Origin of the sequence: Paenibacillus sp. USHLN196 (assembly GCF_037144955.1) — a bacterium.
Taxonomy (GTDB): Bacteria; Bacillota; Bacilli; order Paenibacillales; family Paenibacillaceae; genus Paenibacillus; species Paenibacillus xylanexedens_C.
Map to the genome: position 1 here is coordinate 452,091 of NZ_JBBCYH010000005.1, position 57,671 is coordinate 509,761.

Consider the following 57,671-nt stretch of genomic DNA (forward strand, 5'->3'; position numbering starts at 1 on the left):
GTGGCAACACATGTTCATAATTGATTCGGTCCGAAGCCGGAACAGGGAATCCACCCGTTTTCATATCCAGCTTCTGAATGTTCCACAGCGGAATCATATTGGTTCTTTTATAAGGCTCAAACTCTTCGAGATGGATGGAAAGTTCCTTGACAGCATGTTGTTTGTCCCATGCTTCTCCATCGTCCGAACTGACCAGAACACAATCAACGAATTTGAACACATAGGGTGCATTGATCGATTTCCATGGCAGGCTGTTCTTACGAAAGACCCGGTACAATTCTTCAACTTTGGAGATATACGCGGCACTTGATTTCAACCGAACCGTTATGGCATGTCTGCCCCCACTGGTTACTATCTCCCCGCGAAATGTCCGATTACTGTTCAGCAGAGATTGGAGTTCCTGTTGCCCACATTCCATGTAGAATGTGAACAATTTCATCTCTTCCTGACGCGCCAGTGCCTCTGAGGCCTCGCTCAAATAGACGGTCTGTGGTTCAGCATCCTCAGGAATGATCGGGTACAGAAATTCATGAATGGGGTCCAGATCTTCCCGCGCACATAAGGTGACATATACATCATGACGTTCCTCCTGCGGCAACACCTCATCAAAAACTCGTTGCTCAATCTGCTTGTTCAGCGTCTCCTGATACTCCACAAGATTAAGAAAAACGCCTGTCATGAGATCTTTGAGCATGCGGCGTTGTTCGAGATCCTCCATCTTGTTAAGACGGTCACGAATCATGTCTTTCATCATGAATCTCCTCCTTCCGATGATTCCTGTTCATTCACGTCAGCCTCCGTGGTATCGGTGCTTCCGTCAGCCTTGGAGGCAGAATTGCTGCCAGCATTACTTGTCGTTTTTCCAGAAGAAGCACCTGAGCCAGAAGCATCCGCATTGCCATTTCCAGCCGAGGTGCCATTACCAGTGGAAGAACCGTTCCCCACTGTATTGCCTGTACTCACACTTCCTGTACTCTCGGTCATATCCGAGGTTATGCCCGATGTATTTGGTGAATCTGGTCCTGCCGTATCCTGCGTAAGATCAGCCGCCGGTACCGGTGGGTTCAATTTCTCATCCAGTTTGTTTATTTTCCGCTCCATGGCCAGCACACGTTCCAGCATATCGATCTCCTGATAAATTCCCTGTGCCGAAGCATAGGCATCCATGGCTCCGCTGTAGTCTCCGGCTTCATTGAAGCGGTCACCTTTCTGTTCCAGCGTATCTGCCTGAAGCTGCCGGGATTGCCGTTTGATATCTGCACGTTTGGTCTCGGCCGTCTCCAATTGCGTAGCAATTTCCTTCAGCGCATCTTTGTAAGCTGTCTCCGTAGCGGCCGTTCTGGCCCGTTTATACAAAATGATTGCTCCACTGTAATCTCCGTTCTGGAGTTTCAGATCGCCCTCCGTGATCCAGTCTTGCACTTGCTGGAAAGTGGTCATCTGCTCCAATCGCTCCTGAATAACTTCACGGTTGAACATGCTATAGGATTCAGACAATTCCAATGCTTTGGTGTAACTCGCGGTTGCTTTGGTAATGTCGCCTTCTTTCAGGTGAGCTTCCCCATCAACCAGCGTCTGGGCAGCAGACATCTTCGCGGTCAACAGCTTTTTATGTATAGGGTCCTTGATTTTGATGGAATTATTGCGTGCAAGGCTGTAGTCCGAGACCGCCTTGGCATACTCTTGTTCCTTGACATACTGGTCTGCGGTCTGTTCATATTGCAGCATATCTACGACCAATTCAGCTTTTTTGGCTGCGCTTTTCACCGCGTAGAATATGCCGGCTCCACCAAAAATCAGGAGCATAACCAGCATGATGGCAATCCGCTTAATCCATTTCTTACGGTTCTTGGGCTCTTCATGAAAAATCTTGTTCACATATATGGCTGCCGCACTATAATTCTCGATACGGGTACGCTGCTTGCTAAGCATTACTTCTTCAAGCGTATCCGCCAGTGTCTGCGGGTCATTGGCACCTTCAACCGCATCGATCATCTCGGCATCCTGAACACCTTCCCATAATCCAGGGGTGCAGAGCACAAGCACATCGCCATCGGCCAGCTTAATCTTATCCGATACATACGGTCTGATCATGCCAGGTTTGCCCGCGTATTCGTTCAGATTGCCGCGTTCATCGTGCTGATCCACACGATCCTCTGCAATCTGGCCTTCGGCTGCCAACTGGGCAGCAACGCTATGATCTTTGCTTTTTAGTGCAAGCCGATTTCCACGAAAATGATACAACCGGCTGTGTCCGGCAGATGCCCACACCATACGTGTATAATCTGTCACAACAATGACGAATCCCGCTTTGAGCCTGACTCGGCGGCTTTCATACTGCATCCATTCATGGGCAATCTTGATATACTCTGTTAGTCTGCGTTTGGACATGGTTGGCTTTTCCAAAAAGGATTCCAGAATGGTCTGCACTGTGATCTGTGCGCTATTCACTTCCGTATCTGTATCCAGGCCATCTGCAATGACATAACAGGCCCAATCTTCCAGCTCAACGCAGCCGTAGAAATCCCGATTCTTCAGGAAAGATCCTGCTTCCGAGACAAAAGCCGTCTTGAATTCACTGTTCTCCTTCCTCATCCGTCTCCCCATTTCCCTTCCCTGTGCGTTGCCTGATCCGCTACCATCCTTGCTCCAAAATGATAATCGTGGCATTATCCTGATGCACGAGCTGTTTTTCTTCAATCAAATCAATGATGGTCTGGGCTGCATCAAATGGCGCCATGTCTTTCGCCAGTATAGTCTCCAGTTCCATTTCAGTAAGGGAGTTGTACACCCCGTCACTGCATAACACAATCTTGTCCGCCGGCTGCAGTGCAAACGGCTCGTCCGCGATTTCCATTTGTTTAAAATGGTCGTACCCCAAATAGTTGACCAGCCTTTTGCGCTGCGGATTATCCAACGCCTCCTGCTCCGATATTTCTCCAGACATATACTGTTCTTCCAGTTGGGTTTCCAGCGTATGTTTATGATTGATAGCAAGCAGCTCTCCTTTACGAAATACGGCCAAAATACTGTCTCCTACCGCGCCCCAATATAGCTCTCTGCCCTTGATCATGGCTGATACCAACGTTGTTCCGCCCGGAACGCCAAGCAAGTTACGAAGAATCGCCTGGTTTGCCGCATGGGAAGAAGCATCCCAAAACTCCTCTGGATCAGGAAACCGCTCCAACTCTTCAAACTCACGGATAAATGTTTCTACCGCAGTGGTACTGGCTACTTTCCCACCAGATAATCCGCTAATTCCATCGGCAAGCACCGCAATTACACCATAAGGCTCCACGGCACAGGCAAAATAATCATCCTGTTCACTGCGAGCACCAATGGTCTGTCCATTCCCGATCTGAACGCCAACCGGCCTATCGTCACGTTGCCTTACCGGAATCCGGCTTCGGACGAATAACAACAACCAGATCGACAAACAGCCTGCTGCCAGAACCCAATAAGGCGTTAGCTCCTTGTCGTTCCACAAGATCATGAAGGTATTCACTGTTGCTCCCATTCAAAATGCACACCACATAATGGGATGAAAATGAATTTGCTACGTCCCAATTGAATGACGTCGTAGGCAGCCAGTTCCACCGGAGAATAGACCGCTTCGTTGTTATGGTAGGCAAGGCCGGAAGCATCACCGGGCAGCAGATAGAAATTCCGTTTCTTGGGATCATATACAATCACCGCATGATTGCGCCTTGAAATCGTGTTATCCCCAAGGATTCGAACATGCATCTCTTCCGAACGCCCAATAAAGTTCTTTTCAGCCATAATTCGATAATCCTGGCCCATTTGTGGACCTTCGATGCACACCATCCATCCCGTTACCGGTTCAATTCCTGTCGTTTCTCCCAGGTATGGCATCGTTCTGTCATCCTCTGCCGTGCGAGGCGCGCGTGGGATTGCTCCCCCTGCTTCACTATTGCCGGAAGGCGGTGACTCGACGGCCAGATTACAATATGGACAGGTGTTTCCGTGCCGTCTCGTGCTGAACATATGTCCGTTTCCACATCTTGTCAGACTCATTTCTTTTCATTCCCCCGTAAGCTTGTATGATGGTACGCCAACGTTATTTCACCAAAATGCGGGTATTGGCAATATAAATTAAGTCTCCTGCCTCAATCAGGCTGGGTTCTTCGATTTCCAATTTGGATGATCTGCTTTGATTTCCCTTACGTACGCCCACGCCGCTGGCGGAGTCAATATCCTCAATAAACCATTGGCCCGAAGCTTTGTTCAGCACAGCATGTTGCGGACTGATGAGGGAAGCATATGGAGTATCGGACAGATCAATGTCCGCCTCACTGTTCTTCGAACTTTTTCCGATCAATACACTTGTCTCACCCTGAATGTACCATTCCTTCACACTTGTACCGTCATCGTCCAACAGTACGAGTTTCACAACACGTGAAGACAACTTCTTCTTTTCCCTCTTGCTGGCGGGTAAGTATTTAAAAAACAGGTATGCTCCCCCGGAGAGGACCACAATAATTCCAGTTATCCACTGGGCACTCATGTCCCGGTTAATGATGAATATGTAATACAGCACGGCTAACGAAATCATGGCGACGCATGCGTCAACCCCTATCGTCATTACCGACCTTCCTCGTCTCACTTCCATAACCTCCGCCTGAACCGGCACGATCCATTACAGGCCACCGGCTTACTTTTTTCGAACTCCGAAATATCGGTCAAACATGGCGGACATATCCATTCCTTTGTTGGGATCGGCTTTGCCACTGTTTGAGCTTTCCTTGCCTTTGGGGCGATAGCCAAAAAATTGTTCAAATTGTTCCTGCATTCGTGATGGATCCGACCATACCTTATCGGTATTCATAGGTCCATTTTGGGCTTGTCCACTCTTTTCTCGTGCAGTACTGGATGTTGCTCCATTTGGTCCTCCTGGGTTCCCTGTAGATCGAGGTTGTTGATTGTATGCAGCCCTTAACTCGGGATTTCCGAGTGTGCTGTAGGCCTCATGGACTTGCTTGAAACGCATCTCTGCCTGCGGATCTCCCCCATTAACATCCGGGTGGAATTTCTTCGCCAATTGACGATAAGCCTTCTTGATCTGCTCCGGAGAAGCTTCACGTTCCACACCAAGCACGGCATAATAATCATTCATGGTATTCGTACCTGCCTCCCTGCCGTATTCGGGCGTAAATAAAGATTAAGGGGCACCAAGGCCCCTTAACATGACAGAATTATTCTGGGCCAGCCATAACTGACCCGGAACATCAGCTGCTCCCTTTTATACCGGGAAGCCGCCTTCAATTTTAGTGAATTCCGTTTTGTCTTTTTTCTGTTTGATGAACAGGCTGAATTCACCCACGCCTTCGGTATCTCCGAAACGCTCTGTGTAATCCACAACGAACGCATTAGGCATGTAAATTTTGCGTACCACTTGATCCGCCGCAACCACTTCAAGGGTTACTTTACGGTAGCAATCTGCTTTTTCAGCTGGAACGAGTGACCACAGAGCAAGTTTCATCGTGTCATCTGCATTGTCACCGTCTGTTGCTGTAATAATTTTGCCACTGATGCGAAGTGTTGCACCTACATCTGTGGATCTAGCGTTGGAATCGTCCGGTGTATCTGTGTCATACACTACAGTGCGGATATTATCCATTCCCAATTCGATTGTTTCTGCGCCTTCTACTTTCAATACAAAACCCATTAATAAAAACCTCCTTAAGATTAGAAAACAATGTGCCCGGCATGCTCTCCATCTGGGGAGAGATACCGGAATATATGTATAAGGTCAGCCATGAAGGCTGCCTTTAACACCAAAATAAATGTCTATAATTCGTTGTTTAAAGAATCATATTCCATTTCTAAAACTTGTACCCACTCCAGTTTCTTACACCTTCATCGCGCTGGTGCCTTTGGTAATCATGACCTCCAGGTTCTTCACGTTGCCGTTAAATACCAGGTCAATGTGGCACATATTGCTCTTCTCATCGATGATAAAGCTCATATCGTCACCTTCCTGAATGATCGAATTGATCGACCCTCGGGTTCCCAGCCACCGACTCTTCTGACTGCTCGGATTGTTGCTGAAGAATTTGACGATATTTTCATGCTTGAAATCACCCGTCTGGAAACGGAGCAAGCGCTCAATGTAAGTACTTACGAGTGTTTTATACAAGGAATCAAAGCCATCTTCGGACATCGCCATGCTTCTCGCTTTGTATACCGTGATCCGCTTGATGTCGCTATCCTGGATTTGGGCATTTTCCGATGAGAAAATAAATCCAAAGTTTTTCCGGTTAATCGAATCCTTGATGGTGTTCGTGAATCCGGAGATTTCTTTGGTCATCGTAGTCACTACACGCAAACTATTATCGCCTGCCTCAATATCAAAACGCACACCTGGATAATCCCGGTTCACGGTTTTGAATGCGCCTCGTAGATACTCGGGGCACTGATATGCAGCCACAATTCCGGCAGATACATAAGACGCACCGACATACACACCTTCAATCCACAGCTTCAGAATGTCTTCTTTCTCCTTGGAAAGTTCCACACCATTCTCTGTCTGAAGCATACGGCTGTCGATAACGACACCGGATTTCTCTTTCGGAATAATGGTGAAATTCGGAGCACTTGGAATGGCGAATTCGCTGTAGTCCTTGCGAGTTAATACCGAGCATTTATCAATATATTTATCGATACCCGCAGTAGCCATGCTGCTGAATGTAGTCTCTTCTCCGGATTCAAAGCTGAAGAATACTTGTACTTTGTAGTCTTTAACGACTTGCAGAAGCATCGACAAGGATTCCATACTGTTTCCGTCTTGTTTAACCACTTTCTCGTTACCACGGAAACGGGCTCGACTGACTTGAACTTGTCCCGTATTCTCCAGTTCAACGGAAGGAACAATTCCGAACCAAATGGTGTCGGTAAAATCATTCTTCGCATTGACTGTGTTGAGATAAGTCTCCAGCCGCGGAATGTTACTGCTCTTGACCAGCATATCCAGCTTGGCATTGGCAATCAGCATGGAAGGCAGCATGCCTTTGTTTTTGGTCGCATATTGATCAAAGAACATTTTGACACCCAAAATTTTCTCTACCAGCGGTTTTACGGTTTTTACAAAGTCATCCTTGGCGTTCTTGTAAAATTCCAGGTATGTATTGTAATTCTGTACTTCAACTGCCGTATCGACATCCGTCTGAACCGCAGGCAGTGGGCAGAATGTACGAACGACCAGATCCTGTACATACGGTGAAGGTGCCTCGGAGAGTGAATCATAATCTTCGGCAAACACCTGAGTCAAATCTGTGCTTGTCGACTCATCCAGGAGCATCAACTCGTTGTTATCACTCTTTGGAGCTTCGATAATTTTCAATTCTCCACTCTCACCAATCGTGAGTTGTCCTACCTGAATCGCTTCGGAAGAAGTTTCTTCTTGAGCACGGCCCAGCAACAAGCGGGTCTTGATATCTTCGATAGCCAGTGGCAGCATCGCCATGACATTGTTATAGTTCCGGCTGGCATCTTCAAACATGACATTAAGTTTATCCCCGATATCCAACTTCTTCGGGTCCCCGTCATCCAGCTTCTCATGCTGGCCGTACATGTAATGAATTTCTTTCCGTACCTGCCGAATGTCATCCATAACCTTTTTCGGTGAGATCATATCCAGCAAATTCTCAAACTTGAAATCTACATTCGTAATCCCCTGGCTGCGTTTGGTATCGATCAGGGTAAACAACATTCTTAGGAAGTCATTGCTATGATCAATTTTGATCTCAGAGATTGCTTCATCCGGAATCCCTTCGGGCTTTTTGAGCGTATACATGACTTTCTGGTTTACCGCATTGAAAAAGGAATACACACTGGGAGAAAACTTGTCCAAAAACTCATCGAAGCTTCGTACAAGCAGGTGTTCATTGATCTCCTTGATCTTGTCATCATTCAGACTGTCGATCCCTTTTACGTCACCGACAATCGTAATCAAATCCATTTTCTCAGGATTGATCTCTTCAAAAAGCATCGTTCGGTTCGTTTGATTAATAATATCCATTCAGGCAACATCCCCCTAATGATGGTTCATTCGGGCGAATGCTTCCCCCCCTCCATCAATTTTTGACACTCCGCACGCTCTATCAGTCTTTGGTCATGATCTAAGAGAATCATCTTCTCAGGCGATCACAAGTCCAATAGAACGAGCTGTCAACATATGACTGGAACTTATGTACCAGATTATGCCGTTTGCTTTGGAGATTTATGGAATTCATCTTAATCATCAGTGATATGTTTTGTCAATATTACCCTATATAGGTCTAAAAGCTCATTTTTGTGACTTCGATATACCTATAGAACTAATTTCCGATTTTCGCTTCACTTCCCATCGAATCATGCCGATGATAAAGAATATCCTATAATCTGGATGATGTTCAATGATTTAAAACTAGTGGAGTTTTCCCCCTAATCAAGAGGAAATCACCTTAACGTATGCGGTGTTGCAATATTCTTCATTTATCAAAACTACGCATAACGGGGTTTTGTCGAGTAGAAACAAAAGTTTTTCAACAAAAAACAGTTTGACCTCTAAAAACAATTGCAGTGCCCAAAACAGAAAGGAGATTCAAAGCATCGTATGATATTAACAAAATTCAAAAAAACATTTTTTTCTCTCTTGGTAATCAGCTTTTTAATTCCAGCATGGGACATGGGGAGCCTATACGCTGAATCATCCGTCAAGACCCAGACGTATGAAGGACTCGATGCCATGTTTGTCCTGGATGTTAGCTACTCTATGAATGAGACCGATAAAGATCGCATTGCCGAAGAAGTTATACATATGTTTATGGACATGAGTAGTGGACCTAAGACCCGATTGGGATTCGTAGCTTATAATGACAAGATCACTTCATCCGTACCACTGATGGATATTTCATCCTCTGGAGCTCGCAATAATCTTCGTAGCCGTGTGGATGGCTTAAAACGTTCAGGATATACAGATCTCGGACTTGGCTTACGCCGAGGCGCTAGTCTGCTTGAACAATCCAAGACGGACAAACGAAAGCCATTTATGATTTTGCTCTCTGACGGAGAAACGGATTTACGAGGATCGACGAGCAGAACACCTACCGACTCATCCAAAGATGTGGACAAGGTTATTGAGATGGCACAACAAGCTGGTTATCCCATCTATACTGTGGGACTAAACCGCGATGGTACCGTTAACCCGGCAGAACTGGAGCGTATCGCCAAAGAAACGGGTGGTTCTTCCTTTATCACCGGAAGTGCGGACGATCTGCCTGAAATCTTCAATCGTATTTTTGCAGATCAGATTCAATCTGTTCTTGTATCTGTAGCAGCTGTGACTGCAACCGGAGCAATGCAGGAAGTAACCGTGGATATTCCTAACTCCAGCATGGCGGATGCCAACATTATCATGCTCTCTGATCATGCCGTCTCGGAAGCTCAGCTCTATTATCAGTCGAGCAATGTCAGCTTCATTCGGTCTGATAAATATGCTCTGATGAAGATCATTCGTCCGGTCAAAGGACAGTTCAAACTGAAATTCAAAGGCCGTAGCGGTGATCTGGTGAAGATTAACCTATTAGGGAATTACAACGTCTCTGCGGTCGCAAATATGGCAACGGAGCAGCCAGTTAAAGGGAAGAGCATCACATTTGCGGCATCCCTCTACGATCAGGCTGTGGACCCTAAACCCATTCAGGACTTGGATGTGTACAAGGGACTGGAAGCGGAACTCATTGTAACTCCATCTGATGGAAAAACAGAACGCATTCCTCTGACCAATACAGGCAGCGGATTTACGGGAAAATACACTTTTCCCAAGTCAGATCTGTACACATGGGGACTACGGATCGACGGTCCAGACTTTTATCGAGAAATTACTCCGGTTGAAGTAGACATTACGAATCAAGCACCCGTAGCCACAGGCGAATCCATGGTGTTATCCAAAGATGACAGCAATACAGATGTCGACCTGAACAACTACTTTAAGGATGCCAATAATGATCCATTAACGTATGTCCTTGCTGAAGGTGGAAATGAACGCAAGCTCGGGGAGGCCATCATTGAAGGTAACCTGTTGCGATGGTCTTCTCTTCACACTGGAAGTTCCACCATCAAGGTGACAGCAACGGATTCTGAAGGAGCAAGTATAACGACAGATATTTCGTTGCAAATTCATTCTTTACGTGAAAAGGTACTCTTATATACGGGATTGGGCCTGCTTCTTGCTGGTGGAATTTTCGCACTGTATTGGTTCGTATTGAAGCCAAAACCCGTATTCCGCGGAAGACTGGAAGGATACTTTCTAGCTACAGCGAACGGAGAGGATATACCGGTGACAAATTGGCCTCTGACTTCATTGGACCACCGAAAAGTAAGTCTCCGTGAGCTGTTTGATCGAATGGATGTCGGGGTCAAAGTACCGGAGTCGGGACGAATCTGGCTGGAAGCCGGTAAAAAAGAAACGTTATTGGTACGGCACGATACGAATTGTACGGTTGTCCGAGGCCGAACACCAGTGAAGCGCAGACACACGGAAGCTATGGAGTACAATGAAAAGTTGTATATTACGTTTGAGGATGGTGTTACGGAGATCGAAATTCGTTACAAAGCCATCAAACCAAGTACCAATATCTATGTAGGACAAAAGAGAGATTCACAGTAAACATTGTGTGTTAACTATGTGCACACTGATGCATGCTTTCTCTCAAAATATAAAAGAAAACAAGCCAGTTCGTCCCCTTCAAGGGTAAGAACTGGCTTGTTTATGTTGTTCATATATTCAACTGCTATGCTCATTTAAGTGCATCCACTTTATGAACATAGGTCACGCCTGCTTACGCCATCTCATGTTGCTTTTTCGGCTCCACTTCATAGACCTGTGTATGTTCATTCTCGGCGAAAGACCATTCCACTGTACCTGGTTTACGCACTTTCCACACCCAGGCTTGAACTCGCAGCGAGCTTTTGACCCAGGCCAGGGAAGCGCAACGTTTCTCGGAACGAACCGTTAGACCCCAATGAATAACACGAGCCAGCCAAGGATTCACATACTCATTATGTGAACGAACAGATGGCAATTCATCCTGGAACAACCGCTGTTTCACATCCATAGGGGGTTGCCCACATGTCCAATAATGGAGCAGAGCCGCAAGGCTATAGATGTCCGACATGGGTCCCTGACTGGATTTCTCTGAATAGAACTCCAGTGGAGAATAACCTGCCGATGTGAATATCGACTGTTTCTCACCAGATTGCATAGGCCAGCGGGTAGCTGAGCCGAAGTCGAGAAGCTTCGGTGTACCGTCCTCCATCACCATAATGTTGGAAGGTTTCACATCCCGGTGAAGAATGCCTTGTTTATGTATATAATCCAGCGTATCCACCAGTGGAAGCAGTGTCTCCGTTATGAATGCAGCATCGAGCGCATGATTGTGTTCATTCAAATACTCAGTCAACGTAATCCCCGCGCAGTATTCCATAACCAGATACCCCGTATCATTCGCTTCAAAATGATCCAAATACGAAACAATATGAGGATGATCCAGTTTCGATAACAGTTCACCTTCGAGTAAAAATGCACCAAGCAACTCCTGGTATTGCCCACCGTATCCTCGCGAAGAGCAAAATACTCCCCGCTTATCTGCCTGACGTTCAGCTATTCTCTGGGGGAAAAATTCCTTAATGGCTACCTTGGCGCCCGTATTCCGATCTCGCCCTGCATATACAATAGCCAACTCACTGCTGGCTAATACCTGTCTTACCTGATATGTATCATTTATAATCACATTGCGCTGCAATGCCATTTTGCAATTGTCTTTTCTCATAACAGACCTCTTTTCAACCTTGTCGATCGGAAGACTTTCCGCGTAAATGCATCATTTGGTTCAACCAGTAAGCAATTCATCGCCAACTATACATATAAACCAAATGATGCAATTTGAAACACCTTAACGCGAAATATTTAAATATTAATTATACCACACTGGCTATGAACTGTTCCTAAGCCATATGAAATTCTTCTATAGAACAAAATATCTCTTATATACTCTATCGACAGATAAAGCGAATTACTTTATTAAACTGGAAAAAAACATTTCTCCGTCCAGCTCTTGCAGATTCTTTTTTAATAATTCTTTTGTAAAAACTGCTGTATTTCCTCATTCATCTGAACCAATACGTCCTGTGAAGGAAAATGTCCTGTATCATACTTGATGGCTTGAACATTTTGAATAATCTTTTGAGCCCGTTCAATGCACTTATCCGCGGGGAAAAAGACATCCTTCTCTCCGACTAATAACAAGGTTGGTGACGTATAGTTCACCAGTTCTTCCCGATCCGTGAGCTTCGGCAGATCCTGCTCGATACTGACATACTTGAAAAGTTTGCCGATAATGTTTTTATCCATTTCTTTCATACAGTTGCAAGACATGTTGTCCGTAATTTTTTGCAAAGAAGAGGGTGAAGAAGTCATGCGGTACTTGACGAGCGGCAGTGTAATATCTTGAGCTGTTTTAATTTTGGAATTAACCGCGAGACCTGCAGGAACAACCAATACGGCGCACGAGATACGTTCCGGAATATAGGTAGCCAGTCTGAGGATGATGCCTCCTCCAAAAGATGGACCGATAAACGCGCTCTCCTCGATATCATAGTGGTCCAGCAGATCCGACACCCATAATGCCAAACTATCAAACCGTGTCGAGATGCTCGCTTCATCACTATAGCCAGGATGACCAATCGTATCAGGAGCAATAATCCGGTAATCTTTAAATAAGGAAGAGAACCATGACAACGTCATCGGGTTCACACAATTACCGCCTTGTAGAATAAATAAAGGTTTGCCATCTTGAGGACCTGTCAATAAAACATGCGTCTTCCCAAAACGTGTCTCCACATACTCCCGTGTAAATCCCTCACCCAACTCATTCAAATAAATCTCATACTCTTCAAGAATGCTACTCTTGCCTTCTTCACTTTTATAAATGGAACTCATGTCTGCCTCCTGCAATATATACTCAAATAACCCGTTCTAGTGAATGGACTTGCTAATCAATGGACCAAAAAGATAAAGAGGGCCTGCAGATGACAGGCTCCTCCATATGTTTAACTAATCATATTCAGATGATTATAGAGCGGAAACTGGAAATTGTAAATATCGATTATAATAGACAAGAAATAAAAGGCTCATATTATAGAAAAACACTTATTTTCGGCCGTAATCCGCCTTGATTTCGCCCCACTGTTTGGTCTGCCATTTTAACACTTTATTGCTATACGTATTGGTCTGGAGCCACTGCTCCGCCCGGTCAATCATCAGCCAGATCTCTTCCGTGGAGTTGTCCCGTGCTAACGTTGTAGCTACTTTTTTCTGTTTCAGCCATTTCATGGCATTGACCGAGTCGGTATACACCGTTTTGGTACTGCCTTCTTTCTTCAGATGTGCGAGGGCATGTACAATGGCCAAAAATTCGCCCAGATTGTTCGTGCCTTTGGAGATCGGTCCGACAGAGAAAATAATCTCACCTGTGCGGGTGTCTACCCCTTTATATTCTACAGGTCCGGGGTTACCACGCGTACCCACATCAACGGAGATGCTGTCATAATCCACTTCCTCCGACGTTTCCATGCCTGCGCTTCTTCCGCTACTAGCCGATTTCGTCTTCGACCCACTGCCGCTAGCACTTGAACCCCAGTTCCCTTTCCATCCGGCGCGATACGCTTCTTCAGCGGCCGCTTTGGACTCATAGGATTTATATTTTGCTCCAGTATAATGGTCCGTTTGCGCTTTGCAATCCGCCCATGTGTTGTACACGCCGGGCTTCTTACCTTCCCAGACAACATAATATTTCTGTTTCGCCACTGTGACCCGCTCCTTTGTTCACTTCATCAATACCCTATTGTATACGATCCGGTAGGCGGATTGAAAGCTATGGATTCAGCCAACTGCATAATTCCCCCCATCTCCAGAACAGCAGCAATTCTTCCACCAATAGCGATAACTCCTCAGATATTTTCGAAGAAGTCAACAAAGATGCTCATGCTCAGCCCGTCGATCCGAAACTTCAACTGCTACGCCCTCACACTAATAAGAAAACAAAAGACCGCACCTGTAAGCACTTATCAACAGTGCTCTAACAATGTACGGTCCTAATTACCGTGTGCTAAGGTATGCGATGCCCAGGCCGCCCGTAACCGGGTTCTTATAGATCTCACAATCTACATCGAATACCTCACCAATCATCTCACGAGTCAGAATATCAGCCGGTTTGCCATGTACAACAATCTGGCCCTTTTTCACCACATAGAGATAATCGCAATACTCTGCGGCGAGTTCGAGATCATGAAGCGCTGCCAGTATACCAATGCCGAGTCCACGGACAATATTTAGAATCTGAAGTTGGTATTTGATGTCCAGATGGTTGGTTGGCTCGTCCAAGATCAGGAATTCAGGTTGCTGTGCCAGGACACGCGCCAATACCACACGCTGTTTCTCTCCACCAGACAGAGACACGTAATTACGATCTGCATGTCCAGTCAGATGTACTTTTTCCAGAGCTTGCTCCACGATTTCGTGATCCCGTTCATTATCCGTCTCCAGCATTTTTTTGTGTGGAGTACGACCCATCATGACCATCTCGCGCACCGTAAAATCAAAACTCATTTCATTAAATTGACCGACAACGCCCATATGTCTGGAAACGACCTTCGGGCTGGATTTGAGGATATCTGTATTATCCAGAAAAACCTTGCCTTGCTGCGGTTTGATCACTTTATAGATGCTCTTGAGCAGCGTTGATTTGCCACAACCATTCGGCCCGATGAGCCCAACAAACTGTTTACCGTTCACCTGTAAAGAAATGTCCTTGATGATGTCCGTGTTCAGCACAGAAATGGATACATTTTCTACGTTCAGCTTCATGTTTAATTTCCTCCAAAACCGTAGCCTTTTTTGACCAGCATATACATAAACATCGGCGCGCCAATCATGGCTGTAATGATACCGATCGGCAACTCCACGCTGGATATAAGGGATCGTGCGATCACGTCCGTCCAGATGAGAAAAATAGCTCCAAACAGCACGGATACAGGCATCACTTTACGATGGTCCGAACCCACCAGACCTCTCACAATATGCGGAATGATTAATCCGACAAAACCAATCATGCCACAGCTTGCCACCATGACGCCTGTGACCAAAGCCGTTAACAGCATGTACAGCCTGCGATACACACTCAGATTAATGCCCAGCGTAACGGCTGCTTCATCCCCCAATAACATCGTATTGAGAACTCTCGACTGCAACAGGAAGAATAGAATCGCTACTAACACGACGATACCAACCAACGGAAGTTTGTTCCATCCGGACGCCGCCAGGCTACCCATGGTCCAGAACGTCACCGTTTTGATGCCTTCGGCATTGTTGGCAAAATAAATAATAAAATTGGAGAAGGCACTGCACAGCGCGTTAATCACCATTCCGGCAAGCACTAGCTTGACCGACGTCATTTTCCCCCGAATCCCCGCAAGGGTGAGTACCAGCAAAGAAGCCCCCATCGCTCCGGCAAATGCCCAGAAAGCTACACCGGTCTGACCCAGCCAACCAATCGCACCGAAGCCAATGAGAATTGCAAAAGTTGCTCCAAGTGAAGCGCCTGAGGATATACCCAGTATGTAAGGATCAGCTAGCGGATTCTGCACAGCAGCCTGCATAACAGCACCGCACAAGGCCAACCCTGCACCGATAAACATCGCCATCAGCACACGTGGAAAACGAATCTGCCAGATAATATCGGTAAAGGAGCCTGCCTCAATGGGTGTTGCCCCCCACTGAAATCCCGTTAATTTGGTTAAAAGAATACGATACGACTCCGCCAGCGGAATACGTACTTGTCCAATGGAAACCGCAATTCCTACAGAAATAATCGTAATCATGATTAAAGTTGCAATCAGTAAAGCAAACCCGGATTTACTATGAACCAGAGATCCTCTTTTTCCCATACGCTGTGTCTGAACCTGAACCGTCTGTGCCATCTCTTCCCCCATCAATTCGCGTAAAATGTAATACATTGAATTTAGCTATTTACAACGTGTTTTCTCGGATTATAATTGAGAATGATTATCTTTGTCAATTTAAAACACATAGAAAAGGGCTTCTTCGTTCAATGAAATTCACATCCGGACGCATGTTGAGAATACAAATAAAACGACGTACCCGCTCACAATTGAGAATTTCATGTAGGTAAAGAGCTGGTTGTAGGTGCAAGTCCGGATCTGGTACTCGGACGGGGCGACCTGTTCGCTGATGCAGACTGGCGCGTGGGTACCGTCGATGGATTGAATGACATGAATACACGTACGTTCCTGCAAACGACGAATCACAAAGGCACACTCGATAGCCTGTACAGCGATATTGCAGAACTTGGGCAGATCGTCACGGAACAAAGCTTGACATTAGTTTGATAACAAACTATATTACACGTATGAAAACAAGAGACGCTATTTCACTCATATCCAAAATTAAAGAGAAGGTCAACCGCTTTATCCTGGCCGAGATGGCTGAGCAGGGAATCCAGGATCTCGCTACGTCCCATGGGGATATTATCTATGCCCTGTACAATAATCACAGGATGACTATGGCTGAAATCGCCAAAAAAATTGGCAAGGATAAATCCACGGTGACTGCACTTGTGGACAAATTGGTGCGGACAGAATACGTGCTCAAGGAGCGTGATGCAACAGATTCACGAGTTGTTCATGTGGCTTTAACTGCAAAAGGCGAAGAATTAAAGCCAGTCTTCGAAGAGATATCACAGCGCATGCTGGACGTGTTCTATGCGGACGTTACGGAAGCGGAGAAAAAAGAACTGCTGCGAATTTTAATGAAAATTCATAGCAACTTCTAATTTTTTTTGGAGAAATAGTTTTATATCAAACTAATAGTTTAGAGGAGGTTTTTGGTATGACGGACTACACTCAATTGTTACCGGAACATGAGGTAAAGAAGATCGGAGAACATGATTTACACTTGGAGATATTCGCAGGAACCCCTCCTCATGACGAAAAAACAACGACCAAGAAGCCCCCACTGCTGTTCGTTCACGGTGCATACACAGGCAGTTGGATGTGGAGCAAATACATCCCCCACTTTGCCCAGCACGGTTGGACCTGTTATGTCATGAATCTGAGAAGTCACTACAAGAGTCGGGTCATGGACATGACAAAGATTACATTTGACGATTATTTGGAGGATATTCGTGAAGTATTGGCGGAACTCAACGAACCTCCCGTTCTTATTGGCTTTAGTATGGGTGGGATCCTCAGTCAAAAGATTGCAGAAGCCGCTACTCTGGCAGGCCTAGTTATAATTGACTCCAGTATAAGCAAGGAAGTTCATGGGGTAATGCCCTACCCGGGAAGCGATCGTATCACACCTGGGATCATCATTCCTGCGCCTGTCCGTGATGAACTGACCAGTATCGATGAGGCGGCAGAAGACATTGCTTTTCAGCGTAAATATCTTCAGATGGAGTCTTCGAAGGCATTTAGCACATTTTCCGTGATGTTTGGAGCAGATGGCGGTGTATCCATTAATGGCGAGCTGATCCATTGCCCCAGCTTGGTGATCAAGGCTGTTTCCAGTGAAGACGAAGATCAGAGAGGAAAATTAACCGCCAAGCAGCTTGATGCTGCATATGCCGGACTGTGGGATACGACCCATACGGGTTTACTGGTTGGCCAACGGTACATGGAACCTGTCGATATCATTCTTGAATGGTTGAACAGACAGCACCCCTTTGAATTAACGGATAAAATTGCAAATTAAATTAAATATCATATCAAAACCCCCTTCTTACCTTTAATCCTGTATGCAAAAGTTTGAATTTTTCAGATAAGCTTATATGCATAGTTCTGGATAGGATTAAAATATAAGAAATGAGGTTTTGTTCATGACCGCTCACACATCCCTCCCAAACCAAAGGGAGATTCCTTCCATATCTTCAGAACGCCTTCCGTGGGCTGGGCTTCTTGCATTAGCCATGGCGGGATTCATTTGCATCCTCACTGAAAGTCTGCCTGCGGGACTGCTGCCGCAAATTGCAAAAGACTTGGGGATCACAGAGGCTCTTACCGGACAGTTGGTGACTCTTTATGCCATTGGATCACTTGTTGCTGCCATTCCCTTGACTGCTGCTACACGCGGATGGAGACGCCGACCTCTTCTGCTGGCATGCATTAGCGGTTTTCTTGTCTTTAACACCGTTACCGCCTTATCGTCAGATTATATCCTGACACTTGCTGCTCGTTTCATGGCGGGGGTCTCTGCGGGTGTGTTATGGGGAATGACAGCAGGTTATGCTCGTCGGATGGTCCCGGATTCGTTAAAAGGTAAAGCCATGGCCGTGGCTATGGTCGGCACACCCGTGGCACTAGCCCTTGGTGTCCCAATCGGTAGTTTTCTCAGTTCTTATATCGGCTGGCGCCTCATCTTCGGGATAGTATCTTTTCTGACCGTAGCTTTAATCGTATGGGTTCTCTGGAAAATGCCGGATTTTGCCGGAGAGCCCGCTGGGGAACGTCTTCCGCTGCATAAGGTGTTTTTAATTCCGGGAGTTAGGCCTATTCTGTTTGTTGTTCTGGCCTGGATGCTTGCCCATAACATTCTATACACCTATATTTCTCCCTACCTTGCCCAGACCGTATTTGCTAACAGAGTAGACTTGATTTTGCTCATTTTCGGTATTACTTCCATTGTTGGAATTTGGTTAACCGGAATGCTTATTGACCGGTTTTTGAGGAGATTGGTTATCATTAGCTTGGCATCATTCGCTCTGGCCTCTGTCGTGATGGGAATCGGTACTCATCAACCTGTCATTATTATTCTTGGCGTCATGATCTGGGGACTTACGTTTGGCGGGGCTGCCACACTGTTACAAACTGCCATCGCTCAAGCCGGAGGCAAAAGCACAGATGTCGCTCAATCGATGCTGGTTACAGCATGGAATCTGGCGATTGGCGGAGGAGGCATCATCGGGGGCATCCTTCTTGAAGTATTTGGAGCAGGATACCTTTCTGGGGCGCTGTTTATCTTGCTCATTCCTGCGTTACTTGTAGCTATACGTGCTTATAAATATGGATTTACCAGAGCAAATTAACAGGAAGACATTTTGCATGTGTTACACATAGGAGAAAGAGGAGTTCACTTGATGTGGACTCCTCTTCTGTTTTTCATTGTAAAGACCACAATCTTATTCTGCCTGTGCCAGCAAATTTGGTCCTTCCACGAGATTCTTATGTGCAATTGGAGAAGACATGGTGATTAAAGTCATGTAAGTGCCGTACGGATCACACTTATTCTCAAACTCCTCGAGTCCTTGAATGGTGTCTGTGAGGATTTTCAGCAAGTAATTGTACTCCCCGCTTATCCGATAACATTCCACAACTTCAGGTGACGCACGGCAGAAATCCAGGAAAGGATAACAATCCCGGGTACGAAAAAGAACATAGGCTGTGCTCTGTTTGCCCAATTTGGAGGGGGAGATCACAGTTCGATATTCCTCGATGATTCCCTTTTCTTCCATTCGTTTGACTCGTTCAGTAACGGCGGGCTGAGATAACCCCACCAGTTTGCCTAGTTCGGTCATGGATAATCTCGCCTGATTCTCCAAGTGAAACAGGATATGCTGATCTATTTCATCCATATAATCCACTCCTTTAATTACATAAGATATATTCAGAAATTACCTTAAGTATATTCGTTAATTCATTATAACACCTTTAATAAACCATGTAATACAAGATCCATCATTTATATAATAAACATAGTTACCACGAGAAATCAAATACATCAGTTGGTGAGAGGAAGATAAGCATGAGAAAAGAAGACATGACGACATTGCATACTTATGTGGATGAAGCTATTGATCGTGCTCTAAGCGAAAAAAGAATCGTAGGAACAGTTGTACAGGTTGCATTAGGAGGGGAACTGGTTTACAGCCGGGCTGCTGGTTTCGCAGACAGGGAGCAAAAGCGTACCATGTCGGAAAACGCTCTGTTTCGACTTGCTTCCGTAACCAAACCTATTGTCTCAACAACAGCTCTGACATTAATCTCACAAGGAAAGCTGAGTCTGCATGATCCGGTGACCCGCTGGCTTCCTGCATTCCGGCCCAAACTTGCCAATGGTCAAGAGGCTTCAATAACAGTACATCAGTTGATGACGCACACCGCAGGCTTGACATACCGTTTCTTCCAAGAAGACCAGGGAACCTATGAACTTGCAGGAGTATCAGACGGAATGGATTGGTCTGAAGTTAGTCTGGAGGAGAATCTGCAAAGGCTGGCTTCTGCTCCTCTTCTGTATGAGCCAGGACACATGTGGAGATATTCCATTGCGACAGATGTACTTGGTGCCGTTATCGAAAAGGTAACTGGGATGTCACTACGAGAAGCTGTTCAAACGCTGGTTACTCGTCCACTCCACATGACCGACACTGACTTTGTTGCGGTGGATTCAGAACGATTGACAGCTGCATACGCTAATGGTTCTGAAGAACCCCGTCTCCTTCATAAGGAGTTGGAGCTGATTCCTTTTATTGAGGGTACTGCTGGCTTCCGACTGTCACCCAATCGTGCGAATCATACTTCCGCTTACTTATCGGGCGGAGCGGGTATGGTTGGAAGTACCGGAGATTTTCTTACTTTACTTGAAGCATTGCGACAAGGAGGACAGCCTCTCCTTACAGAAGCCGTTGCCGCTGAGATGTCTACCAATCAAATCGGTGATCTCGTGATGCCATACTGGCCAGGCAGAGGGTTTGGCCTTGGTTTTACCGTACTTAAAGATCCTGTCGCAGCCGGTACACCGGAATCCCCGGGTACGTGGCGGATGGGTGGAACTTACGGCCATTCCTGGTTTGTTGATCCAAAAGAAGAACTTAGTGTTGCAGCATTCACCAACACGGCACTTGAAGGGATGTCGGGCCAGTATACCACCGATATCTGTGATGCCATCTATGCGAGCATTCGTGAAGGCAAAGAGGCTGCAAGAATTTAAATACGAATAACCGCCCAATATCATTGGGCGGCTTTATTTTGCAATGATGGTAAGACCTACTGTCTGTTATTACTCAAATTTCTCTTTTTAAAAAGGTAGATCCCCGCAACAAGAATAAACCACACCGGCGTGACAAATAGCGCCACTCGCGTGTCCTCAGCCAATGCCAATACTACCAGCACAAACGCCAGGAAAGCCAAAATTAAATAGTTTGAGAACGGATATAGTGGCAACTTAAAGCGACTGCGACTAGCCAGTTCCGGCTGAGTACGACGATATCTGAGATGACAGATCACCATGATGCCCCAGACAAAGATGAAGCATACAGTCGACACGCTCGTGATTAGTGTAAATACGCCCTCCGGCATCACATAGTTCAGTACAATCGCAATCAGAATAACGATTGTAGAAAAATATAGCGCATTGGAAGGGACTTTTCGCTTGTTCAGTCGTGCAAACGACTCAGGCGCGTTGTGATCTTTTGCCATGGAGAACACCATACGGCTTGTACTGAAAATGGCACTGTTACACGCCGAAGCCGCTGATGTTAACACAACGAAATTCACAATCCCTGCAGCGGCCGCAATACCTACAGCGGCAAACACCTGTACAAACGGACTTTCCGTAGGCACAATGGCGTTCCACGGGTATATGCTCATAATAATCAGCAATGCGCCAACGTAGAAAAGCAGTACCCGGATCGGAATCTGGTTAATCGCTCTCGGAATAACCTTCTCCGGGTTCTCGGTTTCCCCCGCTGTCAGCCCCACCAGTTCCATGCCTACAAAGGCGAATACCACCATCTGGAATGATATGATGAATCCATGCAGTCCATTCGGGAACCATCCCCCATGACTCCAGAGATTGCTGAAACTGGCTGGACCCTGATCGGTTGTAAAACCTTTAAATATCATATATAAACCAACAACAATGAGTGCCAAAATGGCCACGACTTTAATTAGGGCAAACCAGAATTCCATTTCACCGAACAGCTTGACCGTCGCCAAGTTCATGATTAGCAATATGACCAACGCAATTAACCCCGGCATCCACTGAGGTACATTCGGAAACCAAAACTGCGTATACAATCCAACGGCGGTAATGTCAGCCATAGCAATGGAAATCCAGCAGAACCAGTAAGTCCACCCTGTAATAAATGCCGCCATATTTCCCAGGTAATCGCGCACGAAATCGACAAAGGAATGATACTTCAAGTTGCTAAGCAGCAGTTCCCCCAATGCACGCATGATCAGGAACAATATAACACCCGTGATGATATAGGCCAGCAAGATCGACGGCCCTGTCAGTTGGATCGTTTTGCCTGCTCCGAGAAACAGACCTGTTCCGATCGCCCCTCCAATGGCCATCAGCTGCACATGCCTGTTCTTTAATCCCCTTGTTAACGTTTCTTGCTGCATGATAAACCACCACTCTCTTTCTGCACATGCTCTCTACGATGCAAAATATTATTACTCATCATATAATAATCTGCCCAGAATACCTATCCCTCTTTTATATATTTTTTTGCACAGCAAAGAAGGCACCTTGTGCAAGGCGCCCTCCTGGTTTTGTGCTCTTGTTTGTGTACTTGTAAGCTTGTACTAGTGGAATTGATACAGCGCTTATATACGATCTCTCGTTATTTTCATGCTATCTCATATCATGTTGATACTACATATCTATAGAAATATTTTAAAATTAAGACTAAGCATAGAGCAGCAATAACTAAAAAGGCAATCGCTAAGGAACGTTCTTTTTTCCAAACTCGAATAGCATTAGCAACGTTAATCATGATTAGCGCAAGCGAGTTGATGATACCCGAGTTCGATTGAAACATGTTAAACGTGATCATAATCATCCCTACGATCCAGATGAACCAATACCAGAGTGGCATCTGCTGTAAAAGCTGCTTCATTATAATTTATACTCCTTATGTATTAAATTGTTCTATTTATAAGAAATTCTTCAACTCAGAGATAAATTCCTTTATTTAGGTTATAAATCAAAATATTTATTGTTAGTTAGATCCAACTTAAATTATTAACAATACATCGTTGTATAGTAAAAAGGGCTCCCGATAAAGGCGCCCTCTGGTCTGTTAAGCTATATTATTTTTGCTTATAGAACTCATGATACAGCTTCATTAATGCTCGTTTCTCAATCCGTGATACATAAGAACGTGAGATGCCCAGTTCCTTCGCAATCTCGCGCTGGGTACGTTCTTCCCCGCCCGCTTCCAGGCCAAATCGACCAACCACGACTTCCTTCTCCCGATCATCAAGGATATCGAGATTGCGATAAATTTTGCTTTTTTCGATCTTGAGCTGCACTTTATCTACAACGTCGTCGGCTTCTGTTCCGAGGATATCTATTAGCGTAATTTCGTTACCTTCTTTGTCCGTACCGATGGGGTCATGCAGGGATACGTCTTTGCGTGTTTTCTTCAGGGAACGCAGATGCATAAGTATCTCGTTTTCAATACATCTCGCTGCAAATGTGGCAAGTTTGGTTCCTTTGCCTTGCTGAAAACTTTCGATGGCTTTGATCAAACCAATGGTTCCGATGGAAATCAGATCTTCCTGATCTTCACCCGTATTGTCGAACTTCTTGACGATATGCGCGACGAGGCGCAGATTGTGTTCAATGAGCAGATTGCGGGAGTGAGCATTGCCTTCAGCCATAAGGCGTAAATGTTTGGCTTCATCATCCTCAGCCAGTGGCTGGGGGAACGCATTATTTTTGACATACGAGACGAGTAACGTTAACTCCTTAATGAATAGAGCAATAGCGGTAAACAATCCGGGCACAGATGACACCTCCTGCAGTTTTACAACGATCTGGCCTGAGCACGTGAGGAACAGGGTCGATCTATTGTATGTAGGCAGGGGCCCAGAAGTGCATGTACACTTGAAAAAGGAAATACTCTTGTGAAGATTTCACACACTTACGGAAATAATCGAGCCCACCTTAAGTGTTCACGTCTCAATAATATTTTACGACATTCTGTAGACAAGCGTTTATCGGCTTTATTTCAGGCCATCTAGCTCCCCAACAATCGGTAACACCCAGTTAGGAAAGTTTTCCACTTGATATGTCAGGATATAATTCTCGGCCTGCATTACAATTTCACCGGAAGCTTGACTATTATCAATGACCACCAAATCATCTATAAGATGAAGATTAGCCAGCAGGTTTTTTATAGATGTCGTTTGTCTTCGAACGATGTCTTCCGTCGGAATATGATGTCCGCCATTTCGAACTCGACCAGCGACACGCTCAATATTGAGAAGAACATCATTCAGCCCCACATAAAACATGGTTACCTCAAATCTACTCGCTTTGGCAGCCTGCATCAGTCGTATCACATTGCCTCCAGCCAAAGTCGTTTCAATTGAGAAATCACGTTGAGAATGGATGCATTCCCTTGCAAGTTTAATCGCTTCTTTACCCGCTGATATCTTACGTCGATCTGGATTAAGAGGATCAATCCTACGCGCCAAAGAATCGGGGTCAATATTGACGCTAATGCCGAGCTTATCTACAATCATATTACGAATGGTACTTTTCCCACTGCCATTATTACCTGCAAACACATACATGATCGAATTAGCTTTAGTCATGAATTATCCCTGTATTTTCAACTTCTTCGATTATGCCGTTTGCATACTCCCTGACAATTTTCCCGTTATCCCCTTGATACACAATGTATGTTCCATTCGCTTTTGCATCCAACTTGGCACGTTCACCTGTAAGCTTAATAAGCTTTTGCAGATCTTGAATACGATTCGTCATAATCATCACCATCCATTTTCATCTTGCTCTTATTGTACCATACGTATTAATTTCAAAAAATTGCGGGCTTCCCACGTTATAAGTGCATTCTCATACACTCACGGAAACAATCGAGCCTACCTTCTGAAGAAGGAGAAATTCTTTCTCCACACTTTGAATAAAATATGTTTTCTCGCCAAATATGACGACATCATTCTCGGCTAATGGAACATCGCTTTTGAAATAAATGAAATTATCCGTTTCCCGAAACGCACCTTTGTAGTAAAACATCATATTCCTCTCCCACTAATCGATATTAGAAAAAACCTCCACTCCCACATGTCGATGCAGGAGCGAAGGCTTCACATTCCATTTTTCTAATTCACCGGTGCTGGCTCCACAGCGTCAGGGAATTCCGGCAGACGCTGTTTACGGTCCATCATCAAACTGACGAACAACCCCAGTAACCCCAATGCGGCAATAACTGCTGCATACAAAGGTACGGATATAAGTCCCGTATGGGTAATTGCATACCCGCCCAGATAGGCTCCTCCTGCATTACCCAGATTAAACGCGGAGTGACTTGATGTCGTTGCCAGTAGCGGCGCTTCCCGGGTCATATTCATGATTCGAATCTGCAATCCTGGCATAATGCCAAAAGCCGCAACACCCCAGAAGAATATGGTAATTACCGCGAGATAAGGATTGTCCAGCGTAAGCGTAAGTGCAGCTAGAAGAACGGCCAGGATGCCGAAGTTGATTATCAAGGAAGGCATCAGCTTCCAGTCTGCCAGACGACCCCCAACCATGTTGCCAAGTGTAACACCGAAACCGAACAGTACCAGAATCCAGGTCACATTCTGCTCGGCAAAACTACTAATGTCTACAAGCATCGGCGTAATGTACGTAAATACGGCGAACAGACTTCCACAGCCCAACGCGCCAATGAGTAGAACCAATAATACCTGTGGACGAACCAGATTTCGGAACTGCTGCCCGAGGTTCGCTGGTGCGCCTTGCGGGATAACGGGAATGAAACGAATGATGCCAATCAACGAGATAATGCCTAGAATGGTGATTGCCCCGAAGGACGACCGCCATCCGAGCTGTTGCCCGATAAACGTACCAAACGGAACGCCAATAATGTTGGCAATCGTGAGCCCTGCAAGAACAACCGATACCGCTCCTGCCCTTCTCTCGGGTGCAACGAGCCGTGTTGCCATGATCGAACCTACACCGAGGAACGTACCATGGGCAAATGCCGTCAGAATCCGTGCCGAGATCAGCAGTCCATAGGTAGGAGCAATGACAGACAAGGCGTTACCGATAATGAAAATGCACATCAGCAGCACCAGCAGTTTTTTCTGCGGAATCTTGTGCGTGAACACGGTCAAGATCGGCGCACCTACCGCTACACCAAGCGCATATCCCGTAATGAGTTGTCCCGCCTGCGGAATACTTACATTCAGGTCTGTCGCTACATTGGGCAGTAAACCCATAATAATAAACTCAGTCATACCAATCGCAAAAGCCCCAATCGTCAGGCAAAACAGGGATAATGGAAACGCCCCTCGTTTACCAGACTGCGAAGCTTTTGATTCTGTCGTGTGTTCTGCCCTGCTCATAGATGTTCTCTTCTCCTCTGTCTCTTTATCAATGATTTCCTGTGGCTTTCAACCACAATGCATCAGTTAGTTGATCGAACGTTTCACGCATGGCCAGCTTGTCCCGCCAGTGTGCCGGAATGCCGCTGAGTCCATAATAAGCACCTGCGATTTGTCCGTACACCGCACCCGTGGTATCCGCATCATCACCCAGATTAACAGCTAACAACGCGCCTTCTTCGAAGCTTGAGGACTTATGAAAAGCCCATAATGCGGCTTCAAGTGAACGAACCACATAACCACTGCCCTTAATTTCGGGCGGCTCTTTGCTCTGATACGAACCCCTAACAACCTCTTCAATTGCAGGTGAAAAAGTAGGCTCTTCCCTCCACTGTCGGCATGTCTCCGGCATCAGCATGACGTTCTTGTCCGCTCCACGCAGGCCAGCAACAAGTATAGCCGCCAGTACTTCACAGGCCTCTACACTTTCGGTTGCAGCATGTGTTGTTTGGGAGCTAAGCCCGGCATAATGAACTGCCTCTTGCGGACGATTGGCATAAGCCATCGCGACAGGAGCAAGCCTCATAATAGATCCATTGCCCGCCGTCATCGGATCCGTTGATCCGCTGTAGGCTTCTCCGGTTACACCAAACCTCTCCAAGGCGCTTCGTGTAGCCCCACCAATATCGAAGCAATTACCTGTGCTACTCATATACCCGACCTTGTACCAATTGGTGTATCTGCGCATCTGATCCGCAGGATCAAAGTCTGCCTGGCGCACCAAACTTTCTGCCAGACACAGAGCCATGGATGTATCATCGGTCCACTGTCCTGCTTCCAGCCCAAATACACCGCCTCCCACGATATCGGTAACAGGTTCAAACGTTCCTGGGCTACTGAATTCTACAGTAGTTCCCAGCGCATCACCCACTGCAAGCCCGATCAAACATCCATCGAAACGATCCCTTTGAAGCATGAAGATATCCCTCCTTATTTCATTGATTTTCAAGATCTTTTACTCCATTTTCCCACAGGCTCTAATCCTGCGTAAAGCTAATAAAAACAAAAGCACACGGCATGGTTTCTTCTATTATAAAAGTGTCGAAAGCTGTTGAACGGTCAAATCATCCAATTTTCATAAAAAAAGTTTTATTTTATTATGCTGAAAAAACAGTTTATTCAGTACACCGCTTACATGTAAAGGGCTTAACGGTTTGCAACGTCCATCATTTTCAGAAAATGCGTCATCCATGTGAAAATTTTCAATGTAAACTATCATAACGCGCTTGACCCTTCAGTTTGTCCTATGTTACGGTTTTATTAGCTTCAACGCATATTTTTTCCCAAATCAATATTCATTTCCGGTTTATTGCGTCAACTAATATACCGCAGGTTAATGAATGCACGGGAATGAATTTGCAGAAAATTTTCATTTTTTTATCCCCAAACTAATTCTGAAACAGGAGGAACAAATTTATGATTAAGGCACTGGTGTTTGATTTCGACGGAACGATTATTGATACAGAGACAGCATGGTATATTGCTTTTCGTGATGCTTACAAGGAACACGGCGTGGATTTAACCCTGGAGATGTATTCACAATGCATCGGTACCAGTCTGAAAACATTTAATCCGTATGAGTACCTCATCACAGATTTGAATCTTCCGATTGATCGGGATGCGTTCAGGGAATCCGTTCAGTTGCAGCACGCTGCATTGATGAACAAAGAGGTGGTTCGTCCGGGCATTCAGAACTATCTTGATGAAGCGCGTAAAGCTGGACTAAAACTCGCTGTAGCCTCCAGCTCCAAACGGGAGTGGGTTGAACAGCATCTGGAACAATTGAAACTGAAAGATTATTTTGAAGTTATCCGTACGGCAGATGATGTTGCACATGTGAAGCCTGATCCGGAACTCTACAATCAAGCGCTTGAAGCCCTTGGAGTAACTGCAGACGAAGCCGTAGCGATTGAGGATTCACCTAACGGCGCGCGTGCAGCTGCTGCGGCTGGTATGCACTGCGTAGTCATCTCGAATACCATTACAGGAACATTGGAATTCGATATGCCTCACCAACGGCTTTCTTGCTTGACTGACCTTACATTTAATGATTTGATTTCGAAGCCACTCGTCACTACCGTCTAAGGTCTGCACGAATTTCGCGATTCAATCCTTAAAGGGGGAGTTCATACATGAAAGCTGTACATTTTGGTGCGGGCAATATAGGCCGCGGTTTTATCGGTCATATGTTGTCCGCTTCCGACTACGAAGTCTGCTTTGTCGCACGTAACCCGAAGAAAATCTCCTTGCTTCAAGAGAGACAGGAATATCCCATTACACTCGCCAATAGCGATCAGGATACAACGATTGTAAACAACGTGACGGCTATCAATGTGAATGAGCAGAATCTGGTTGCTGAAGAGATCGCTTCAGCCGATCTGATCACAACCGCCGTGGGTGTATCTGCACTCGGAGATATTGCCGAGCCGATCGCCAAGGGCATTCAACTTCGCATGAAAAACAATAATCAGACTCCACTGCATATTATCGCTTGCGAGAATGCCATCGGTGGCAGCACCAGGCTGAAGAAACGCATCTATCCATTCCTGGACGAACCTACTCGTAAAAAAGCCGAACGTTATATTTCTTTCCCCAATGCAGCAGTGGACCGGATTGTTCCGGCTCAAAACCACAAGGACCCGCTGCAGGTCACTGTCGAACCTTTTTATGAGTGGGTCGTTCATCGTCCTGCCTTTCTGGATGGTTACAAGGAAATTGATGGTGTCCATTATGTGGATTCCCTTGAGCCTTATATTGAGCGTAAAATGTTTACGGTAAATACAGGCCACTGTGTCGCCGCATACTTCGGCTATCTCGAAGGATTCAAGACCATTCGACAGGTCATGAGTAACTCCACCCTTCGGGCCAAGGTCCGCCATGTTATGGAAGAGACGGGTCAGATGCTCATCCAGAAGCACGGATTCAACGCCCAGAAGCATAACAAATATATCGATACCATACTGGAGCGCTTCGCCAATCCTAACCTTACGGATCAGGTTACCCGGGTCGGACGTTCCCCCCTTCGCAAGCTTTCGCCTCATGACCGGCTTGTTCGCCCAGCGCTGCAGGCCAGTGAATTCGGAATTGAAATTCCCCATTTAACTTCTGCTATGGCGGCCGCAATGCTGTTTAATGACAAACACGACGAGGAAGCCATGAAGCTACAACACATGATTCGCGAAGATGGCGTCTCCACCTTCATCCGTGAACGCATGGGAATTCCCGACGAACATCCCGTTCATCAGAATGTAATCGCCCGTTATCAAGAACTCAGAGGGCGCAAAGAATCGACTATACTAACCTGAGTAACACTGATCAGGGCATTGGTTCGATCCTGCAAACTGAATAGTAGCACGGCCAAGAAGCCGGGAGGAACCAATGCATCAGCATCACTCCTTCCGGCTCTTTGTCTTTGCACGGCAAGGTACATTCATAGGATAGCCACATCAATAAAACAGCGCATCTCCTCTCTCAAGGAAACACGCTGTTTTATTGATCGTTATCATTCCCTTAGCCGTTCGGTTTAACCCGCGTGGCTCATCCCTTTTCTACTCATTCATGATGGAATTGAGGGATGCATATACCATTGGCAGGAAACCTTCCGAAGGTTCACCAATGGGTGCTTGGATGTGGAAAATGAAACCATTACCATCCAGTTCTTTGACAATATAATACTCTGTTTTCTTATCATTCTGGGACATCATGTACAATTCCGCATCCTTCATCGGGCCGTTACTGAGTTGTTCAGTCGTTAATTGCTTTACTTCTCCTGTCTCGGACAACTCTTCCTTGGCATCCATCTTCAGCATATCCAGATTGTAATCTGCCGGTAGCTTCTCAATCTCTACCTCATAATCCGGATCAATCTTCATTGTTAATTCATGGTCTTCTGCGTCAAAAGCCATCGGTTCAAACACATAAAGTGAGTAACCTTTCGCTTGTGCCAATGTCACGGGACGCTTCTCGGTCATTCCTTCTACCGTCACTTCAAGCTCTGACGTCTTCGGGCGATCGGACGTTATAGCACCGCCTGCATTAGAACCGTTGTTGTCATCGTTTGATTCAATTTTTGCAATCTCTGTAAGTACCAGCTGTTTCGTCGTTGCATCAATGGTTTTCTCTACATATTTGAAACGCACGGAATCTTCGTCATCGATATCATCCAGTGACTTCTGCAGATCTTCGCCCACCTGGAAAGACATCGGCTTCTCATTCACTCGAATCTCGATGGTGTGCGGATCAGCCCATCCGGTGAGAATACCTTCCGCTTCTATTGCAGCACTTTCATCAGGCTTTTGCTCCGGTGCTGGTGTGTGTTCTTCCGTATTATTCACAGGTGGCTGTGCAGCAGGACTGCTGTTCCCACAGGCCACAAGCGAGAATCCCATAAGTAAAACCAGTAGGGATGTACTAACTTTCATTGTATTTCCTTTTCGCATATGAACACCTCCGTTAGCTTATACGCAATGATGCTTGTCCATGTTGCTTCTCATCCATTGGCTTGGCTGTATACTAGTACTTACACGGGAGAAAGGCAGCTCAATCATGCAAAATATCTGAACGATTACTGTAGTCCTCTACCTAACTGGCCTGATCCATCTGTACCAGTTTCGCATTGGCTCCGTTAAATGCTTTGGTCTGCAGGTTAAATTGCTTACGGAATTCAGCAAGCTGCGCATATTCGCTATTCCGTACTCGAATGGCTCGCTTGATCTTAACCAGATTAGGTTCTGCCTTTTCTCTCATCAGTCCATATAACTGCTCATCGGCATTCAGACTCAGCTGATACGAAGCTACGAAATTGTCAAAAGCACGTGCTCTTGCTTCATATTGATCCAGCACCTTCTCAGCCTGGGCCAATGTTTCTTCGTTTTCAAATGATAGGTCTTTCAGTGAACTCCGCAGAGCTACCGTCTGCTCGCTGGTCTGTTTCATGACCCCTTCGGCCTGCTTCAACAACGTTCTTCGTTCATGAATATGATTTGCTGCCTGATCCAGCAGTGCTTCGAGATCACTGTTTTTGTTCTTGCCTTTGTCTAAAATAGACTTGTATAACTTCATATCTTCCTGCTCATGACTGGCCAGCGCCTTCAAACTCTGATCGATCTCCTGTCCGCTGAGCACCAATTGGTTTACCTGATTTGCCGCAGGCTCCTGCGGCTCTCCACAACCACTTACCAGCAGAATTAGCAATACGCTGACTGCCGCAAGTGCCACTTTTTTACTCGTTAGCACCCAAGTCCTTCCTCTCTTACATCATCATCTTGTTGTTATATTACAAGCGGCTATCTCCACTAAAATTGGCTACCCAGTGTGCATCCGGATCGTATACTTCGAACTCGTAACCCCGATCTTCAAGCAGTTTCAGAATACGAGGCAGAGCCTGAACGGTCTGCTCGCGCTCGTGCATCAGAATCACTTCCTTATCCCGATGTACACTTTTGCTCACCCGTGCCACAATCTTATCCGGTTGACCGGGGAGATTCCAATCAAGTGAATCTGTCGTCCAGTCCCACAGTTTGAACCCAGCTGCAGCAATATCACCCCTGAATTTTTCTCCAATCTGCGGGCTGCTTCCATAGGGTGCACGAATCAGATGAGGTGTAAAACCAATCAGGTCCTGCACCATCTTCTGCTCTTTCTTGAACTCTTTCACAAAGTTTGCAGAGCTGCCGCTCTTATACAACTTTTTATAGTTATGCGTCATGCTGTGGAGTCCAGGGTAACTTCCTTCCTTCAACAGCCGTTTCACAGCTTCTGGGTGCTGATTCAACTGACGTCCGATCATGAAGAAGGTAGCCTTCGCCTCATGCTGCTTCAGAATATCCAGCAGTTGTTCCGTATATTCAGTTGGCCCATCATCAAACGTTATGTATGCCAATTTGCGAATCTGACCCTGGAACCGTGCCGGCTCCTCCTTCGCATCCGGAGTAACTTTTATCATGCCGAGCTTGGCGGGTTGTTCTATTACAGTAATCGGAGGCGGCGCCACAACGCTTTTGATCCAGTGCGTCATTCCAAGGAATACATATGTAATACCGGTAACGAACAGTACCAGGAGCATTAGAGCTATGCTCAGCCTTCCATACCGGATTTTTCTTCGTTTATGTGTTTTCGTGCGACTTGTGCTGGGCGGAATACTGCCACGTTCTCCCGCTCTCTCTTGTTGAACTCTCACTGTCATGCCACTTCCTTACTTTCATTTTTTCCCGATTATTGGTATATTATCTCGTTTCATGTCTCTATATAGAAGATTAATAGAAAAATGGATCGGGAGAATGACAGAATAGTTACAAGCCCGGTTACAATCTACTTATCTCTTCGTTCTCTTTATCTTTCCTACGGTTACCTTCTCCTGTATAATGAAGTGATTTACGCTATCAGACTTCAAGAAGGAGCTACACCCATGACAAGCTTGAACCGTGCCGGCAGATCCATCTATCTGTTATTCTTTGTCGGCATTATCGCCATTTCTTTCTCTTCGATCTTTGTACGATGGTCTACTGCAGATGTTGCGGTCATTGCGATGTACCGTCTGTTCCTGACCAATCTGCTGATGCTCCCTTTTGTCTGGAAGTACAGACACGAGATGATGCGTCTGAGCTTACGGCAGTGGGGCTTGCTGCTTGCATCCGGTGTGATGCTGGCTCTTCATTTTCTACTCTGGATGGGTTCGCTGCGACTCACCAGTGTTGCCAGTTCCACCGTCATTCTCGCACTGGAGCCTATATTGATTCTCGCGGGTTCGGTATGGCTGTTCAAAGCCAAAATTAACCGCATGATGATCATCGGCATGGGCATCGCCCTGCTTGGATCGATCGTCATTGGTGCAGGAGATTTCCAGTTAGCAGGCACTGCACTGCAAGGTGATGTCTTGTCTTTGCTTGGCACAATCGCAGTCGCCGTTCATATGCTGCTGGGTCAATTTTTGCGTGCGGGGCTTAGTGCATTTTCGTATAACTTCTGGGTATTTTTTGTCGCTGCTTGTACGCTGGCGGTATATAATCTGATCATGGGCCATCCGTTCGGGGGTTACGCTGCTTCGGAGTGGGGAATATTCCTGCTGCTCGCCATTGTGCCAACGATCTTTGGACACTATCTCTTCAACTGGTTGCTTCAATATATGAATGCCACAACGGTATCCATGGGCGTACTTGGGGAACCCGTATTCTCTTCATTGCTGGCCTGGATGCTGCTCGGCGAGTCCCTCAGTGTATTACAGATGTCTGCCGGGGTGGTCATTATATTCGGGGTATGGATCTTCATTCGATATGGCAAAACCAAACCTCAGATTGCTTCAACAGAAGCCTCTGTTGCGGGAAAAGGGCCTATTGAACCTAGAACGGTATAACCTATTTTTTCTTAATCCACAGTAATATACGACTCTACCACTCTCATAAGGCGGTGTATTTTCATGAAAAATATTGTATCCATGCGCTGGCTGCTCGCCAGAATGTATGAACCGGATGTCGTCATTGCAGATTGCCGATTCTTGCTCGGTCAACCGGAGGCTGGAAGACAAGCCTATGAAGCTGGACATATTCCAGGAGCTGTCTATCTCGATTTGGAAAAAGATCTGTCTTCTCCTGTGTCTGCGCACGGAGGGCGTCACCCGCTTCCTGATCCGGCTGTTCTCGCAAGTCGTCTCTCCAAAGCTGGCATCGGCTCCAATAGTCGTATTGTTGCTTATGACGATCAAGGCGGGATGGATGCATCTCGGCTATGGTGGCTGCTTCGCTATATCGGTCATGAACAGGTGTATATCATGGACGAAGGTTTCTCCGCTTGGAAAAACGCCAAATTCCCGGTGACCGCGGATGTGCCCGTTCAGATCCCGGCTTCTTTTGAGGTGAATGTGCAGCCAGCCATGCTGGCAAGTGTTGAGCATGTTCAGCAGGCTTCGGCAAGTGGCAGTGCCGTGCTAATTGACTCCCGTGATGCTCGCCGCTATGCGGGTCTGGAGGAACCCATTGATACTAAGGCCGGACATATTCCGGGTGCGGTGAATTATTTTTGGAAAGATGTGTTGGATTGGGATGGACGTTGGACAGATACTGGGGTGTTAGAAGAGCGTTTTAGTAAGCTGGACAAGGATGGTGCGATTATCGTGTATTGCGGCTCCGGCGTATCAGCTTGCCCGAACGTGATTGCACTGGAAGAAGCGGGATATACAAATGTGAAGTTGTATTCCGGGAGCTGGAGTGATTGGATTAGTTATGAGGGGAATCCGGTGGCGACGGGAAAAGAGTAAATGCAAAGAAGCCCACATCCAACGATGCGGGCTTTTCGTCATGCCGCTGATTAATCGAAATATTTAATCTGCAGGTTGCTAAATACTGCCGTTCCCCCTTCAGCATATAACGTGATTCCCCGGTCGTTCAAGTGGGGGAAAATGATATTGGATAACACCAATGAGCCATCGTCAACGAAGACCTCGATACTGGTCTTGTCTACCAGAATCTTGAGATGAACCTTGTTCTTCTCGGGAACAAACGCCGCACGACTCTCCAAGTCTCGACCACTGCGATCAGGGTTCCCCGTATGTGTCCGGTTCACATATACATAACCATCTTTTACATTAACACCTGCATCCACATGTCGGCTCTGGTCATCAGATTCGCGCAGCCTTAGTCCAATGTTATTGACCTGAGTCCACGATATATCGGCCTCCATATAATATGAATTCCCCTTTACAATAAGCGAGCGGGCTCCGTTTACTGTAAAGGGCTTGAACTCCATCTCCGAGACTGCCGCCTGCTCCATAGCATCGATCGGTCTTGAGATCAGTCGATACTGACCCGTTTTTGATGTAATCAGTTTAATTTCACGAACAATTGAATCCATGCCGTTGTAACCTTCCTGCAGTGTCGGCGTATTGTTGGCATAACTCCAGTTATTCATCCAGGCGAATGCGTAGCGATGATCGGTTTTGTCACTGCTTGCCCCATCTTCAAATGTAACTCCTCCATACCAGTCGAAGCCATAGTCCAGCCATTGTGGTTCATGAAGGTCAGGAACAAATTCTTTGCCATTAAAGCTTCCGGTCCAGTAAGCATAGGTGTTGGGTTGTCCCGATGATCTACCGTTGGCACTTACGCCGAGCACCCATTTATAGGTTCCGTTATCTGCACGCATCACAAACAGATCAGGACATTCCACCAATCCCACGTTTTCCGTGAAGAAGCCGCCGGTATATCGCCATTTTTTCAAATCAGCCGATTCATAGAACCCAATCTTCGTCCCTTCAGCCAGAGCCATAACCCATTTTCGGGAATGATCATCCCAGATGATTTTAGGGTCTCTGAAATCCTTTTGTCCCGGATTCTTTAACACCGGTCGATCTCCATAAGGCTTAAACGTTTTCCCTTGATTGGTGCTGTACCATAAATATTGTTCCTGCTGTCCGCTGCTGGCAGAGGGCTGCGTCATGATCGCAACAATTGCTCCCTTGCCGAAGCCGGCTGTACCTGACTCATCCACAACCAATGAGCCAGACCATGGATCACCGTTCCGGTTCGTGTATTTGGGGATTGCCACTCCTTCATCCTTCCAATGAACCAGATCGACCGATGTTGCATGCCGCCATTCCGTACCATTGCCTTTGGGGTAATCACCGTTATACAGATAATAATAGTGGTACTTCCCGTCCAGATATATCGGCCTTTGGGGATCATTCTTCCATTTGTCTGGCGTTGTAAAATGAAAGCTAGCTCGAAGGCTCGCGCCAGGAGAGGCTACTCCCGTGTCCACTGTTGGCCATGGGCTGTTGGTCAGGATCGGAATGACAGTGAAGACGAGCGTGATCACACCACAAACAGCAGACCCTATGATCATTTTCTTTCTGATTTTGTTATTCATAACAGATACCTCGTTTGTAAAAAAAAGAAAATGCCAATAGATATCGACATTTTCTTTCTTTTAGACTCTCTGTGAAATTTGTTTATTCCACTGTTAATTGTCCTTGTGCCAGAATGCTGTCCTTCACTACGGATGTTTTGGATCCTTTGATATTCACCAAGAAACTTGGTGCGAAGGTAGCATGATGATCTTCAAACATTCCCCGGTTGGTCATATAACTCGTGATCACTACGTTGTTGCCTTGCACCTGCGGAATAGCAAAATGTGCGTAAGTCCAGGTAACATCCTTAGGATCCAGATCTTGATGCAATACAAGTCCAGTACCATTCAACGGCTTGTAAGGTCCTGTCAGAGAATCAGATACATATCCCAACATGTAGATATCTTCAGCATCGACACCATCCACAACCATTTTGGCTCCTCTTGTATCCGTGAACAAATACCATTTTCCATTCAACTTAAAGACATTTGCGCGTTCAATTTCATCGGTTACCGTATTGGATGCAAGCAGCGGCTTCATCACTTGTTTTAAGCTATAGTCGTCATTCAGTTCAATGATCCCCAAAGCGCCATTGGCTAAGGAAGCAACCTTTTTATTAGGGCTTTGCAGCAATTTCTCCCTCTCGGCCTGGAAGAACTTCTTGCTTCCTTCGTAGAAGGCCCTGTTATTGAATGCATCCTCACCCTGGTAGCCCATCTCTGTTCCCGTATTGGCTTCGAAAACAAGGTATTTATGACCATTATCTTCAACGTAGTGAGGATCTCTCAGTGTATGATTGTCGGAATAATCCCCACCGCTGAAAGCCTGATCCACGGTTTGATACATTTTGCCGTCACCATCAAAGATCGACTTGAAATCTTCAACACCATCCACCTTGAGCGTGTCCTCTGTAAGTTCGGAGACATTGATCTGAGCAGTCGTCAGGGTTTGCTTGCCATAAAATCCGTTGGCCGGGTCCCAGCCTTGACGATTGGTGTAGAACAGACGAATATGGCCATCCGCAGTCAGCGTAGAAGAACCGGACCATTCCTCTGCCTGTTGATTCAGAATGGGGTCATTCGGAACGTTCTTGTCGGTGTTCTTGAACACTCTGCCTGCATTTTTCCAGGCATCAATGGATGTGTCTCCTGCTTTTTTGTAGAACATATAGATGAATGTGTCCCATCCCCGATCCGGGTCACCCGCCAGACCAAAGACGACTTGATAACCATGATAGTTAGCTACGGTACCATCCGCATTCTGCAGCGGCCAGGTATCCCACACATCCATGTCGATGACGTTACCATTTTCATCATATCCTTTTGCGGAAGGTAGATTTTGGATAGTAGATGCGTCAAACTGAGGAACCTTGAATCGTTCTTTGATTTGTTCCTCAGGGATTTTTAATGCGTCTGTTCGTGTAATATGCGAGATACCATAACTCTCTTTGTAGTCTGAACTTTCTTTTGCTAAAGCCGAAACTCCCCCACCTGCCAATAATGTTGTTGCAAATGTTACTGCTGTCACTCTTCTCATCATCTTCTGGAAATTCATTGGATTAATCCCTCTCTCTTGTCATTTTTTTCCCGGAGAACAGAAAAAGACCTAAAAATCGCTAGGGTATGGTGGATACACCGATCCCAACGGACTTTTAGGTCTTGCCTGCTTACCAGTAACAATCCCGACATATTCAACTGTCGATAACTATTCTATATGGTCGGATCAAAACTTGGCTATAGATCGAAACTCCCGATTCGAATCAAGGACCAGGGACTCAGTCCTGCCAAACATCAGAATCATTCCGAGGATGGATGAAGTCGATGATCTATCCGGTTGATCTCCATGGCGATCACAACCAGTTGGCTTTCGGTAAAGGCATATCCATAATCCTCTTCAACCATTTCACCGATCTCGCGTGCCTGTGTATATGCTTCGGTAAAATTCATTTTTGCAATCGCTACAAGCTCCGGATTCAGTTCATTGCGGAGTTTGCCTGATTCATCCGTTTGCAGCATATTCTCAAGCTGGGTCAAAAGTCGCTCATAGTTCGCAGACCCACGATCCAGTACACCGGCAACTTGTCCTACACCTTCTGCGATATCCCTGATCATGGCCGTCTTTTCCGGAGCCTTATGGCGCATGCCCGCATTCTTCCAGGCCGTATGGATATGCATGGCGATATAACCAACCTCATCTTCCGGGATGACCACCTGCAATTTCTCGTAGATCAAACGCTTGGCATGAAGCCCAAGCTGAAACTCTCTTGGATAGAGAATACGAATCTCCTCAAGAAGCGTATTCCGAATTTCGATTCCCTTGCCAATCCGCTCCAAGGCAAACGAGAGATGGTCTGTAAGCGCGATATGGATATTCTCATGAAACGTGACACCCAATGCTTTCTCGGCGAAAGTGATGATCTGCTGGGTGACCGCAATTTCTTCTTCGGGTAGTGTCCCAAGCATTTCCTGAAGGTGGTTGTACTGTTTCGGATCAGTCATTACAAACACTTTTTCAACAAGGCTCGGGTCTACAATATCATTTTTTCCTTTTTGGAAAACAACCCCCGGCCCCATGACAATTTTCTCTTCTCCATGATCGTTAACCACAGCGGCGTTATTGTTGAGTATTTTTTTGATCTTCATGTTAGTCTCCTATGCCTGTTCGTTAAGTTTATCAGCTTCTGGTCGAACAACGCGATCCACACCGAGCAGCAAGGTAACGCTAAAAGCCGTAGCCAGAGCAAGCACAAAACCGATCAGATAATGAACAAGATTCATCAACCCGGGCTGTACGATAAAAGCGATCATCGGGATTCCGGTTAGCCCAAATGAATTGGCCACAACCTGATGAAAAGCGACATATGCCCCTCCGGCGGCTCCTCCTGCAGCAGCACCCAGAAAGGGCCGCCCAAGTTTAAGATTAACACCATAGGTGACTGGCTCGGTGATACCGAACAGCGCCGTGATCGAGGCAGGCAAAGCTATTTTCTTCAATGCTTCGTCCCGGGTTCTTGCATATACTGCAAGCCCGGCACCTGCTTGCGCGATATTCGCCATGGACCAGATCGGAAGCAAGAAATTGAAGCCGATATCCGGATTGGAAATCAGTCCAACTTCGACAGCCTGAATCCCGTGATGAAGACCGGTGATCACTATGGAGCTGTACATCCCGCCAAGCAGAAGGCCAAATAGCAAGCTCCCGTAGTTGAAGATGTATTCCAGAATACTTCCCAGCGAGCGGCCCAGACCCAGAGCAAGGGGTTCAATCACCAGTACCGCAAGGCTGCCCGCGATGCTAAAGCTTAAAAAGGGAACGAGAAGAACAGCTCCGGATGACGGTAACCATCGGCGTAGTCCTTTCTCAATTATCGTTAGCACAAACGCCGCAAGAACGGTTGGGATTATGGCTCCCTGATACCCGAATTGCGGTGATACCGGCAAAATTTGAGCAAAGGCTGGATCTCCAACGATGTCGGTGAACGGAAGAATCCCCGGATGAGTCATAACAATCCCAACAGCGGCACCAAGCGCCGGGGTTCCCCCAAACCGTTTGGCCGTGTTGTATCCGAAAAGAACCGCCATCAGCTGGAACGCTGAGCCCGTCAGCAGTGACAGAATCCGGAACCACATTTGGCCTGGATCATCCCAGCCGAATGCTCCCGCAAGTCCCAAGAGACCCAACAGCAGCCCAGCCCCGACGAAGAGCGGAATAATGGGCACAACGATATCAGAAAAAAATTGGAATGCGTCCACCAACCTGTGTAACAGCCCTCGTGAATGAAGCCCCTTATCATTGGATGACCTGCTAGCCGTAGACACGGACGACAGCGGATAGGAATCCGTATGATCTTCTTCGTGTAGCCGTGGTGTGACAGGTCCTTTCGGGCCGTCTTCTTTTGGTACGGACGAAGTAGCTGACTGAAGCATGCCATTCACCTGGCGATTAACCTTCGACACAAGAGCGGGACCAAGGATAATCTGAAGTTGTCCAGCACGAACGTACACCCCTTGAATTTCCTGCATACCGTCAAGACGTTCTTGTTCCACCAGATCACTGTTCTGCAATCGGAGTCGGAGTCGTGTCGTGCAATGGGTGCTTTCGATAATATTGTCCGTTCCTCCAGACCATTCAATAAGTTGCGTGGCCAGTGCCCTTGCGGAACTACGTCCCTTTGTGACACTCCGGTCATCCTGCTGCATGGATGCTCCTCCCTGTTCCTTAGCATTAAACGGACATCGAAGGATCGACGATCTATTATTGAATGTTGATCTTCTTCAAAAATTACAATTCCGTCATTTATGGCAGTATTACTATTGTGACCACTTCACTTTCCAAAATCAATGGTCAGTAAATACCACTAATCTGAGGACAATGGCTCATCTTGGCTGTTCATCCAGATCTAGCGGGAGCTGGAGCGACTGGATTAGTTATGAGGAGAATCCGGTGGCTACCGGGGAAGTGTAGAAGACTCCAACAAATATCCACAACGAAAAGTACATCGCCACTTGAGCGATGTACTTTTCGTTGTGGAGTGATCCTAAAACCGGGAGAGGCGACAAGGGTCTAATTCATTTCTTGATTCGCCATCAATAATTTCACTTGTAGCCAGATGCGCAATCAGCGGCGCCAGCGTAATTGCAGAATGCATTACCGTCAGATAAAGTCCATTCATGTGATCATGGAAGCCCACAATCGGATAACCGTCTTCAGGCATGGGTCTCCATCCAACCTTTATGCTTTCCAGTTCCAGTTGATTCCCGTGCTTGAGACTGCGACGCAATGTTTCGTAAGCTCGCTTACCGACCGCCTGAGGTCCGTTTTCCTCCGACTCGTCGATATAATCTTCCGCAGCCAGCAGTGTATAGTCCGTCAGTTGACGCGCTTCAAATTGCGCATTGGAGATTAATGTGTGAATCAGTTTATTTGCAGTTTTCATCCGAATCAGAATCGAAGGTGACGACGTTACCGGCACGTGACAACCTAACGGATTACAAAGTTCGGGTGTACCTGTTCCTGCGGCCAATACCACGACATCCGACTCCACAAAACCCTTGGACGTATGAACACCAACCAGACGGGAACCCTCTTGCTTCAGCTGTGTAACGTTGGTGTCGAACTGAATCTTTGCTCCGTACTCTTGCGCTTTGCTCAACAACAGCTCCGTTACCGCTATAGGGTCCACCACACCTTCTTCGCTGACAAACATGGCTTCATCCGGATATTCTTTCAGATTGGGCTCCAATGCCTCAAGCTGCTCCCGGTTTAATTTTTGAGCGTGGTGTTGCTCCCTTAGAGGCGGAGTGTCCCAAGTTAGCGCTCCATGCCAATGAATTTTCAGTTCGGACAACTCTTGCTGAAGTGTGTGATATTCTTCCACAACTGCATCGTACAAATGCCAGTATTCAGGAGCCACTCTATGCGTCGTATGTATCCAGGCAAATGATTTTTCCGTGACTTCACGCGCCGCGGCTGAGTGCCGTTCGATAACGGTTACATCTTGATTTCGTTTGGCTAGATGATAGGCCATACACGCCCCAACAATACCTGCACCAATAATCACAATTTTTTGTCTATTCAAAACTAACTCTCCCTTGTCACCCTATCACCCCAAGGAATCGATTTTCCGAAGTTCGGATGGGTTTGCTCCTATTTCGTCTTCTTCGCCGTACAGCTTCTCCATATGCTGCACATGCCCGGCTCCCCACTCGCTCATAGTCTGGAGCACAGGTTTCATGAGCTGTCCATACGCTGTAATCGAGTATTCAACCTTTGGCGGAATTTGCGCATACATTTCGCGATGCACAATATCGTGATACTCCAGTTCTTTTAACTGCTGGGCCAGCATTTTTTTTGAAATATCCGGAATGGCTTTTTGTAATTCACTGAACCGCATTGTATCGTTACTTAGCAGGCGCAGGAGAATCAATGATTTCCATTTACCCGTGAGGATATCCAGGGCCGTTCCGAATTTGCAATATACCGTCATTCTTATTCCTCACTTTCTGACCATACCCAGGTATACTTTTGGTTACCTGGTTAGGTTTAAGTGCCTACTTCCAGCTTGGTCCTTCTCACTTTAGTATAGAGGCAGACATCGAAATTGAACAAGTGAGGGGAAAAGAAAAGATGAATGTAACGTTATGGATCGTACAAATCATATTGGCGCTAGGTTTCGTATATTCGGGATGGATGAAAGCCGTTCGTATCGAGTCATCAAAAAAGACCTGGGCCTGGGTCAATGGAGTGCCGAAAAGTCTAGTTGTTTTGATCGGAATCGCGGAGCTACTAGGAGCACTTGGCCTAGTTTTGCCGTGGGCACTGAACATAGCTCCGGTGCTTACGCCCATCGCCGCAATCGCTTTGGCAGTTGTCACACTGCTTGGAATGTTGTTTCATATTCGGCGCAAAGAGTACCGGGAGCTCGGCGTGAATATCTTTTTTATAGTTCTGGCATTGATCGTGGCAATTGGAAGACTATGAAGGGAACCGGGGTGCCGATCTGAGGTATTATTATATAATAACCTCACTACATAAAAGGCTGGCTTCAACAGCTCATGGAAGGAAGACAACTCTCTATTGAAAGCAACCTTGAATGTACAAGAGCACATACTCATCTGGAATTGTGCATCGCTCAAAATCATGGATGTACGACATATTGTCATACAGGCCCACGAGTGCGTACGTCCTTACCTGTTCCCTGCCAGCGCCTTTCTGTACGTAACGCATGGCAGTGCAACCGTGATTTTAGACGGAAATGAGCATGCTACAAAACCATTCTATATGCTTCATGGGGGCAAAAACACCCGTCTGGACATCATCCCAACGGACGAATCCTTTCATTATTACCTAATTTTCTATAAAGCCTCCTTACCGCTACCTGGCAAGCAGCATACACTTCAACAACCGGATCAACAATTGCCATTCCACCTCCAATACGGTTTTATTCCATACCATCCTGCCATCCTCTACGAAATCGCTGAGCGAATGCTGGGCGAATGGAATAGACCGGGACGCTTGGAGCGGCTCCATACCAAAACACTATTCTATCAATTTGTATATGAATTGCTCAGACAAATGGATCAACAGCAGGTCAGCATTGTTAGGCCTAACCTTGCTTCTCAGCTTATTCGCTATATGCAGGAGCACTACGCCCAGCCGCTGACGAGGGAAACACTCGCGCGTACATTCCATTACAGCGTCCCTTATCTGTCCAAGTACTTCCGACGTGAAACTGGCGCAAGTATAATCGATTACTTAATCGGTATTAGGATGAAAAAAGCAGCAACGCTGCTTCAAAAGACCGAGTTATCTCTGCATGAGGTCGCTGCAAGCGTAGGATATGCTGATGTATCCTATTTTATAAGAATGTTCAAAAAGCATACGGGAGTGACACCAAAGCAATTCAAGAATGAGTCCGGACAAGTGACGAGAGGTTCTTATCGTCCTACCCTTAGGCTTCGATCATCCATTGCTCCGCATAAACTCCGTCGTTATATTGATATCAGAGATGATAATCATTATCAACATAGTGAAAAAGGAGATTTACGGATGTATAGAAGCAAACTACCTGTAGGAATTACCCTCCTGTTGTGCCTAACTCTATTGGTTAGCGCATGTTCCAGGCCAGCAAACACGAATGGAAGCACTGGCAGTACGCAGAGTCCAACTGTAGGTGCAGAGAGTAATATCAGTAACACACCAACCGGCAGCTCGGAGATGGTAACCTATTCCGCGGTTAACGGTGAAGTACAAATCCCCAAAAAGCCTCAAAGAGTCGTAATGGTGGCAGGAGCCTTCACCGGTCATTTGCTAGCGCTGGGCCTTAAGCCTGTTGGAACTGGTGATGAGTCCTTTAACAGCTATACAGAAGGAAAGCTTGATGACGTTGTCAACATCGGTAACGATGTACCCTACGAGAAAATCATGGAGTTGCAGCCGGATTTAATTGTCGTTTGGAATGACCCTGAAACGATTGAAAAGCTGTCCAAAATTGCGCCGACCGTCGCTGTTGAATATGGAGTACCTCTGCGGGAGCAATTGATGGATTTCGGCAAGATGACTGGTAGAGAAGAGCAAGCGAAGGCCTGGATCGCAGAGTGGGACGCTAAAATTGCTGAATACAAACCACTCGTGGAGCAAACGGTAGGTGATCGCACTGTTTCGATTTTTGATACGGGAAGTGCCAAAGAATTTTATGCCTACGGGAGCTTTGGTAGAGGTGGAGATATTATTTATGGCGAGTTCGGCCTGAAGGCACCGCCGATGATTCAGAAGGAAGCCATCGACAGCGGAAAGGGATGGGCCAAGTTATAACTTGAATTGTTACCACAATACGCAGGAGATTATATCTTTATTAGTGGATGGACAGGTGATGAGAGTGGGGATTCCGCTTTTGAAGGTCCTATCTGGGATAACCTTCCTGCTGTCCAGAATAATCACGTTTATCGCGAGAACAGTCGTGGCTTCGTGTTTAGTGACCCGATTTCGTTGGAAGCCCAACTTAAATTTGTCGTAGACAGCCTAACCAAAACGAAGTGAAATTCATTAGACTCACGGTTTGTACGAGGCGAGGAGCAATCCTCGCCTTTTTATGTTTTTGTATAGTCCTTATCTTTCATCTGAAGGCGTAACGAATTCTTCTCTGGAAGCATTGGTGAATGCCGATATCTGATCTAATAACGTGATGCTCTACTAGTTGTGCTCACAAATAACAGGGACCTCTCACCATGATCGCAAGGGGTCCCTGTCTATGAACTTGATATATAGCTAATTTTCCGTTAAGTGATCGTAAGACCGCCGCTTGCATATCCGGCCAAGTTAGTAGCCACATCAATTCCAGCTGTTACTGATGCTGAGAAGACCATAAGCAGGCGGTCTCCGGCAGCTACCGGAATACTCAGTCCTGTAGTCAATCCGCTGGATATTGTGCCCAGTGCCAAAACGCCGGTCAGTGGAGGAGCCAAGGTTACCAATGCACCCGGTATTTAGCAACATATGGCTCGTTATCAACTTCATCCTGATGCTTACGGATATAGCGAAGATACTCTTGAGCACTTTGGTTGATTTCTTCATCGGTTGCTTGAAATGAGGCACCGAAAACTGCAAAATACGGTAAAGCTACTGCCCCAACGTGATTGATACTGGCTTTGAAAGGTGCGATCACTTCATCTACAGTGAAGGAAACTGAACCATCCCGCGTGTAATTCACCTTTTTATCCCCAATGGACATGGCCAAGCCCAGCTTCTTCCCATGCAATTTATTACCTTTCGATCCATAAGCCCACCCATAGGCAAAAACATCATCAAACCACTTTTTCAACAAAGGCGGATAACTGTACCAATATAATGGAAACTGTAAGATGACATGGTCGTATGCCTCCAACAGCTTCTGTTCTTTGGAAACATTGATATTCCAATCAGGATATTCTCTATATATTTCATGGATTGTAATTTCGCTCGCCTGCTTCCCTAGTTCCTGTTTCCAGCGCTGATTCACTCTCGAAGCGTCAATATTCGGATGTGCCAGAATGACAAGTGTTTTCATTGATTCCCTTCCTTTCTTCGGTCAAGAACGATATCTTTTTTTGAATATCGCCATTATCATATAAGCCTGAGCAAAAGAAAATACACACAATAAAGTAAGATGGTTACTTCAAAGTGTGTATGGACTTCTTCCTCATCATCGTGAGAAAATATATATTTATACCCTATGAACAAGTAGCAGTATATACGAGGTGAGACGTAATGAAGCACTATAACCTTGGCATTGAAGCCACACTCGAGATCATCGGGGGCAAGTGGAAAGCGTTAATTATTTGTTTACTAATGCCCGGCGTGAAAAGAACAAGTGAACTACAACGCAGCATACAAGGTATTTCGCAAAAAGTACTGATTCAGCAGCTGCGTGAGCTTGAACGGGACGGGATTGTCAGAAGGCATGTGCGCGTGGGGACGAGACAACATAGCACTTAGGCAACACCAAGGAGAAGATATCGTATTGTTGGAAGACGAAAATCCGACTTCGTAGAAATATCGACATTCCACATATCTTCATTCAAGCTTCATTCTTTCCCTCTCACTTCTATAGTAAGATGATGTGGACTTTCCAATGAACTAACAGATACTGCAATTCCACAAGGAGGATGTCCACATGAAAAGTTATCTTGTGTTCGGTGCAAGCAAAGGGTTAGGGGATGCTTTCGTCAGAGGTGTGCCCGAACAGGGCGATAAAGTCTGGGTCGTGTCTCGAAGCAGACCGAAAAGCCTGGATTTGAGTGATGGTGTACAGCGGATATGGATACAAGCTGATCTCTCTGAGCTGAGCGCCGCGACCATTGTCAAGGAACAGTTAAAGAATGAACCTTTGGATGTACTCATATACAATGTAGGCATTTGGGAGAAAGAAGGCTTCGAGGATCACTACACGTTCGACAAAGACGAGCCCGCGGATATCAGTCAGCTGATCCATGTGAATATCACTTCAACCATAGTATGTATTCAGGCATTACTGCCTCATCTACGACAATCTGCAGCGGGCAAAATCATTCTTATTGGTTCAACAGCGGGTCTGAATAACGCCAATAGTACACAAGTTTCTTTTGTCGCTTCCAAGTTTGCCATTCGAGGAATCACAGAAGCTTTGAGAGAACATACAAGACATGACGGCATTGCCGTTACATGTATTAACCCCGGAGAACTGGCAGCGGAGATCCCTTATGAGGAAGGCATGGACCGGGCTCTTTCTGAGTATAACGGGACACGTATTCCGCTTCAGGATATGGTTTCTATCGTTCGTTGTATCGTCAATTTGTCCAAAGCAGCCTGTGTAAAAGAAATTAATATTCCGGCAATAACAGATTTAAACGCATAATTGCAGTTCCTCTCCAATTATGAAGAACCTCATATACTCAAGGAAAAACAGATTGCTTTGATATCAGTAAAAGCCCGCTATCATCGCGGGCTTTTACCTTTATACTATGGAATATAGTTCTAAATTCCCTCCAACGGATGAAGGTCGGCAAGTCTATACGACATTTAATCTCTTAGCTGCGTTTCACCGCCCCTGTATACAGTCCGACTCCGGTGCTGACAAGTCACTTCGAAGCTGTCATCCGTTCCACCAACGCCCGCAACGAATAATCAGAGGTCGAACACAGCAGTATGCTTCCGGCTGTCTGCGGCAGTGCTTTGTCATCATAGGGATTGCGCATCACCAGATTCAACAGGGGCTTAACCGCAGTCAGTGCCTCAGCCAGCGCCAGTTGACCAGTGAACAGATGAGCATTAAGAGTGCCCTGGATAACGACATCCGCGGTAGCAGCCTGCTGCACCAATGATGTAATCTCCTCCGCATCAGGCTTCATTGAGAAGTAGTGCGTCTCCACGGACAAACCTTCATCTTTCATTAGGGATGCCAGTTTGATCTCGGTTGCACCGCTGTTATCGGCCCGGGTCAGCTGCTCCTGCTGTGGCAGAATGAGCAAATATTTCAGCGAAGAGTTAAGCGGAAGCAGGCCATGCGGATCGCGGCTGACTTTCACGGTCTTACGAGCCAACCTCAGTGCCTCCTCTTCCCACTGCTCCCTGAGAACAGGCTTTGCAGCCGCTTGGTACTGTTGGAATTTATCGTAGAGCTGCTGGATACGAAGAACCGACTCGTCGATTTGCGCCTCGTTGATTCGCCCATCCTGTACAGCGGCCAGAATACCCGCGATCACCCTGCTTTGATACTCTGGCGTATGACACATCAGGATCATATCGTTCCCCGCCTGAACAGCCAGTACGCCTACTTCATCCGGATTGAAATGATTGCGGATTGCCCCCATTTCAATATCATCGGTGCAGATTACGCCTTCAAAACCGAGCTTGTTCCGCAGCAGCTCTGAGGCAAAAAAAGAACTGAGCGAAGCCGGAAGACCGCCGGATTCCGGAATGTTCGGAAACACCAGATGACCCATCATGACCGAATCCGCTCCGGCATCAATCGCCTCCATGAAGGGGAGCAGCGGTCCTTCCATCAATTGCTTAAGCGTTAGATCACATTCTGGCAGAACAATATGAGAATCTCCGCTCACTTGCCCATGACCTGGAAAGTGCTTTGCCGTCACGGCCACACCTGCTTCATGCATCCCCTGGATGTAGGAGCGGCCGAATTGAGCTACCAGCTGCGGGTCCTCTCCGAAGGAGCGAACACCCACGACCGGATTATCTATATTCGTGTTGATATCCAATACAGGTGCCCAGTTCATCGGAATACCGAGAGAATGCAGCTGACTGCCGATGATTTTACCAAGCAAATAGGCGGTTTCCGGGTCTTCGCTTAATCCAACTGCCCGGTTTCCCGGGATATAGGGGAAGAAGGTTTTGAATTTGGACAGGGTGCCTCCCTCTTCATCTACTGAAACGTAATAAGGCAGCGGGCTTCCATGATCTCCGGCTATATTCTGTACCTCTGTGAGTAGCGCAAGCGTCTGCTGCTCACTCTCGACATTGTGGGGAAAGATGCCTATTCCGCCAAACCGCTGCTGCGCCATTCTTCCCCGAAATTTCGGCTCGGCGCGGGTAGATGGTGTGCCTATTACGCACATCATGGCTATTTTGTCTTCCAGACTCATCGTCTTCGGTTCAGATTCCGTATAGGTCGCATCCAGCCCCAACTCATGATAGAGTGTGCGCTCCAGATAATCATGCAAATAGAACCTCGATTTCACAAAATGTTCTGCCATATCTGACGGCTGGTAACGCTCCAACGCAGCCTTCATGCGGGGAAGAACCTTCTTGCGTCCACGGCGGTTTCTCGTGTAGTTATTCTGAAGCGAGCGCCACTCTGCATCATCTCCAGGATACAGCTCCCAGCGGTAGGCATACTTGTGGATCGCTCGCGAACGGTCTGTCGCCACCTCATAATCATGCATAATCGCAATCAGTTCCGCTTCTTCCTTATGCTCGCGCACCTCGTCCAGGAGCTTCCAGATCACCTCGTAATAATCCTCCAGTCGATAATTGCCGAGCCGATTATGTCCGGTAACCGGATCAATGCCATGGAAGCGTTCCAGGAATCGGTCGATGAAGGTGGAGGCATCCGCCTTGCGGTTCCAAGCCAGATCCGCATGCAGCAGCATGGGGTACCAAGTGGTTTCGAAAATACCATAAGGCACTCCGAGGCTGAAAGGCCCCGTCCAGTTGGTGGCAACAATGCAGTCAAGATCCAGCTTGCCTGCCGTCTCTGCCCACTGAATCAAGTTGTCCGTCCGGTTGGGCAGCACCGGATAATTCTGATGCTCCGCCCAGTCAAAGCTGCGGACGGCCGGAGCTCCCATGACATCAATGCCCAGCGACCTGAATTTATCCGCATGGGAAGTAACCTCCGCTTCGATATTACGCCCGTTGTAGATCCAGATCATGGCCGCACTCCGCCGATCCAGTTTGGCCAGTTCCTCTGGCGGACATTTATCCAGCATGTCATGCCAGAAAATCGGCTGTTTCCCCCGCTCTGCCGTAAATGCAATCAGACGGTTCAAAAAGGCGATAAAGGCTCGTTCCCGCACACCTCCAAACTCGATTTTGCAGCGTTCGCATTCGCATAAGCTGTAGACCTCGTCACAGCCGAGATGGATATAGCGCGAGTCCGGATGCGCATCAATCATCTCTCCGAGCAGCGTGGTAATCAGTCCAAACGATTCCGGGTGGGACGGGCAGATCTCCCCGGTGGAATGTTCTGTCTCACGGAGGTGCCGCCAAGCTTCGTGGCGTAATACATATTCCAGATGTCCGAAGCTCTGCTGAAGCGGAATAATCTCCATAAAATGCTCATGGGCGTTACGCTTCAGTTCTTCCAGCTGCGAACGACTTAACGCATGCTTCGAATGCGCGAACTCGGGGTGCGCCTGGAACGGAAATTTATCCTCATATTCAATCAGAACCGCATTTGTCTTATAACGGGCAAATTCCGCCAAATATGCTGTCAGCAGTTCCGGCTTCGAGAACGTCTGGCGCAAATCCAAATTCATTGCCCGCACAGCCGTATCCGGCCAATCTGTTATGGACACCGCCGGGATGTCTCCATCCGATCCACGCAGTTGTACCAAAGTCTGCAATCCGTAAAACAAACCCTCCGCATCCTGGGCGCAGACCTCAGCTCTTCGGACCGATACCTCTAACGTGTAACCTTCCGACCTCCCGGCAAGACGAGCCAGTTTTTCTTCCCTTTCTGCGAATGAAGTGACTGTAGGGGTGAGGGTGCTCTTCTCATGGGCTCCCTGCTGCGTTTCTTGATCTGAGAAACGTTCTACAACAAGCAAATAACCTTTATCTATCCTTGAGCATGTATATTCCATCCCCGGAAATGCGCGGCGGCAATGGATTTCCAGTCTCGATTCCTCCTGCTCCATGTAAAGACTCAGTCTTGTCTCGCCATCCAATCGCAAGGAGCCTCCCTCAATCGCTGCAATCTGCTTCGGTTGTGGTATCAAGCTCTGCATCGCTCTCCTCCTATTCGTTGCTCCGTGGACTCAACCGGCCATTCTTCCAGCATTGCATCATACTCAACTTCCCACCGTTCATGGTGAAACTAACCAGATCCGCAGGTGCTCCCGCCTTAAGCCCTGCTGCCTGTTCAAGCCCAAGCAGCCCGGCAGGATTCACTGAAGCGCAATCCCAGGCATCGGCGAGGCCGACCAGTCTCGCTTCCACGAGATAGCCTACCTGTTCCGGCAGCATCATCGCCGAGCCTGCCAGCAGCTGCGGCTGTCCGGCAAGGTGCAGCCGACCTTCCGCGGTTAGCACTACATCTCCGCCAATGTGCAGTTGATAGGAACCTGGTGGCATGCCGCTCAGTGAGACAGCATCGCTAACCAGAACAGCACGATTTCTCTTCATTCGGAGAATTACCGACAACACGGACGGCGGGAGATGATGGCCGTCCGCGATCATACAGCCATATAGTTCATCTGCCGCGAGCTGTTCCCACAGATAGTTGGGATGGCGCGGAAGTGTCAGATGCGTGCCATTGCCCAGATGCGTGGACATAACGGCTCCTGCAGCGACCGCTTCCCTGATCTGCTCGGGCGTTGCTGCCGTATGACCAATCGAGACAAGGATGCCGGATTCGCAGCACCGGGCGATAAATGTAGTCGCATTCGGCCACTCCGGGGAGAGAGTAATGATGCGAATCAATCCTTCTGCCGCTTCCTGCCAGCGGCAGAAGGTCTCCCAATTCGGGGGAACAATGTATTGCCGCGGATGCGCGCCGCGCGGGCCATCCTCCGGTGAGAGAAATGGGCCTTCCAGATGAATACCTGCAATCCCCCCGCTCGCATCCGGGTTCAGCCGAACAGCTTCCGCAATAACGGAAGCTGCCTCAGCCAGCCGGTCGGAACTGTTTGTAATCAACGTCGGACAATAGCTTGTAACTCCCTGATTTTGCAGCTGCCACGTCAGCTTCAATACCGTATTGGGATTCAGCGGAGCTGTATTCAGATCCAACCCCAAGCCGCCGTTCACCTGCAAATCGACCAAACCGGGGGCAAGCCAGGGAAGATGTTCCGAGGAAGGCGTCACGTCAAGCTCGGTAACGGCAGCGATGCGCTCTTCTCTGAATCTCACCTCAATGGGCAGCCCCGTCCGGTAGTGTCTCCCAACAATCGGCGCGCTCACAGGCCGAAGGCTTCCCGGTCCGTAAACATCGTAATTTTGGGGTGTGTACGCAGGATGGTAGCTGGACATGCTGTACTGACCGGATCATATAAAGCTGCTGCAAGCGCACTCCGCTTGAACTTCCCTGGCACGATCCCGAACAGTTTGCTGCCTGCCATCAACGCCGGTACAGTCAGGGTCAACGCCTCTTCAGGCACGTCATCCAGCCGGGCAAAGCAGCCATCGTTTACCTGCTGACGGCGGCAGGCATCATCCAGCTTCACTGCTTTCACAAGCAGCGGATCTTCGAAATCGGCTACAGGTGGATCATTGAAGGCAATGTGACCATTTTCTCCGATCCCGAGACAGACGATATCTATAGGATCCACACGTAACAGCTCTCCATATCTCTGACATTCCTGCTCCACATCGCCCAATCCGTCGATCAGCTCCACCCGCCCAGGCTGGACCCGGCTGAACAGCCGTTCTGTCAAATATCGTCCGAACCGCTGGGGGGCCGTATCCGGCAGACCAATGTATTCATCCATATGAAAGGCACACACCCGCGACCAGTCGATGCCTTGCTCCATCACAAGCCCCTCATACAATTCATTCTGCGAAGGTGCTGCAGCGAATACCATGCGGACCCGGCGCCCTGAATCCTGAAGCAGCTGTCTTAACTCAGCTCCAACCGCAGCAGCTGCAGCTGCCCCCATCTGATCCCGGTCGGCATAAACCTGTACAGACATGCGCTCTACGACTCGCGACTCCAACGGTTTTATCATGCCATTTACGTTAATGCTCCTCATCCTCCTCCAAACAGCTTCTGGCCCGATGCTTCAATTTCCGGCATTTTGCATCAGCAGTGTCGTATGCGGAGAATCATGCTCTCTCGCATGGTAATAACCGTTATAACGGATTCTTCGTGGTTCAAAACCAACCTGCCTTTCCGGTATCACCGTCTCCGAAGCTAGCGTTACACTTCCGTCCGCTCCGGTGATTCCGCTGGTGTACCGTCCCGCAGCATAAGTGAATCTTCCCTCCACTTCCGCCCCTTCCAGAACCTCGCCCGTAGCGTAATCACTAACCTTCATGTTGACGGATACTCCGGAACCGCTATAAGCCAGATTCATGTCCGAGACAATCATGGGTTTCAGTATAGTACTTCCAGTGGTCGCCGACACTTCATCAGTAAGTGGTCCGATGTTGCCATGTAAATCGCGGGCCGCAATCCGATAATAGTACGTTGTATCCGGCAGCAGTCCCTTGTCTTGGTAATTCAGGCCGCGAGCGAGTCCGACCACTTCCGAAGCGGCAGGTGTGAAACCCTGAACGGTACTCCGATAAATCACATAGCGCTCCACTTCCATGTTATCCGAAGCTATTCCATATTTCAGTTGTACAGTCTGATAATCGGCCGCCTCAACGAACGGCAGTCCTGCAAGGGCGGAAGGGGCCTCCTGATCATCCGGAGCCGTCCAAAATACACCGCCCGGTCCCCAGTAAGAAGGCAGGGCACGATAGGAATCATAGTGATGGACGGCAATGCCGCCGAAAGCGCTGCTTTGCCCGTAAGCCGTGTATACCTTATCCAGCTCGGATTCCATATGACTGCGGCCTTCCTCCCAAAAAGTGATCGTCTCCGGATCGCCGCTATTCGCGATATCCAGCGTTTCCACACCAATCACTACGGAATTCGGCTTGCTGATCTGGTCGGCGTAAGCCAATTCTCCGGCAGCCCCCGCAATTATGCCGGCAGAGCCATCCGCTGTATCCCGGTAATCCATGATGGAGATATAGTCGGAGATATCTTGAACATGCTCGGACAGCCACTTGGTGGTGCCGTTCCACACAATATTCGCCCCTTGCTCCGAAGTGTCATACCACTTGGGCACAGCTGGGCCGAATGGCAGCCGGATCCCCGCAACATCGCGGCGATCAATCATCTTTTGCAGAACATCCAGGTATTCCTTCTGCAGGAATCGGCTTGGATCTCTAAAGTCGGGGGAAATATACGGCTCAATATCCACATTGATGCCGTCGAATTTCTCCGTATCCGCCGCAGCAAGATTGTAATTAATAACCTTCTCCATTTCCTGCACCGCATGGCTGTGATATTTCTCGTATGCACCCATATAGGCCGGAGAAGTGCCGCCAGCAATTAGTGCATGTACCTGCAGATTTTTGCTGTGAGCCCAGCTTATGAACGAGCGCAGCTCCACCTCCTGCTCTTCCAGCGCATTGTATCCGGCATAACTGCCCACTGCGAGATAAAGCGTCCGGATCGGCTCTTGGCCGAATGTCTGTGTGTCCGTGATGAAAGACTCCAGCACCTGGCGTGAGCCGGGGTTAAGAAGCAGCTTGTAGCTTTCCGGTTCCCAGATCCACATGGCCCGGTCCTGGCCGGGCAAAGACACTGCTGGTTCATGCGTCCCGTTTCCAACCTGTGCATACACCGTTGAACTATAACCATACCGTTCCGGTGCATTGGTCGCTCTGGCCTCCAAGCTGACCGTCCGATCGCCAAGTCCCGCCGTGTCCCAGGTGTATACATACGCAGAACCTTGCTGAACAGCCTCCTCCCAAGGTCCCCGGTTCACCCGTATCTCGACCAGCGTGATTGGGATTGGGGAGCTGGCCTGGACTGAAACCTCCACCTGACCGCTAAGCGACACACCTTCGGATGGACTTATAATCGTTACATCAGGGACAGCACCTGCCGGGTTATTCACTGTAAGGATGGCGGGCACACCCCATACCCCGTAGCGAGAGGTCGTATCAAGCCCACGAACCACCAGTTCGACAGTCCCGTTATATCCCGAGGTATCCAGCATATAAGACCAAGTGCCACTGTCATCCCCGTCCGGATCATCCATTAGCACTTCGTACTGAGCCGTTCCGTTCACATACAACCGAATGTCGTACAGGTCGGTGTAACTGCCTCCGATCTCGACCATCCCTCCGTCCGACACATATCCACCCCCAGGTGCGTCCAGCGAGATTGAACCGGCTGCTCCCGCCTTACCAGGAAAGGGTATTCCAATCGATACCATACATATCAACAGAACCATGGCTAGCCTGAATCCGGAGTACACACGCAGATGCTGCTTTTTCATAAGCGAAGCCTCCTTTTGCCATTCTGTACTAATGGTCTAGGATTGCTGTGCCGTACATTCGCTCTATTTTGCGCTCAACTGAATATTCAGAACACGGTCATACGCTTCCTTATAGGTGCTCAGCAGCTGATCTACGCCAAGATTGTTCATCTCCTCTACATACTTCTCCCAATCCGCCAGACTTCGGGAGCCGGTCACGAATTTGGCAAAGCTCTCATCGCGGTGCTTTTTGATCGCCTGCCCGGTAATGGAGATGATTTCATTTTCCGCCTCTGTAAACGCAGGTCTTGGCTGCATGGAGGAAGGATCATACTTCACTGCTTCTTCATAAGCATGCTTCAGGGCATCCGAGAACAGCGACAAATGGGCATTAAAATCAATCCAGGTATAGGTGCCGCTGGTCTGAAGTCCCGTCTGCTTGCGCATTTCAATGACATCGTTATACTCCGGCTTGAACTTGATCGCATCTCCTTCCTTTACGTAGGTCTCGCCCTCTATGCCCCAACTGCTTAGCGTACGCCCTTCCTCGGAATAGAAAAAGTCCATGTACTTCACGACATCGTCAATGTTCTTGGAGGTGGAAGCCACCGTCAACCCGCCTTCCATATAATGAAAATACGGATTCAGCTGTTTGCCGCCGGAAATGCCGGCCGGAGGTGCCATGAACTGCATGTCGTACTCAGGGTTCTCCTGCTGCATGGCATTGTTAAAGAAATCAATCCGGCTGATATAATCGATGGTCACGAATGATTTGCCTGTAGAGACCATATCCTGCCACTGCTTGGTTTGCAGCGATAAGAAGTCGGGCGGAACCAATCCTTCGTCATAGAAACTTTTCCACATCCCCACCATCGTTTTATAGTTGTCTTCGGTCGGTCCATAACGCCATTCTTTCTGGTCAAAATCATAGTAGGCACCCTCACCGGTTCCGTAGTTCACCGTCATATTCGCATTCATCTCATCCGGGATCTGCCCGTATCGGATGGAGAGAGGGTAACTGTCCGGGTATTTCCCTTTCAGCGTCTTCAGGGCCGCATGCAGCTCTTCGTAAGTCGTAGGAACCTGAATGCCTTCCTTGTCGAACACATCCTTGCGGTACATCCAGATCATGCGGTTCGTCTCGCCGAACCCCTGATTGGGGAACATATACATCTTGCCATCGGCGGAGAGGGCAGCCTTCGCTTCCTCGGGATATTGTTTCATCCATTCTTGAAGATTCGGCATATTGTCCATGTGCTCCATTAAATCCACCAGCGCACCCTGCTGTCCAAACTTGTTCGATTCCTTGCGATTGGGCATATACATCAGATCAGGCAGCGTTTTGGAGGCAATCGCCAGATTCAAGCTCTCTTCCAGCTTGCCGGAAGGCGTCTGTACTTCAAGCGTGACGCCGGTCTTTTCCTTCAGCCAGTTCCAAATGGGCCAGCTCTTGGAATAAGGGAACGTAGCATTGTTATCCAGCAGCGCCGTAAAAGTCTTTCCCGTTCCCTTGGAGTTATCCGTTACGCCGCCCTCCCCCTGCGCATCCGTCTGCGAGCCGGAACCGCTGCCGCCTCCACTGCACCCCGCTATCATCGTTACTGCAACCAGCAGGGGAAGTATTACCGATTTCCATTTGCGCATAAGCTTCTCTCCCTTAATCCGAATTTACGTTGAATTGCTTTGTTTTCCAAATCTAGCCTTTGACCGCTCCGACCATGGCACCCTTAACGAAATACTTCTGTACAAACGGATAGATGACCAGAATCGGCAGGGTGGAGACCATAATGGTCGCATATTTGAGCGATTCCTCCACCACCAGGTTATCTCCACCAATGGACGTTACGTCGCCTGAGCTTGCCGTGCCGGCAAGCACCAGATTACGCAGCAGTACCTGCAGCGGGAACAAATCGGGAGACCTTAGATAGAGCAGCGGGAAAATAAAGTTATTCCACATGCCCACGGCATAGAACAAGGCTATGGTGGCGAAGGACGCCTTGGACAGCGGAACGACAATCCGAATGAAGATGCCGATATCATTCAGGCCGTCCATACGGCCCGATTCCTCCAGCTCTTTGGGGATGCCTGAGAAAAACGTGCGCATCAGAATCAGGTTCCAGGTGCTGACTGCCCCGGGAAGAACCATTCCCCAGATGGTGTCCACCAGATTCAGGGAACGGACCACCAGGAAGGTTGGAATCATCCCCCCGCTGAAGAACATCGTAATGACAATCAGCACGGTGAAGCTATTGCGCAGTGCCATGTCTTTTCTGGACAACGCGTAGGCTCCCGTCGAGGTGACCACCAGCGAGATCAGTGTGCCAAGCACAGTGTAAAGGATCGTATTCCGGTAAGCCGTCCAGATCTGCGGATCTCCCAGCACCAGTTTATACATGCTCAGATTGAAGCCCTTGGGCCAGAAGGAAATATTGTTTTGAATGACGTTCACGTTGCTGCTGAGGGAGACGGCCAGCATATGAAGGAACGGATAGAGTGTGACCACCACAACCAGCAGCAGGATCAGGGATGCCACAACGTTAAACCAGGAAAATTGGAATGATCTCACGCCACACCTCTTTCTACCATAGACTGGTCTCGCTTAATCGGCG

52 protein-coding genes and 1 pseudogene (2 of these 53 cut by a window edge) are annotated in these 57,671 nt (G+C 47.4%); 13 read left to right on the top strand and 40 right to left on the bottom strand.

Annotated elements, in window-relative coordinates:
* The 8 genes from WFI24_RS15540 to WFI24_RS15575 form a co-directional block, all read right to left on the bottom strand.
* On the bottom strand, positions 1-751 hold the 5' portion of the coding sequence (locus WFI24_RS15540) for a normocyte-binding protein (RefSeq protein WP_336762260.1). Its footprint begins 542 nt before the window's first position; 751 of the gene's 1,293 nt are visible here — the first part of the coding sequence; its start codon is at positions 749-751; its stop codon lies beyond the left edge, outside the window.
* Positions 751-2,595, bottom strand: a complete 1,845-nt coding sequence (locus WFI24_RS15545) for a serine/threonine protein phosphatase (RefSeq protein ID WP_336762126.1) — start codon at positions 2,593-2,595, stop codon at positions 751-753. The genes WFI24_RS15540 and WFI24_RS15545 overlap by 1 nt, the downstream gene beginning before the upstream one ends.
* Before the next feature lie 40 nt (positions 2,596-2,635).
* Positions 2,636-3,517 (bottom strand): PP2C family protein-serine/threonine phosphatase, encoded by an 882-nt coding sequence (locus tag WFI24_RS15550; RefSeq protein ID WP_336762128.1) that lies wholly within the window; start codon positions 3,515-3,517, stop codon positions 2,636-2,638.
* Complete coding sequence (locus tag WFI24_RS15555) at positions 3,502-4,035, bottom strand: FHA domain-containing protein (protein ID WP_091013796.1); 534 nt, start codon at positions 4,033-4,035, stop codon at positions 3,502-3,504. The genes WFI24_RS15550 and WFI24_RS15555 overlap by 16 nt, the downstream gene beginning before the upstream one ends.
* Before the next feature lie 43 nt (positions 4,036-4,078).
* A complete protein-coding gene (locus WFI24_RS15560) occupies positions 4,079-4,603 on the bottom strand; it encodes an FHA domain-containing protein (protein WP_336762132.1) in 525 nt (174 codons plus the stop codon).
* Positions 4,604-4,672: 69 nt separating this feature from the next.
* Complete coding sequence (locus WFI24_RS15565) at positions 4,673-5,134, bottom strand: J domain-containing protein (RefSeq protein WP_336762134.1); 462 nt, start codon at positions 5,132-5,134, stop codon at positions 4,673-4,675.
* 126 nt (positions 5,135-5,260) lie between these two features.
* Positions 5,261-5,686 carry a hypothetical protein gene (locus WFI24_RS15570; protein WP_056695746.1) on the bottom strand — a complete coding sequence of 142 codons (426 nt, stop codon included), beginning with the start codon at positions 5,684-5,686 and terminating at the stop codon, positions 5,261-5,263.
* A 183-nt stretch (positions 5,687-5,869) separates the two neighbouring features.
* Positions 5,870-8,038 (bottom strand): transcriptional regulator, encoded by a 2,169-nt coding sequence (locus WFI24_RS15575; RefSeq protein ID WP_336762137.1) that lies wholly within the window; start codon positions 8,036-8,038, stop codon positions 5,870-5,872.
* Positions 8,039-8,614: 576 nt separating this feature from the next.
* On the opposite strand from WFI24_RS15575, the gene WFI24_RS15580 reads away from it, so the two are divergent.
* Positions 8,615-10,669 (top strand): vWA domain-containing protein, encoded by a 2,055-nt coding sequence (locus WFI24_RS15580; RefSeq protein ID WP_336762139.1) that lies wholly within the window; start codon positions 8,615-8,617, stop codon positions 10,667-10,669.
* A gap of 172 nt (positions 10,670-10,841) precedes the next feature.
* Here WFI24_RS15580 and WFI24_RS15585 read toward each other — a convergent pair whose 3' ends face one another.
* From WFI24_RS15585 to WFI24_RS15605, 5 genes are all read right to left on the bottom strand, one after another.
* Complete coding sequence (locus WFI24_RS15585; protein WP_336762140.1) at positions 10,842-11,831, bottom strand: serine/threonine protein kinase; 990 nt, start codon at positions 11,829-11,831, stop codon at positions 10,842-10,844.
* A gap of 299 nt (positions 11,832-12,130) precedes the next feature.
* Positions 12,131-13,000: an alpha/beta fold hydrolase gene (locus WFI24_RS15590; protein WP_336762141.1), complete on the bottom strand. Its 870-nt coding sequence runs from the start codon at positions 12,998-13,000 to the stop codon at positions 12,131-12,133.
* Between the two features lie 210 nt (positions 13,001-13,210).
* Positions 13,211-13,867, bottom strand: a complete 657-nt coding sequence (gene rnhA, locus WFI24_RS15595; protein WP_336762143.1) for a ribonuclease H — start codon at positions 13,865-13,867, stop codon at positions 13,211-13,213.
* 291 nt (positions 13,868-14,158) lie between these two features.
* Positions 14,159-14,926, bottom strand: coding sequence for an ABC transporter ATP-binding protein (locus WFI24_RS15600; RefSeq protein WP_336762145.1), 768 nt, complete (start codon positions 14,924-14,926; stop codon positions 14,159-14,161).
* 2 nt (positions 14,927-14,928) lie between these two features.
* Positions 14,929-16,005, bottom strand: a complete 1,077-nt coding sequence (locus WFI24_RS15605) for a FecCD family ABC transporter permease (RefSeq protein ID WP_442956228.1) — start codon at positions 16,003-16,005, stop codon at positions 14,929-14,931.
* A 458-nt stretch (positions 16,006-16,463) separates the two neighbouring features.
* Between WFI24_RS15605 and WFI24_RS15610 the strand changes: the two genes are divergently transcribed.
* From WFI24_RS15610 to WFI24_RS15620, 3 genes are all read left to right on the top strand, one after another.
* Positions 16,464-16,910 (top strand): MarR family winged helix-turn-helix transcriptional regulator, encoded by a 447-nt coding sequence (locus WFI24_RS15610; RefSeq protein ID WP_336762149.1) that lies wholly within the window; start codon positions 16,464-16,466, stop codon positions 16,908-16,910.
* Between the two features lie 56 nt (positions 16,911-16,966).
* Positions 16,967-17,830 (top strand): alpha/beta hydrolase, encoded by an 864-nt coding sequence (locus WFI24_RS15615; protein WP_336762151.1) that lies wholly within the window; start codon positions 16,967-16,969, stop codon positions 17,828-17,830.
* Positions 17,831-17,954: 124 nt separating this feature from the next.
* A complete protein-coding gene (locus tag WFI24_RS15620; protein WP_336762153.1) occupies positions 17,955-19,160 on the top strand; it encodes an MFS transporter in 1,206 nt (401 codons plus the stop codon).
* 93 nt (positions 19,161-19,253) lie between these two features.
* Here the strand turns inward: WFI24_RS15620 and WFI24_RS15625 are convergent, their stop codons facing one another.
* Positions 19,254-19,706, bottom strand: a complete 453-nt coding sequence (locus WFI24_RS15625) for an Lrp/AsnC family transcriptional regulator (protein WP_145323415.1) — start codon at positions 19,704-19,706, stop codon at positions 19,254-19,256.
* 170 nt (positions 19,707-19,876) lie between these two features.
* On the opposite strand from WFI24_RS15625, the gene WFI24_RS15630 reads away from it, so the two are divergent.
* Positions 19,877-21,061: a serine hydrolase domain-containing protein gene (locus WFI24_RS15630; protein WP_336762155.1), complete on the top strand. Its 1,185-nt coding sequence runs from the start codon at positions 19,877-19,879 to the stop codon at positions 21,059-21,061.
* A gap of 56 nt (positions 21,062-21,117) precedes the next feature.
* Here WFI24_RS15630 and WFI24_RS15635 read toward each other — a convergent pair whose 3' ends face one another.
* From WFI24_RS15635 to WFI24_RS15670, 8 genes are all read right to left on the bottom strand, one after another.
* The gene (locus WFI24_RS15635; RefSeq protein ID WP_336762157.1) at positions 21,118-22,479 is read right to left on the bottom strand and encodes an amino acid permease; all 1,362 of its coding nucleotides are present in this window, start codon (positions 22,477-22,479) and stop codon (positions 21,118-21,120) included.
* Positions 22,480-22,721: 242 nt separating this feature from the next.
* On the bottom strand, positions 22,722-22,976 hold the full coding sequence (locus WFI24_RS15640) for a hypothetical protein (RefSeq protein ID WP_336762159.1): 255 nt from the start codon (positions 22,974-22,976) through the stop codon (positions 22,722-22,724).
* A 193-nt stretch (positions 22,977-23,169) separates the two neighbouring features.
* A complete protein-coding gene (gene sigK / locus WFI24_RS15645) occupies positions 23,170-23,868 on the bottom strand; it encodes an RNA polymerase sporulation sigma factor SigK (RefSeq protein ID WP_145323447.1) in 699 nt (232 codons plus the stop codon).
* Between the two features lie 219 nt (positions 23,869-24,087).
* Entirely contained in the window at positions 24,088-24,681 is a 594-nt protein-coding gene (locus WFI24_RS15650; protein ID WP_336762162.1) for a zeta toxin family protein, read from the bottom strand.
* Positions 24,674-24,853 (bottom strand): hypothetical protein, encoded by a 180-nt coding sequence (locus WFI24_RS15655; protein WP_336762164.1) that lies wholly within the window; start codon positions 24,851-24,853, stop codon positions 24,674-24,676. Before WFI24_RS15655 ends, WFI24_RS15650 begins: the two co-directional genes overlap by 8 nt.
* A gap of 90 nt (positions 24,854-24,943) precedes the next feature.
* A complete protein-coding gene (locus tag WFI24_RS15660; protein ID WP_336762166.1) occupies positions 24,944-25,126 on the bottom strand; it encodes a hypothetical protein in 183 nt (60 codons plus the stop codon).
* An 83-nt stretch (positions 25,127-25,209) separates the two neighbouring features.
* Positions 25,210-26,457 carry an MFS transporter gene (locus tag WFI24_RS15665; protein ID WP_336762167.1) on the bottom strand — a complete coding sequence of 416 codons (1,248 nt, stop codon included), beginning with the start codon at positions 26,455-26,457 and terminating at the stop codon, positions 25,210-25,212.
* A 28-nt stretch (positions 26,458-26,485) separates the two neighbouring features.
* Positions 26,486-27,412 (bottom strand): ADP-ribosylglycohydrolase family protein, encoded by a 927-nt coding sequence (locus WFI24_RS15670; protein WP_145323454.1) that lies wholly within the window; start codon positions 27,410-27,412, stop codon positions 26,486-26,488.
* A gap of 500 nt (positions 27,413-27,912) precedes the next feature.
* On the opposite strand from WFI24_RS15670, the gene WFI24_RS15675 reads away from it, so the two are divergent.
* Positions 27,913-28,581: an HAD family hydrolase gene (locus WFI24_RS15675; RefSeq protein WP_336762170.1), complete on the top strand. Its 669-nt coding sequence runs from the start codon at positions 27,913-27,915 to the stop codon at positions 28,579-28,581.
* 47 nt (positions 28,582-28,628) lie between these two features.
* Positions 28,629-29,801, top strand: coding sequence for a mannitol-1-phosphate 5-dehydrogenase (locus WFI24_RS15680; protein ID WP_336762172.1), 1,173 nt, complete (start codon positions 28,629-28,631; stop codon positions 29,799-29,801).
* Positions 29,802-30,044: 243 nt separating this feature from the next.
* On the opposite strand, the gene WFI24_RS15685 is transcribed toward WFI24_RS15680, so the two are convergent.
* From WFI24_RS15685 to WFI24_RS15695, 3 genes are all read right to left on the bottom strand, one after another.
* Positions 30,045-30,935 (bottom strand): hypothetical protein, encoded by an 891-nt coding sequence (locus tag WFI24_RS15685; protein WP_336762174.1) that lies wholly within the window; start codon positions 30,933-30,935, stop codon positions 30,045-30,047.
* Positions 30,936-31,077: 142 nt separating this feature from the next.
* Positions 31,078-31,731, bottom strand: a complete 654-nt coding sequence (locus WFI24_RS15690) for a YkyA family protein (protein WP_336762176.1) — start codon at positions 31,729-31,731, stop codon at positions 31,078-31,080.
* Positions 31,732-31,771: 40 nt separating this feature from the next.
* Positions 31,772-32,674, bottom strand: coding sequence for a polysaccharide deacetylase family protein (locus tag WFI24_RS15695; RefSeq protein WP_336762178.1), 903 nt, complete (start codon positions 32,672-32,674; stop codon positions 31,772-31,774).
* Positions 32,675-32,902: 228 nt separating this feature from the next.
* Here WFI24_RS15695 and WFI24_RS15700 point away from each other — a divergent pair, with 228 nt between their 5' ends.
* Positions 32,903-33,847 carry a DMT family transporter gene (locus tag WFI24_RS15700; protein WP_336762180.1) on the top strand — a complete coding sequence of 315 codons (945 nt, stop codon included), beginning with the start codon at positions 32,903-32,905 and terminating at the stop codon, positions 33,845-33,847.
* Between the two features lie 63 nt (positions 33,848-33,910).
* Positions 33,911-34,747 (top strand): sulfurtransferase, encoded by an 837-nt coding sequence (locus WFI24_RS15705; RefSeq protein ID WP_336762182.1) that lies wholly within the window; start codon positions 33,911-33,913, stop codon positions 34,745-34,747.
* A 50-nt stretch (positions 34,748-34,797) separates the two neighbouring features.
* On the opposite strand, the gene WFI24_RS15710 is transcribed toward WFI24_RS15705, so the two are convergent.
* The 6 genes from WFI24_RS15710 to WFI24_RS15735 all read right to left on the bottom strand — a co-directional run bounded on the left by WFI24_RS15710 (position 34,798) and on the right by WFI24_RS15735 (position 42,320).
* Complete coding sequence (locus tag WFI24_RS15710; RefSeq protein WP_442956229.1) at positions 34,798-36,330, bottom strand: glycoside hydrolase family 32 protein; 1,533 nt, start codon at positions 36,328-36,330, stop codon at positions 34,798-34,800.
* 106 nt (positions 36,331-36,436) lie between these two features.
* Positions 36,437-37,888, bottom strand: coding sequence for a glycoside hydrolase family 68 protein (locus WFI24_RS15715; protein ID WP_336762185.1), 1,452 nt, complete (start codon positions 37,886-37,888; stop codon positions 36,437-36,439).
* Positions 37,889-38,130: 242 nt separating this feature from the next.
* Positions 38,131-38,976, bottom strand: a complete 846-nt coding sequence (locus tag WFI24_RS15720) for a PRD domain-containing protein (protein ID WP_336762187.1) — start codon at positions 38,974-38,976, stop codon at positions 38,131-38,133.
* A gap of 9 nt (positions 38,977-38,985) precedes the next feature.
* The gene (locus WFI24_RS15725) at positions 38,986-40,533 is read right to left on the bottom strand and encodes a PTS transporter subunit EIIC (RefSeq protein ID WP_336762189.1); all 1,548 of its coding nucleotides are present in this window, start codon (positions 40,531-40,533) and stop codon (positions 38,986-38,988) included.
* Between the two features lie 338 nt (positions 40,534-40,871).
* Positions 40,872-41,912 (bottom strand): NAD(P)/FAD-dependent oxidoreductase, encoded by a 1,041-nt coding sequence (locus WFI24_RS15730; RefSeq protein WP_336762191.1) that lies wholly within the window; start codon positions 41,910-41,912, stop codon positions 40,872-40,874.
* Positions 41,913-41,936: 24 nt separating this feature from the next.
* On the bottom strand, positions 41,937-42,320 hold the full coding sequence (locus tag WFI24_RS15735) for a winged helix-turn-helix transcriptional regulator (protein WP_336762192.1): 384 nt from the start codon (positions 42,318-42,320) through the stop codon (positions 41,937-41,939).
* Positions 42,321-42,460: 140 nt separating this feature from the next.
* Here WFI24_RS15735 and WFI24_RS15740 point away from each other — a divergent pair, with 140 nt between their 5' ends.
* Positions 42,461-42,814, top strand: coding sequence for a DoxX family protein (locus WFI24_RS15740; RefSeq protein ID WP_336762193.1), 354 nt, complete (start codon positions 42,461-42,463; stop codon positions 42,812-42,814).
* Between the two features lie 96 nt (positions 42,815-42,910).
* Entirely contained in the window at positions 42,911-44,647 is a 1,737-nt protein-coding gene (locus WFI24_RS15745; RefSeq protein ID WP_336762194.1) for an AraC family transcriptional regulator, read from the top strand.
* A gap of 464 nt (positions 44,648-45,111) precedes the next feature.
* On the opposite strand, the gene WFI24_RS15750 is transcribed toward WFI24_RS15745, so the two are convergent.
* Both WFI24_RS15750 and WFI24_RS15755 read right to left on the bottom strand, forming a co-directional pair.
* Positions 45,112-45,297, bottom strand: a complete 186-nt coding sequence (locus WFI24_RS15750; RefSeq protein WP_336762196.1) for a hypothetical protein — start codon at positions 45,295-45,297, stop codon at positions 45,112-45,114.
* 2 nt (positions 45,298-45,299) lie between these two features.
* A complete protein-coding gene (locus tag WFI24_RS15755; RefSeq protein ID WP_336762198.1) occupies positions 45,300-45,878 on the bottom strand; it encodes an NAD(P)H-dependent oxidoreductase in 579 nt (192 codons plus the stop codon).
* A gap of 200 nt (positions 45,879-46,078) precedes the next feature.
* On the opposite strand from WFI24_RS15755, the pseudogene WFI24_RS15760 reads away from it, so the two are divergent.
* Positions 46,079-46,276, top strand: a pseudogene (locus WFI24_RS15760) (winged helix-turn-helix transcriptional regulator); the annotation flags it as partial.
* A 208-nt stretch (positions 46,277-46,484) separates the two neighbouring features.
* Positions 46,485-47,204 (top strand): SDR family NAD(P)-dependent oxidoreductase, encoded by a 720-nt coding sequence (locus tag WFI24_RS15765; RefSeq protein WP_336762200.1) that lies wholly within the window; start codon positions 46,485-46,487, stop codon positions 47,202-47,204.
* Positions 47,205-47,427: 223 nt separating this feature from the next.
* Here the strand turns inward: WFI24_RS15765 and WFI24_RS15770 are convergent, their stop codons facing one another.
* The 7 genes from WFI24_RS15770 to WFI24_RS15800 all read right to left on the bottom strand — a co-directional run.
* A complete protein-coding gene (locus WFI24_RS15770) occupies positions 47,428-50,814 on the bottom strand; it encodes a glycoside hydrolase family 3 N-terminal domain-containing protein (RefSeq protein ID WP_336762202.1) in 3,387 nt (1,128 codons plus the stop codon).
* Positions 50,815-50,824: 10 nt separating this feature from the next.
* Positions 50,825-51,988 (bottom strand): N-acetylglucosamine-6-phosphate deacetylase, encoded by a 1,164-nt coding sequence (locus WFI24_RS15775; protein WP_336762204.1) that lies wholly within the window; start codon positions 51,986-51,988, stop codon positions 50,825-50,827.
* Entirely contained in the window at positions 51,985-52,776 is a 792-nt protein-coding gene (locus WFI24_RS15780) for a glucosamine-6-phosphate deaminase (RefSeq protein ID WP_336762206.1), read from the bottom strand. The genes WFI24_RS15775 and WFI24_RS15780 overlap by 4 nt, the downstream gene beginning before the upstream one ends.
* A 30-nt stretch (positions 52,777-52,806) precedes the next feature.
* Entirely contained in the window at positions 52,807-55,083 is a 2,277-nt protein-coding gene (locus tag WFI24_RS15785; RefSeq protein ID WP_336762207.1) for an Ig-like domain-containing protein, read from the bottom strand.
* Between the two features lie 63 nt (positions 55,084-55,146).
* Positions 55,147-56,706: an extracellular solute-binding protein gene (locus WFI24_RS15790; protein ID WP_336762209.1), complete on the bottom strand. Its 1,560-nt coding sequence runs from the start codon at positions 56,704-56,706 to the stop codon at positions 55,147-55,149.
* 52 nt (positions 56,707-56,758) lie between these two features.
* The gene (locus WFI24_RS15795; RefSeq protein WP_336762211.1) at positions 56,759-57,628 is read right to left on the bottom strand and encodes a carbohydrate ABC transporter permease; all 870 of its coding nucleotides are present in this window, start codon (positions 57,626-57,628) and stop codon (positions 56,759-56,761) included.
* Positions 57,629-57,641: 13 nt separating this feature from the next.
* Positions 57,642-57,671: the end of an ABC transporter permease gene (locus WFI24_RS15800; RefSeq protein ID WP_336762262.1), read on the bottom strand. Its footprint extends 867 nt past the window's final position; the window shows 30 of its 897 coding nt (coding positions 868-897); the start codon falls outside the window, past its right edge — the gene reads right to left on this strand; it ends in the stop codon at positions 57,642-57,644.

Bases quoted from the DNA above. Each gene is read 5' to 3' on its own strand.
- WFI24_RS15740 (WP_336762193.1), top strand. From the start codon at position 42,461: ATGAATGTAACGTTATGGATCGTACAAATCATATTGGCGCTAGGTTTC.
- WFI24_RS15700 (WP_336762180.1), top strand. From the start codon at position 32,903: ATGACAAGCTTGAACCGTGCCGGCAGATCCATCTATCTGTTATTCTTT.
- WFI24_RS15765 (WP_336762200.1), top strand. From the start codon at position 46,485: ATGAAAAGTTATCTTGTGTTCGGTGCAAGCAAAGGGTTAGGGGATGCT.
- WFI24_RS15640 (WP_336762159.1), bottom strand. From the start codon at position 22,976: ATGAAGCAGCTTTTACAGCAGATGCCACTCTGGTATTGGTTCATCTGG.
- WFI24_RS15675 (WP_336762170.1), top strand. From the start codon at position 27,913: ATGATTAAGGCACTGGTGTTTGATTTCGACGGAACGATTATTGATACA.
- WFI24_RS15665 (WP_336762167.1), bottom strand. From the start codon at position 26,457: ATGAGCAGGGCAGAACACACGACAGAATCAAAAGCTTCGCAGTCTGGT.
- WFI24_RS15785 (WP_336762207.1), bottom strand. From the start codon at position 55,083: ATGAAAAAGCAGCATCTGCGTGTGTACTCCGGATTCAGGCTAGCCATG.
- WFI24_RS15630 (WP_336762155.1), top strand. From the start codon at position 19,877: ATGAGAAAAGAAGACATGACGACATTGCATACTTATGTGGATGAAGCT.
- WFI24_RS15670 (WP_145323454.1), bottom strand. From the start codon at position 27,412: ATGCTTCAAAGGGATCGTTTCGATGGATGTTTGATCGGGCTTGCAGTG.
- WFI24_RS15600 (WP_336762145.1), bottom strand. From the start codon at position 14,926: ATGAAGCTGAACGTAGAAAATGTATCCATTTCTGTGCTGAACACGGAC.
- WFI24_RS15565 (WP_336762134.1), bottom strand. From the start codon at position 5,134: ATGAATGATTATTATGCCGTGCTTGGTGTGGAACGTGAAGCTTCTCCG.
- WFI24_RS15550 (WP_336762128.1), bottom strand. From the start codon at position 3,517: ATGGGAGCAACAGTGAATACCTTCATGATCTTGTGGAACGACAAGGAG.
- WFI24_RS15590 (WP_336762141.1), bottom strand. From the start codon at position 13,000: ATGAGTTCCATTTATAAAAGTGAAGAAGGCAAGAGTAGCATTCTTGAA.
- WFI24_RS15650 (WP_336762162.1), bottom strand. From the start codon at position 24,681: ATGACTAAAGCTAATTCGATCATGTATGTGTTTGCAGGTAATAATGGC.
- WFI24_RS15660 (WP_336762166.1), bottom strand. From the start codon at position 25,126: ATGATGTTTTACTACAAAGGTGCGTTTCGGGAAACGGATAATTTCATT.
- WFI24_RS15570 (WP_056695746.1), bottom strand. From the start codon at position 5,686: ATGGGTTTTGTATTGAAAGTAGAAGGCGCAGAAACAATCGAATTGGGA.
- WFI24_RS15635 (WP_336762157.1), bottom strand. From the start codon at position 22,479: ATGCAGCAAGAAACGTTAACAAGGGGATTAAAGAACAGGCATGTGCAG.
- WFI24_RS15790 (WP_336762209.1), bottom strand. From the start codon at position 56,706: ATGCGCAAATGGAAATCGGTAATACTTCCCCTGCTGGTTGCAGTAACG.
- WFI24_RS15585 (WP_336762140.1), bottom strand. From the start codon at position 11,831: ATGAGAAAAGACAATTGCAAAATGGCATTGCAGCGCAATGTGATTATA.
- WFI24_RS15625 (WP_145323415.1), bottom strand. From the start codon at position 19,706: ATGGATGAAATAGATCAGCATATCCTGTTTCACTTGGAGAATCAGGCG.
- WFI24_RS15755 (WP_336762198.1), bottom strand. From the start codon at position 45,878: ATGAAAACACTTGTCATTCTGGCACATCCGAATATTGACGCTTCGAGA.
- WFI24_RS15705 (WP_336762182.1), top strand. From the start codon at position 33,911: ATGAAAAATATTGTATCCATGCGCTGGCTGCTCGCCAGAATGTATGAA.
- WFI24_RS15545 (WP_336762126.1), bottom strand. From the start codon at position 2,595: ATGAGGAAGGAGAACAGTGAATTCAAGACGGCTTTTGTCTCGGAAGCA.
- WFI24_RS15780 (WP_336762206.1), bottom strand. From the start codon at position 52,776: ATGAGGAGCATTAACGTAAATGGCATGATAAAACCGTTGGAGTCGCGA.
- WFI24_RS15555 (WP_091013796.1), bottom strand. From the start codon at position 4,035: ATGAGTCTGACAAGATGTGGAAACGGACATATGTTCAGCACGAGACGG.
- WFI24_RS15735 (WP_336762192.1), bottom strand. From the start codon at position 42,320: ATGACGGTATATTGCAAATTCGGAACGGCCCTGGATATCCTCACGGGT.
- WFI24_RS15615 (WP_336762151.1), top strand. From the start codon at position 16,967: ATGACGGACTACACTCAATTGTTACCGGAACATGAGGTAAAGAAGATC.
- WFI24_RS15680 (WP_336762172.1), top strand. From the start codon at position 28,629: ATGAAAGCTGTACATTTTGGTGCGGGCAATATAGGCCGCGGTTTTATC.
- WFI24_RS15655 (WP_336762164.1), bottom strand. From the start codon at position 24,853: ATGACGAATCGTATTCAAGATCTGCAAAAGCTTATTAAGCTTACAGGT.
- WFI24_RS15685 (WP_336762174.1), bottom strand. From the start codon at position 30,935: ATGCGAAAAGGAAATACAATGAAAGTTAGTACATCCCTACTGGTTTTA.
- WFI24_RS15575 (WP_336762137.1), bottom strand. From the start codon at position 8,038: ATGGATATTATTAATCAAACGAACCGAACGATGCTTTTTGAAGAGATC.
- WFI24_RS15715 (WP_336762185.1), bottom strand. From the start codon at position 37,888: ATGAATTTCCAGAAGATGATGAGAAGAGTGACAGCAGTAACATTTGCA.
- WFI24_RS15720 (WP_336762187.1), bottom strand. From the start codon at position 38,976: ATGAAGATCAAAAAAATACTCAACAATAACGCCGCTGTGGTTAACGAT.
- WFI24_RS15725 (WP_336762189.1), bottom strand. From the start codon at position 40,533: ATGCAGCAGGATGACCGGAGTGTCACAAAGGGACGTAGTTCCGCAAGG.
- WFI24_RS15620 (WP_336762153.1), top strand. From the start codon at position 17,955: ATGACCGCTCACACATCCCTCCCAAACCAAAGGGAGATTCCTTCCATA.
- WFI24_RS15605 (WP_442956228.1), bottom strand. From the start codon at position 16,005: ATGGGAAAAAGAGGATCTCTGGTTCATAGTAAATCCGGGTTTGCTTTA.
- WFI24_RS15580 (WP_336762139.1), top strand. From the start codon at position 8,615: ATGATATTAACAAAATTCAAAAAAACATTTTTTTCTCTCTTGGTAATC.
- WFI24_RS15770 (WP_336762202.1), bottom strand. From the start codon at position 50,814: ATGCAGAGCTTGATACCACAACCGAAGCAGATTGCAGCGATTGAGGGA.
- WFI24_RS15710 (WP_442956229.1), bottom strand. From the start codon at position 36,330: ATGATCATAGGGTCTGCTGTTTGTGGTGTGATCACGCTCGTCTTCACT.
- WFI24_RS15560 (WP_336762132.1), bottom strand. From the start codon at position 4,603: ATGACGATAGGGGTTGACGCATGCGTCGCCATGATTTCGTTAGCCGTG.